Source organism: Bacillus sp. NPDC094106, from assembly GCF_044764345.1.
GTDB lineage: Bacteria > Bacillota > Bacilli > Bacillales > Bacillaceae_G > Bacillus_A.
In genome coordinates, this window is the sequence record NZ_JBIWHY010000014.1 from 1 (window position 1) to 57,671 (window position 57,671).

General features: G+C 37.0%; 54 protein-coding genes, 3 pseudogenes and 1 other annotated feature (1 of these 58 running past the window's edge). Of the genes and pseudogenes, 38 read left to right on the forward strand and 19 right to left on the reverse strand.

Going from position 1 to position 57,671, the window contains the following annotated elements; all coding sequences use genetic code 11:
• The first annotated feature begins 203 nt into the window (after positions 1-203).
• From ACIQ7L_RS19320 to addA, 15 genes and pseudogenes are all read left to right on the forward strand, one after another.
• The gene (locus ACIQ7L_RS19320; protein WP_400571180.1) at positions 204-986 is read left to right on the forward strand and encodes a putative protein N(5)-glutamine methyltransferase; all 783 of its coding nucleotides are present in this window, start codon (positions 204-206) and stop codon (positions 984-986) included.
• 527 nt (positions 987-1,513) lie between these two features.
• Positions 1,514-2,254: an S-layer homology domain-containing protein gene (locus tag ACIQ7L_RS19325; protein ID WP_400571059.1), complete on the forward strand. Its 741-nt coding sequence runs from the start codon at positions 1,514-1,516 to the stop codon at positions 2,252-2,254.
• 296 nt (positions 2,255-2,550) lie between these two features.
• Complete coding sequence (gene aceB / locus ACIQ7L_RS19330; RefSeq protein WP_400571060.1) at positions 2,551-4,140, forward strand: malate synthase A; 1,590 nt, start codon at positions 2,551-2,553, stop codon at positions 4,138-4,140.
• Between the two features lie 22 nt (positions 4,141-4,162).
• Entirely contained in the window at positions 4,163-5,440 is a 1,278-nt protein-coding gene (aceA, locus tag ACIQ7L_RS19335; protein WP_400571061.1) for an isocitrate lyase, read from the forward strand.
• Positions 5,441-5,824: 384 nt separating this feature from the next.
• Positions 5,825-6,028 (forward strand): cold-shock protein, encoded by a 204-nt coding sequence (locus tag ACIQ7L_RS19340; RefSeq protein WP_003195857.1) that lies wholly within the window; start codon positions 5,825-5,827, stop codon positions 6,026-6,028.
• A 535-nt stretch (positions 6,029-6,563) separates the two neighbouring features.
• Positions 6,564-6,866, forward strand: a complete 303-nt coding sequence (locus ACIQ7L_RS19345; protein WP_400571062.1) for a YjdJ family protein — start codon at positions 6,564-6,566, stop codon at positions 6,864-6,866.
• 271 nt (positions 6,867-7,137) lie between these two features.
• Positions 7,138-7,722 (forward strand): competence protein ComK, encoded by a 585-nt coding sequence (locus tag ACIQ7L_RS19350; protein ID WP_097897598.1) that lies wholly within the window; start codon positions 7,138-7,140, stop codon positions 7,720-7,722.
• Between the two features lie 244 nt (positions 7,723-7,966).
• Positions 7,967-8,563: a DUF4306 domain-containing protein gene (locus ACIQ7L_RS19355; protein WP_400571063.1), complete on the forward strand. Its 597-nt coding sequence runs from the start codon at positions 7,967-7,969 to the stop codon at positions 8,561-8,563.
• A 357-nt stretch (positions 8,564-8,920) separates the two neighbouring features.
• A complete protein-coding gene (locus tag ACIQ7L_RS19360) occupies positions 8,921-9,514 on the forward strand; it encodes a TVP38/TMEM64 family protein (protein WP_400571064.1) in 594 nt (197 codons plus the stop codon).
• 57 nt (positions 9,515-9,571) lie between these two features.
• A complete protein-coding gene (lepB, locus tag ACIQ7L_RS19365; protein WP_400571065.1) occupies positions 9,572-10,135 on the forward strand; it encodes a signal peptidase I in 564 nt (187 codons plus the stop codon).
• Between the two features lie 119 nt (positions 10,136-10,254).
• The gene (gene addB, locus ACIQ7L_RS19370; protein WP_400571066.1) at positions 10,255-13,770 is read left to right on the forward strand and encodes a helicase-exonuclease AddAB subunit AddB; all 3,516 of its coding nucleotides are present in this window, start codon (positions 10,255-10,257) and stop codon (positions 13,768-13,770) included.
• Positions 13,767-15,113 (forward strand): annotated as a pseudogene (locus tag ACIQ7L_RS19375) (UvrD-helicase domain-containing protein); the annotation flags it as partial. The gene addB and the pseudogene ACIQ7L_RS19375, both read left to right, overlap by 4 nt.
• Positions 15,114-15,554: 441 nt before the next feature.
• Positions 15,555-15,686, forward strand: a complete 132-nt coding sequence (locus ACIQ7L_RS19380; protein ID WP_400571067.1) for a hypothetical protein — start codon at positions 15,555-15,557, stop codon at positions 15,684-15,686.
• Between the two features lie 20 nt (positions 15,687-15,706).
• Positions 15,707-17,524 (forward strand): group II intron reverse transcriptase/maturase, encoded by a 1,818-nt coding sequence (ltrA, locus tag ACIQ7L_RS19385; RefSeq protein WP_400571068.1) that lies wholly within the window; start codon positions 15,707-15,709, stop codon positions 17,522-17,524.
• Between the two features lie 110 nt (positions 17,525-17,634).
• Positions 17,635-20,022, forward strand: a pseudogene (addA, locus tag ACIQ7L_RS19390) (helicase-exonuclease AddAB subunit AddA); the annotation flags it as partial.
• A 120-nt stretch (positions 20,023-20,142) separates the two neighbouring features.
• Here the strand turns inward: addA and ACIQ7L_RS19395 are convergent.
• The 7 genes from ACIQ7L_RS19395 to ACIQ7L_RS19425 form a co-directional block, all read right to left on the reverse strand.
• Positions 20,143-20,358, reverse strand: coding sequence for a spore germination protein (locus ACIQ7L_RS19395; protein WP_141523246.1), 216 nt, complete (start codon positions 20,356-20,358; stop codon positions 20,143-20,145).
• A 406-nt stretch (positions 20,359-20,764) separates the two neighbouring features.
• Complete coding sequence (locus ACIQ7L_RS19400; protein WP_400571069.1) at positions 20,765-21,151, reverse strand: spore germination protein GerPE; 387 nt, start codon at positions 21,149-21,151, stop codon at positions 20,765-20,767.
• 15 nt (positions 21,152-21,166) lie between these two features.
• The gene (locus ACIQ7L_RS19405; protein WP_400571070.1) at positions 21,167-21,361 is read right to left on the reverse strand and encodes a spore gernimation protein GerPD; all 195 of its coding nucleotides are present in this window, start codon (positions 21,359-21,361) and stop codon (positions 21,167-21,169) included.
• A gap of 6 nt (positions 21,362-21,367) precedes the next feature.
• On the reverse strand, positions 21,368-21,982 hold the full coding sequence (gene gerPC, locus ACIQ7L_RS19410) for a spore germination protein GerPC (RefSeq protein WP_400571071.1): 615 nt from the start codon (positions 21,980-21,982) through the stop codon (positions 21,368-21,370).
• Between the two features lie 67 nt (positions 21,983-22,049).
• Positions 22,050-22,256, reverse strand: a complete 207-nt coding sequence (locus ACIQ7L_RS19415) for a spore germination protein GerPB (RefSeq protein WP_097897590.1) — start codon at positions 22,254-22,256, stop codon at positions 22,050-22,052.
• 16 nt (positions 22,257-22,272) lie between these two features.
• Complete coding sequence (gene gerPA, locus ACIQ7L_RS19420) at positions 22,273-22,494, reverse strand: spore germination protein GerPA (protein ID WP_335359599.1); 222 nt, start codon at positions 22,492-22,494, stop codon at positions 22,273-22,275.
• A gap of 166 nt (positions 22,495-22,660) precedes the next feature.
• Positions 22,661-22,840: an aspartyl-phosphate phosphatase Spo0E family protein gene (locus ACIQ7L_RS19425; RefSeq protein WP_097897588.1), complete on the reverse strand. Its 180-nt coding sequence runs from the start codon at positions 22,838-22,840 to the stop codon at positions 22,661-22,663.
• 243 nt (positions 22,841-23,083) lie between these two features.
• Between ACIQ7L_RS19425 and ACIQ7L_RS19430 the strand changes: the two genes are divergently transcribed.
• Positions 23,084-23,992, forward strand: coding sequence for a fumarylacetoacetate hydrolase family protein (locus ACIQ7L_RS19430; protein WP_400571072.1), 909 nt, complete (start codon positions 23,084-23,086; stop codon positions 23,990-23,992).
• Between the two features lie 75 nt (positions 23,993-24,067).
• Here ACIQ7L_RS19430 and rocD read toward each other — a convergent pair whose 3' ends face one another.
• The gene (gene rocD / locus ACIQ7L_RS19435) at positions 24,068-25,258 is read right to left on the reverse strand and encodes an ornithine aminotransferase (protein WP_400571073.1); all 1,191 of its coding nucleotides are present in this window, start codon (positions 25,256-25,258) and stop codon (positions 24,068-24,070) included.
• A gap of 149 nt (positions 25,259-25,407) precedes the next feature.
• Between rocD and ACIQ7L_RS19440 the strand changes: the two genes are divergently transcribed.
• Positions 25,408-25,779: a YisL family protein gene (locus ACIQ7L_RS19440; protein WP_400571074.1), complete on the forward strand. Its 372-nt coding sequence runs from the start codon at positions 25,408-25,410 to the stop codon at positions 25,777-25,779.
• Between the two features lie 46 nt (positions 25,780-25,825).
• Here the strand turns inward: ACIQ7L_RS19440 and ACIQ7L_RS19445 are convergent, their stop codons facing one another.
• On the reverse strand, positions 25,826-26,380 hold the full coding sequence (locus ACIQ7L_RS19445) for a DUF2777 domain-containing protein (RefSeq protein WP_400571075.1): 555 nt from the start codon (positions 26,378-26,380) through the stop codon (positions 25,826-25,828).
• Positions 26,381-26,615: 235 nt separating this feature from the next.
• On the opposite strand from ACIQ7L_RS19445, the gene asnB reads away from it, so the two are divergent.
• The 5 genes and pseudogenes from asnB (at position 26,616) to ACIQ7L_RS19470 (ending at position 33,153) form a co-directional block, all read left to right on the forward strand.
• On the forward strand, positions 26,616-28,463 hold the full coding sequence (asnB, locus tag ACIQ7L_RS19450; protein WP_400571076.1) for an asparagine synthase (glutamine-hydrolyzing): 1,848 nt from the start codon (positions 26,616-26,618) through the stop codon (positions 28,461-28,463).
• Between the two features lie 228 nt (positions 28,464-28,691).
• Positions 28,692-29,675, forward strand: coding sequence for a ferrochelatase (gene hemH, locus ACIQ7L_RS19455; RefSeq protein WP_400571077.1), 984 nt, complete (start codon positions 28,692-28,694; stop codon positions 29,673-29,675).
• A 33-nt stretch (positions 29,676-29,708) separates the two neighbouring features.
• Positions 29,709-31,175, forward strand: coding sequence for a catalase (locus ACIQ7L_RS19460; protein WP_400571078.1), 1,467 nt, complete (start codon positions 29,709-29,711; stop codon positions 31,173-31,175).
• Positions 31,176-31,799: 624 nt separating this feature from the next.
• Positions 31,800-32,021 (forward strand): annotated as a pseudogene (locus ACIQ7L_RS19465) (sporulation membrane protein YtaF); the annotation flags it as partial.
• A gap of 490 nt (positions 32,022-32,511) precedes the next feature.
• Positions 32,512-33,153 carry a helix-turn-helix domain-containing protein gene (locus tag ACIQ7L_RS19470; RefSeq protein ID WP_400571079.1) on the forward strand — a complete coding sequence of 214 codons (642 nt, stop codon included), beginning with the start codon at positions 32,512-32,514 and terminating at the stop codon, positions 33,151-33,153.
• A gap of 345 nt (positions 33,154-33,498) precedes the next feature.
• Here ACIQ7L_RS19470 and ACIQ7L_RS19475 read toward each other — a convergent pair whose 3' ends face one another.
• A complete protein-coding gene (locus tag ACIQ7L_RS19475; RefSeq protein WP_400571080.1) occupies positions 33,499-34,734 on the reverse strand; it encodes an ammonium transporter in 1,236 nt (411 codons plus the stop codon).
• A 261-nt stretch (positions 34,735-34,995) separates the two neighbouring features.
• Here ACIQ7L_RS19475 and ACIQ7L_RS19480 point away from each other — a divergent pair, with 261 nt between their 5' ends.
• Entirely contained in the window at positions 34,996-36,312 is a 1,317-nt protein-coding gene (locus tag ACIQ7L_RS19480; RefSeq protein WP_400571081.1) for an alpha-amylase family glycosyl hydrolase, read from the forward strand.
• Between the two features lie 51 nt (positions 36,313-36,363).
• Here the strand turns inward: ACIQ7L_RS19480 and ACIQ7L_RS19485 are convergent, their stop codons facing one another.
• Positions 36,364-36,855: a YajQ family cyclic di-GMP-binding protein gene (locus ACIQ7L_RS19485; RefSeq protein ID WP_335359591.1), complete on the reverse strand. Its 492-nt coding sequence runs from the start codon at positions 36,853-36,855 to the stop codon at positions 36,364-36,366.
• Positions 36,856-36,998: 143 nt separating this feature from the next.
• Between ACIQ7L_RS19485 and ACIQ7L_RS19490 the strand changes: the two genes are divergently transcribed.
• Positions 36,999-37,865: a CvfB family protein gene (locus tag ACIQ7L_RS19490; protein ID WP_400571082.1), complete on the forward strand. Its 867-nt coding sequence runs from the start codon at positions 36,999-37,001 to the stop codon at positions 37,863-37,865.
• A 169-nt stretch (positions 37,866-38,034) separates the two neighbouring features.
• On the opposite strand, the gene prsA is transcribed toward ACIQ7L_RS19490, so the two are convergent.
• Positions 38,035-38,892 (reverse strand): peptidylprolyl isomerase PrsA, encoded by an 858-nt coding sequence (prsA, locus tag ACIQ7L_RS19495; protein WP_400571083.1) that lies wholly within the window; start codon positions 38,890-38,892, stop codon positions 38,035-38,037.
• 127 nt (positions 38,893-39,019) lie between these two features.
• Positions 39,020-39,151 carry a DUF3941 domain-containing protein gene (locus ACIQ7L_RS19500; RefSeq protein ID WP_097895462.1) on the reverse strand — a complete coding sequence of 44 codons (132 nt, stop codon included), beginning with the start codon at positions 39,149-39,151 and terminating at the stop codon, positions 39,020-39,022.
• A gap of 107 nt (positions 39,152-39,258) precedes the next feature.
• Here ACIQ7L_RS19500 and ACIQ7L_RS19505 point away from each other — a divergent pair, with 107 nt between their 5' ends.
• On the forward strand, positions 39,259-40,116 hold the full coding sequence (locus tag ACIQ7L_RS19505) for a YitT family protein (RefSeq protein ID WP_097895460.1): 858 nt from the start codon (positions 39,259-39,261) through the stop codon (positions 40,114-40,116).
• Positions 40,117-40,142: 26 nt separating this feature from the next.
• On the opposite strand, the gene ACIQ7L_RS19510 is transcribed toward ACIQ7L_RS19505, so the two are convergent.
• From ACIQ7L_RS19510 to ACIQ7L_RS19520, 3 genes are all read right to left on the reverse strand, one after another.
• On the reverse strand, positions 40,143-40,340 hold the full coding sequence (locus ACIQ7L_RS19510; protein WP_097895459.1) for a DUF3813 domain-containing protein: 198 nt from the start codon (positions 40,338-40,340) through the stop codon (positions 40,143-40,145).
• Entirely contained in the window at positions 40,341-40,481 is a 141-nt protein-coding gene (locus ACIQ7L_RS19515) for a competence protein (protein ID WP_097895457.1), read from the reverse strand.
• A 99-nt stretch (positions 40,482-40,580) separates the two neighbouring features.
• Positions 40,581-41,390: a Cof-type HAD-IIB family hydrolase gene (locus tag ACIQ7L_RS19520; protein WP_400571084.1), complete on the reverse strand. Its 810-nt coding sequence runs from the start codon at positions 41,388-41,390 to the stop codon at positions 40,581-40,583.
• 495 nt (positions 41,391-41,885) lie between these two features.
• Here ACIQ7L_RS19520 and ACIQ7L_RS19525 point away from each other — a divergent pair, with 495 nt between their 5' ends.
• Entirely contained in the window at positions 41,886-42,065 is a 180-nt protein-coding gene (locus tag ACIQ7L_RS19525; RefSeq protein WP_026590465.1) for a YjzC family protein, read from the forward strand.
• 206 nt (positions 42,066-42,271) lie between these two features.
• The gene (clpB, locus tag ACIQ7L_RS19530) at positions 42,272-44,872 is read left to right on the forward strand and encodes an ATP-dependent chaperone ClpB (RefSeq protein ID WP_400571085.1); all 2,601 of its coding nucleotides are present in this window, start codon (positions 42,272-42,274) and stop codon (positions 44,870-44,872) included.
• 36 nt (positions 44,873-44,908) lie between these two features.
• Here the strand turns inward: clpB and ACIQ7L_RS19535 are convergent, their stop codons facing one another.
• Complete coding sequence (locus ACIQ7L_RS19535; protein ID WP_400571086.1) at positions 44,909-45,091, reverse strand: YjzD family protein; 183 nt, start codon at positions 45,089-45,091, stop codon at positions 44,909-44,911.
• Positions 45,092-45,248: 157 nt separating this feature from the next.
• On the opposite strand from ACIQ7L_RS19535, the gene ACIQ7L_RS19540 reads away from it, so the two are divergent.
• The 8 genes from ACIQ7L_RS19540 (at position 45,249) to ACIQ7L_RS19575 (ending at position 52,971) form a co-directional block, all read left to right on the forward strand.
• Positions 45,249-45,983, forward strand: a complete 735-nt coding sequence (locus ACIQ7L_RS19540) for a lipase family protein (protein ID WP_400571087.1) — start codon at positions 45,249-45,251, stop codon at positions 45,981-45,983.
• 57 nt (positions 45,984-46,040) lie between these two features.
• On the forward strand, positions 46,041-46,889 hold the full coding sequence (locus ACIQ7L_RS19545) for an NAD-dependent epimerase/dehydratase family protein (RefSeq protein ID WP_400571088.1): 849 nt from the start codon (positions 46,041-46,043) through the stop codon (positions 46,887-46,889).
• A gap of 151 nt (positions 46,890-47,040) precedes the next feature.
• Complete coding sequence (locus ACIQ7L_RS19550) at positions 47,041-47,214, forward strand: ComZ family protein (protein ID WP_097895446.1); 174 nt, start codon at positions 47,041-47,043, stop codon at positions 47,212-47,214.
• A 224-nt stretch (positions 47,215-47,438) separates the two neighbouring features.
• Entirely contained in the window at positions 47,439-48,371 is a 933-nt protein-coding gene (gene fabH, locus ACIQ7L_RS19555; RefSeq protein ID WP_400571089.1) for a beta-ketoacyl-ACP synthase III, read from the forward strand.
• A gap of 31 nt (positions 48,372-48,402) precedes the next feature.
• The gene (gene fabF / locus ACIQ7L_RS19560) at positions 48,403-49,641 is read left to right on the forward strand and encodes a beta-ketoacyl-ACP synthase II (RefSeq protein WP_400571090.1); all 1,239 of its coding nucleotides are present in this window, start codon (positions 48,403-48,405) and stop codon (positions 49,639-49,641) included.
• Positions 49,642-50,483: 842 nt separating this feature from the next.
• Positions 50,484-50,987 carry an SMI1/KNR4 family protein gene (locus ACIQ7L_RS19565; RefSeq protein ID WP_400571091.1) on the forward strand — a complete coding sequence of 168 codons (504 nt, stop codon included), beginning with the start codon at positions 50,484-50,486 and terminating at the stop codon, positions 50,985-50,987.
• 254 nt (positions 50,988-51,241) lie between these two features.
• Positions 51,242-52,033: a DUF2268 domain-containing putative Zn-dependent protease gene (locus tag ACIQ7L_RS19570; protein ID WP_400571092.1), complete on the forward strand. Its 792-nt coding sequence runs from the start codon at positions 51,242-51,244 to the stop codon at positions 52,031-52,033.
• Between the two features lie 191 nt (positions 52,034-52,224).
• Positions 52,225-52,971, forward strand: coding sequence for a YjbA family protein (locus tag ACIQ7L_RS19575; RefSeq protein ID WP_400571093.1), 747 nt, complete (start codon positions 52,225-52,227; stop codon positions 52,969-52,971).
• A 313-nt stretch (positions 52,972-53,284) separates the two neighbouring features.
• Here ACIQ7L_RS19575 and trpS read toward each other — a convergent pair whose 3' ends face one another.
• Entirely contained in the window at positions 53,285-54,274 is a 990-nt protein-coding gene (trpS, locus tag ACIQ7L_RS19580) for a tryptophan--tRNA ligase (RefSeq protein WP_400571094.1), read from the reverse strand.
• A gap of 233 nt (positions 54,275-54,507) precedes the next feature.
• Positions 54,508-54,725, reverse strand: a binding site (T-box leader).
• 291 nt (positions 54,726-55,016) lie between these two features.
• Positions 55,017-55,394, reverse strand: a complete 378-nt coding sequence (locus ACIQ7L_RS19585) for a DUF3899 domain-containing protein (protein ID WP_400571095.1) — start codon at positions 55,392-55,394, stop codon at positions 55,017-55,019.
• A 390-nt stretch (positions 55,395-55,784) separates the two neighbouring features.
• Between ACIQ7L_RS19585 and ACIQ7L_RS19590 the strand changes: the two genes are divergently transcribed.
• The 3 genes from ACIQ7L_RS19590 to opp3C form a co-directional block, all read left to right on the forward strand.
• Positions 55,785-55,925, forward strand: a complete 141-nt coding sequence (locus ACIQ7L_RS19590) for a hypothetical protein (RefSeq protein ID WP_400571183.1) — start codon at positions 55,785-55,787, stop codon at positions 55,923-55,925.
• A gap of 127 nt (positions 55,926-56,052) precedes the next feature.
• Entirely contained in the window at positions 56,053-56,982 is a 930-nt protein-coding gene (gene opp3b, locus ACIQ7L_RS19595) for an oligopeptide ABC transporter permease (RefSeq protein ID WP_400571096.1), read from the forward strand.
• On the forward strand, positions 56,979-57,671 hold the 5' portion of the coding sequence (gene opp3C / locus ACIQ7L_RS19600; protein ID WP_400571097.1) for an oligopeptide ABC transporter permease. Its footprint extends 324 nt past the window's final position; only the first 693 of its 1,017 coding nucleotides appear in the window; its start codon is at positions 56,979-56,981; its stop codon lies off the right edge, out of view. Before opp3b ends, opp3C begins: the two co-directional genes overlap by 4 nt.

The window sequence follows — 57,671 nt, forward strand, 5'->3', positions numbered from 1 at the left end:
TAAAAAGAAGGCTTGAGCCGTATGATGGGAAACTGTCACGTACGGTTCTTAGGGGAGTTAGGGGCAGTGATGCCCCTCGCTTACCCGACTTAACCTCCCATGAATATCCTATACATCCAATTTTTATAACAAATCACCTCTTCCAGATGTTAAAATTAAAGAAAAAGGGAGATGTTACTATAGAAAAAAAATTTGATTTTTATATAGACGCGAAAACAGAAAAATGTATAATAACCAAGCTTCGGACTGCTGGTTGTGTTTTTGCAGAAGATGAGGCACAATTGCTTATCTCAGAGGCACAAACACCAGAAATATTAGCCGATATGCTGGAACGACGAATAGCCGGTCTTCCCTTAGAACACATCATCGGTTGGGCAAATTTCTGTGGTCTTCGGATAGCGGTAGAACCAGGTGTTTTCGTCCCCCGCCGCCGTACCGAGTTTCTTGTCCAACAGGCAGCTCAATTTGCTATGCCAGGAGCTATCATAGTTGACTTATGCTGTGGCACGGGTGCGGTGGGTGCCGCACTGGCTACAATTCTGAGACAGATTGAGTTGTATGCGGTTGACATAGACCCCGCCGCAGTACGATGTGCCCAGCGCAATATTAATTGGATAAATAGTAACGTGTACGAAGGTGATCTCTACCGTCCACTTCCGACTAAACTGCGTGGTTGCGTCCAAATCTTGGTCGCAAACGTACCCTACGTACCTACTGAGGCAATTAAGCTGTTACCTCAGGAAGCCCGCAAACATGAGGCAAGGGTTGCACTCGACGGTGGGGAGGATGGGCTGGACATTCAAAGGAGGGTGGCTAATGAAGCACTACTCTGGCTAGCGCCCGGCGGCCATCTACTTGTCGAGACTAGCCAACGACAGTCATTGCAAACCGTTGAGATATTTGCTCAAAATGGACTAATCCCACAGGTGACAAATTGTGATGAACTGGACGCTACTGTTGTAATCGGAACCAGACCATCTCTTTAGAATGAATACAGACAAGCTAGACGTTACCATAAATAACGAGAATTATATAACCTACTAAGATAGCCTATTGAGGTATCTTTTTTTGTTGTATGTATATTTAGAAGCATAAGTTTGCCGCAAGCTAAAGGAAGCATAAATTGACCAAAACGGCCATCTTATGCTTCTTTTCACAATAAGTGAAATTTTAATTCAGTGGTGGCATTTGTTTCTTAGGAATAGTTAAATAGATAGATAAAATGATATAAGGGAAAATATATAAGTCCATTTTAACTTTTTGACACATAAATCCTTGCTATGCAGAATAAAAAGTAACCTCCACTCGTTTGCTCTTTCTGTTTTCCTTCGCATGTGGCAGAAAAAGGCCCTAACCGCTTTTATGCATGGCCAGATGCTCTCTCCCACTTAAAAAGAGGGGGTTTATGTCTTAAATGTATATATAGTGTGTTTCGATCCCTCCGTAAAGGTTGTTTTTGTTTGAAATAACTGTTTTACATTAGCTGTATTATCAAGCAGGTGAACAAAACATCATGTGTAATATGGTTCATAAAGTTGTCACTTCAAGAGCGAATATGTATATTGTTTCTTCTTTATCAATTCTTTATATTAAAACAAAATACATATTCAAAGGAGCAAGTTTAGTGAACAAAAAGGCTTTAAAGGTAGTAACATCATTAACAATTATGGGCGGCGTTTTATTCAGTGCAGAAAGTGCTGCTGTAAAGGCTGAAACAAATTCAGTTGAATTCAAGGATGTTCCGCAAGAGCACTGGGCATTCGAGGCGATTGATAGTTTAGCGAATGTAGGAATTATTGCAGGTTATGGAAATGGCATATTTGGTATGGGGGATGATGTAACACGTGAACAAGTAGCAGCATTAATTTCCCGTACTTTTCAGCTAGACGAACAAGATGAATACGAAAATCCATACGGAGATATCAATGAAAATTCGACAATGTTTCCTAAGGAAATATTAGCTTTAACTGAGCTAGGGATTTTCCAAGGCGATGAGCATGGAAACTTTAGACCGAAAGATACGTTAACACGTGCAGAAATGGCACAAGTTATTACGAAAGCCTTTGAACTAGATGTGAAGGCTCCGCATAATTTCAACGATGTGCCAGACAATTCATGGGCAAAAGATGCGATTAGTGCCGTACAATCGAACAATATTGCATCAGGAGTTGGAGAAGGGAAATTCGCTCCAAATATGAAAGTAACTCGTGAACAGTATGCACAGTTTTTACATAATACACTTTTGAATGTTTAACCTCAAGAATAAAAAAGAAAATATAATTTGTAATGAGTAGTGGAATGAAACAAACAGACCGGTGTTGTATAACACCGGTTTTTTGTATGAAATAAAGTGAAACTTTAATCAGTGGTTTTTTTTCATCCCCCACAAATAGCGGGATAAAGTTTAAAAGAATAGGAGAAAGCAAGGCTTCACGAAAAAAATAACTTGAATTTTCAAAAAAATAACTTCCTTTTCTGAAAATTTGTTATATAATATAAATCATAAAATGAAATCTGTTATAAAACAGTTTAAGAAAAGGAGATGCTAATATGTCAACGCAAACTTCACGGGTGACACTCGTTGGAGAATTATTACCATCGTATGGAGAAATTTTGACACCGGAAGCGCTCGCTTTTTTGAAAGAGTTGCATGAGAATTTCAACGAGCGCCGTTTAGATTTACTGCAAAGACGAGCGGAAAAACAAAACAGAATTGATGCAGGGGAGTTTCCTAGCTTTTTATCAGAAACATCACATATACGTGAAGAAGATTGGACGATTGCCCCGCTTCCAGGAGATTTAGAGGATCGGCGTGTCGAAATCACAGGGCCAGTAGATAGAAAGATGGTAATTAATGCTTTAAATTCGGGAGCACATCTTTTTATGGCAGACTTTGAAGATTCTAATTCTCCAACGTGGAAAAATATAATAGAAGGTCAGATTAACTTAAGAGATGCTGTTAGGGGAACGATTTCACATGAGACCGAAAGCGGAAAGGAATATCGCCTTGGCAGTAAAACAGCTGTACTTGTCGTGCGCCCGCGTGGTTGGCATTTAGAGGAAAAACATATGCAAGTGAATGGAGAGAAGATGTCAGGGAGTCTTGTAGATTTTGGCTTGTACTTTTTTCATAATGCGAAAACATTGTTAGAGAAAGGAAGCGGGCCATATTTTTACTTACCGAAAATAGAAAGTTATTTAGAAGCTAGATTGTGGAATGATGTTTTTGTGTTTGCTCAAAAGTATATCGGAATTCCAAATGGAACGATTAAAGCGACTGTATTGTTAGAGACAATTCATGCTTCTTTTGAAATGGATGAAATTTTATATGAGTTACGCGAGCATTCGGCTGGTTTAAATTGTGGACGCTGGGATTATATTTTTAGTTTTTTAAAAAGTTTTCGTAATCATAATACATTTTTACTTCCAGACAGGGCGCAAGTTACGATGACAGCGCCGTTTATGCGCGCGTATTCTTTGAAAGTCATTCAAACTTGTCATCGCCGTAATGCACCAGCAATTGGAGGAATGGCAGCGCAAATTCCAATTAAAAATGATCCTGAGGCAAATGAAATTGCTTTTGAAAAAGTGCGTGCTGATAAGGAACGTGAGGCTTTAGATGGGCATGATGGGACTTGGGTTGCCCATCCGGGACTTGTGCCGGTTGCAATGGAAGTATTTGATCACATTATGAAAACATCGAATCAAATCTTTAGGAAACGTGAAGAAATTCATGTGACAGAAAAGGATTTGTTAGAAGTACCAGTGGGAACGATTACAGAAGATGGCCTTCGCATGAATATTAGCGTGGGTATTCAATATATTGCATCGTGGTTAAGCGGCCGGGGGGCAGCACCTATTTATAATTTGATGGAGGATGCAGCAACGGCAGAAATTTCACGAGCGCAAGTTTGGCAATGGATTCGTCATGAGGGCGGGAAGCTGAATGATGGACGTAAGATTACATTTGCTTTAGTAGAAGAATTTAAAGTGGAAGAACTAGCGAAAATAGAACGAGAGGTTGGTAGAGAACAATTTGAGAAAGGGAGATTCTTAGAAGCAACAAAGCTCTTTACTGATTTAGTTCGCAAAGATGAATTTGAAACATTTTTAACATTACCAGGTTATGAAATTTTATAAAAAAGAAAAGGGGATGGAAGAAATGAAAAACGAAAGAATTCAGCAATTACAAGAAAATTGGGAGTTAGATGAACGTTGGAAAGGGGTAACACGTCCTTATTCTGCTGAAGATGTTATTCGTCTTCGAGGATCAATTGATATTGAACATACATTAGCGCGCCGCGGTGCAGAGAAGCTTTGGCAATCGCTTCATACAGAAGATTACATTAATGCGCTGGGGGCATTAACAGGAAATCAAGCAATGCAGCAAGTGAAAGCAGGTTTAAAAGCAATTTATTTAAGTGGTTGGCAAGTAGCTGCTGATGCCAATTTATCTGGACATATGTATCCAGACCAAAGTTTATATCCAGCGAACAGTGTACCGGCTGTTGTAAAAAGAATTAATCAAACATTGCAACGTGCAGATCAAATTCAGCATATGGAAGGCAGCGGTGATATAGATTATTTCGTACCGATTGTTGCAGATGCTGAAGCTGGATTTGGCGGTCAATTAAACGTATTTGAATTAATGAAAGGAATGATTGAAGCAGGGGCATCAGGTGTGCATTTTGAAGATCAGTTATCTTCAGAAAAGAAATGCGGGCATTTAGGTGGAAAAGTATTACTACCGACGCAAACAGCGGTACGTAATTTAATTTCTGCCCGTTTAGCTGCGGATGTAATGGGCACGCCGACAGTAATTGTAGCAAGAACAGATGCAGATGCAGCAGATTTAATTACGAGCGACATTGATCCAGTTGATCAAGAATTTATTACAGGAGAAAGAACGCTGGAAGGTTTTTATCGTACAAAAGCGGGACTCAATCAAGCGATTGCGCGCGGCTTAGCATATGCACCGTACGCAGATCTTGTTTGGTGTGAAACGTCTGAACCGAATTTAGAAGATGCGAAGCGTTTTGCAGAGGCAATTCATGAGAAGTATCCAGGAAAGTTACTCGCATATAACTGTTCACCGTCGTTTAACTGGAAACAAAAATTAGATGAAAAAACGATTGCAAACTTCCAAAAAGAAATTGCATCATATGGTTACAAATTCCAGTTTGTAACACTTGCAGGATTCCATGCGTTAAATTACGGCATGTTTGAATTAGCACGCGGGTACAAAGAACGTGGTATGGCAGCGTATTCTGAATTACAACAGGCCGAATTTGCAGCAGAAGAGCATGGTTACTCTGCTACGCGTCATCAACGCGAAGTCGGAACAGGTTACTTTGATGAAGTAGCACAAGTGATTACGGGGGGAACCTCATCTACGACAGCGCTGAAAGGTTCTACAGAAGAAGCGCAGTTTACGAAATAAGTAAGGAAGCGGGTGCCATTTAAGGGTACCCGTTTTTATTTTGTATGTATTCTGCTATTTGAGGTGCAAATCAAGGAGAAGAAGATAATTGTCTGTAAAAGCCCCGTTGGTGAAAGTTTTTATTAGGGAGGGATGCGTTACTTTATAGGGAATACCAAAAATTAGAAAATTTTATCTTCGAAAAATATTGTACATTCTATTTTAAATATGCTATGATGAACTCAGTTGAATAACTAAATCAAGCAATCCATATATTATCAAGTGCTGAAAACGAACGAGAAAAAGTATGTGAAAACTGTTTTATGTTTCGTATTTGATAATGTGTGGATTCTTTTTTTATGTATGAAAACTAAAAAAATTCTATTTTCTTAGGAGGAAATAATAATGACAGTAACAGGACAAGTAAAATGGTTTAACAACGAAAAAGGTTTCGGTTTCATCGAAGTTCCAGGTGGAAACGATGTATTCGTTCACTTCTCTGCAATCACAACTGAAGGTTTCAAATCTTTAGAAGAAGGCGAAAAAGTTAGCTTCGAAATCGAAGATGGTAACCGCGGACCTCAAGCTAAAAACGTTGTAAAATTATAATTTTATAGTATATGATGAAAAAAAGGATGGCTTAAGCCATCCTTTTTTTTGTACTAATTTCTAACTATATATATCCATTTTGATTTTCCAACATATAAGTTACGGCTATAAAGAACAAAAAGTGACCTGCACTCGTTTGCTCTCTTTGTTTTCACTTGGCATGGGGCAGGAAAAGGATCTGCCCGCTTCTATGCATGGCCGGATTCTCCCTCCCATCTAAAAAGAAAGGTTTTATGTCGATTTTTCAATTTGTACTTATGTATATAAATATAGGTAGTAACTAATCAGCTATTTCTGTGATTTAGCTGTTTAATATTTTCATCTTGCAGTTTACCTCCTGAAATTCCTGTTAATGCTAGATATATCAACAACAGGAGGTGAAGTGTATGATTGATAAATCAGTTACTTCTATTTGTCTTGTGTTTTTAGTTACAGGCTGAGTAGTTACAATGTTTTTTTGAAATGATATAGTGCCTCTATTATGTTATGTTAATTTATATACTTGAAATTTTTTGAAATTAGGAGCGACTGTTTCATGACGATAAATCAAATTGTTCAATTAGGTAGTTCATTTATGTTATTTATTGTTTCAACTTTAGTCAGTTGGTATCAAGGTAGTAATTTAATAGACTATCCTGATGAATGGAAATATACTGCGAAATTTACAAATTACTTCAAAGGATCGGTGTCAAATTATCAAGATATTTATCAAATAGATTTTTTTATATATGCAGCTAAATTTTACCCTTTATCCGTAATACTGATGTTAGTAAGTTTTTGTTACATGATGATATTAATCATTTACATTATATTCAAAAAAATAAATAATAAAATATAAAGAAAAAATGTTATATCTCTTTGTAAAAGTTTACTATGTTACAAATGTTTCAAAATGGCAAAAAGGTATTTTTTCATAGTGATATATAGGTTTAAGCTAGAACAATAAAGTGCTTTTATTTAGATATTTTTATGAAGAAATGTGAGGGGAATTTAAAGTTTTATAAGAAAATGTAAAATATTTGAAAAATTTTAATTATTTTATTTTGAACATGATACAATTATTCATGCAGCTGCTAATGTGAATTAAAAAATGAAGGAGTGAATATAGCATGGGTGACAGAGCTGAACGCTATGTCGAAAACTATGTCGTAAACAAGAAAACTATGGCCTTACTCCCAGTTATTTTAGGTGAAAAAAGCATTGTGACGCGAGTGATTGAGGTAGAAGATTCTTTTTTTATGTTTCAAAAGCCTCTTGATATTGTAGAACGAAGCTGCCGCAAGCATGGATCTAGTTTTTTAGGAAGAAAAGAAGGTACAAAAGAATTGACACGTATTACGCACAAAGCACCCATTGCAATTAGTCCGACAGATCAACTGTATTTCTTTCCTACGTATTCTTATTCTAGAAAGGAATGCGCGTGGTTATCCCATTTTCATATCGTAAGTAATAGAGAACTAGCAGACGGTAATCTTATTATTCGATTTATTAATGGGCTTGCGGTGAAATTAGAAATGTCAAAGAGTAGTTTTGAAAATCAGCAAAATCGTACTGCAAAATTGCGGACAGAATATGAGGATCGAAAAGATAAACAGGGGAGTCTTCGGTTTAAAGAAGTAGCTAAAGAAGATGAATCTAGATTGAAGCCTGCTTATGAAAAAGTGTATGTTGTGAAAGAAGATGATGATGACTAGTAAGTAAAAAGGATGGAGAACCATCCTTTTTTGATTTCATTATATATACCATTTACGCTGTAAGATTCATAAATAAAATAAGAGAAATTTTCAAATTTTTTGTTCTCTAATAGCTTAGAATAATATAAAATTACAATATAAGGGTAATTTTCCTATATATACTTAATGTAGTGTAAGCATACATCATTTTACATTTGCGGCATACATGATATTTCTTGCCTTATTGTATAAAAAAGGAGATGGTATGTTGAAAAGGACCATGTTATTTTGGGGGCAATATATTCTTGTTTTGCCTATATTTTTTATTACATTTATGTTTACTGGTTTCGTTGGTAGTCAGTTAATGATAGGTGCTGATAAACAGCATTTTGTTTTTACACCTCAAAATGCAACAGATTATAGTCAAATTAATGAAATTGATAAATTGCTATTTGCTTTTTCAATTCAACCGTTTGTCACCATAGTATTTCTTCTGTCGATAGTGTACGTACTGACACTTATTGTCTTTCAAATTATTGAATGTAAGAAGCAAAGAAAGATATTACATAGCTTGCAATATATGATTCTTATACCAATTTTTCTTTACTTGTGGTTAGGAACGATGCAATTTTCCGCAGTTGATTTAACTTGGATAGATAATTGGAAAGATCACCTTATATTCACTCCTACTACTATAACGAATGAGCAAGATATATATATGATTGATAGGTTTCTATACAAATTTCGAATGTTACCTATTCAGAGTACAGTACTAATACTATTTTTCTTATATATATTAATACTTATCGTGATTGATAGTGTACGCTTGCTAAAAAATTTGTTTGTAAGAACTAGCCAATAGAAAAGGATAATTGTTTGAAGGTAAAATAATTATCCGTCGCTACTCATTTCCATATAGGTAGAAATAACCTTACGTGCAGTAAGGTTATTTTTTTGAAAAATACTAATTATCACTTTCTATATATTTTTCCTTTTCATAAAACGTAACCGTTAAGTTACAATTTGTGCATATTGTCTAAATTATCTTCATATCCTGTCGAATATTGAATGATTGTCATAGCATAATAATGAAGGAATTCTAATGAAAGATATGGAAACTTAATAAATACATCTCCATATGTCGTATTTGCCATTTCCTCTTTTTGCTAAGCGGTGATAAAGTAGGGATAGTAATGATAGTAAAGGGGTAAATCGTAGAATGGATTTTCAAACAATCAAAGAGTACTTCTCAGTAGAAAACATGGGTCATCTTGTTGAGAGTTACCGGGCGTTTGGACCGATTCTTGGTATTGGATTACCAATGGTAGAAGCGCTTATCCCAGCATTGCCGCTCATAGTGTTTGTAATGGCAAACGCCGTTGCATTTGGTTTATGGCTTGGTTTTTTCTATTCATGGTTCGGATCAGTTCTTGGTGCGTTAATTGTTTTTTTTGTTATTCGTCGTTTTGGACGGAGTCGCTTTTTTTCCTTTTTAAATAAACATGCGAAAGTACGAAGTGCAATGGGGTGGATTGAAAGAAAAGGATTCGCGCCTATTTTTGTACTATTTTGTTTTCCGTTTACGCCGTCTGCACTTATTAATGTAGTCGCTGGTTTATCGCGTATTAGTATAAAACAATTTGGATTAGCGTTAGCATTCGGAAAACTAGTAATGATTTTTATTCTAAGTTATATCGGCCATGATTTAACTTCTTTTATCCATAATCCTGTGAAAACAGTTGTTGTCATAGGTGTTATCTTTATTTTATGGTATATCGGTAAGAAAATCGAAGTGAAATTAGAACTGCATTAAGACTAGACTTCACTGTAAATACATCTTCATTATCGAAAAAGGTGAGGGGAGAGGCAGATGAAGCGAGCTTTGAAAAAAGAAAGCCTAGAGTGGATGAGAACAATCTTTATAGGTGTGCTATTAGCTGTTTTTTTTCGAACATTTTTCTTCTCAACGTATGTTGTAGAGGGGAAGTCAATGATGCCAACACTTCAAGATGGGAATATGCTTGTTGTGAATAAAGTTAGCTATCAAGTCGGGGAATTGAACAGATTTGATGTTGTTGTATTTCATGCGAATAAACAAGAAGATTATGTAAAGCGAATTATTGGTTTACCAGGTGATCAAATTGAATATAAGCATGATAAGCTGTATGTAAATGGAAAGTTTATGGATGAACCTTATTTGGAAACATACAAGCAGCAAGCGGAAGGGCATCAGCTGACGGGAGATTTTACGCTAGAAGAATTAACGAGAGAAAAGGTTGTGCCAAAGGGATATATTTTTGTACTTGGTGATAACCGCCTCGGTAGCTGGGATAGTAGACATTTTGGTTTTGTGAAAGCAGATACTGTTGTCGGTAAAGTAGATTTACGATACTGGCCGATTCGTGATTTGCAAACGAATTTTTCAAAAGGTTAATGAAATGATGTAACGTAGGGAAAAAGACAAGCAGCCGCTGTTTGTCTTTTTTATTGTCCTATAATAAAATGATAATAGCAAACTAACGTTCGTTATGTAAATGAAAGGTGGGGAATTGCATGTCACTTCGATTTGTGATTGGTAGAGCTGGAAGTGGAAAAAGTACACTTTGTTTACATGAAGTGCAAACAGAGTTAAAACAGCGCCCAAGAGGTAAAACAATCTTATATCTTGTGCCAGAGCAAATGACATTCCAAGCGCAACAAGCGTTAATAGGAAGTGAAGATGTAAGAGGTTCTATTCGGGCACAAGTTTTTAGTTTCTCAAGGTTAGCGTGGAAGGTTTTGCAAGAAGTGGGTGGTGCAAGTCGTCTTCATATTGATGAAGCGGGTGTGCATATGTTACTTCGCAAAATTGTAGAGTCGCGTAAAGATGGACTATCCGTGTTTCAAAAAGCAGCGGAGCAAAACGGTTTCTTTGAACATCTTGGCAGTATGATTGCGGAGTTTAAACGCTATAATGTAACGCCATCAAATGTATATGAGATGTGGCAACAATTAGATGCTCATAGCAGCAGTGCTGAACAACAATTATTAGCAAATAAAGTATATGATCTTCAGCTTTTATATGATGATTTTGAACGAGCTTTAATTGGAAAATATTTAGATTCAGAAGATTATTTACAGTTGCTTGTAGAAAAACTTCCGCAGTCTGATTATGTAAATGGTGCGGAAATTTATATAGATGGATTTCATTCATTTTCTCCTCAAGAGCTAGAAATTGTTAGAGGATTAATGAGATTAGGGACTAGAGTAACAATAACATTAACGATAGATGAAAAAACGTTAGCACAGCCAGTAAATGAGCTCGATTTATTTTATGAAACGACGTTAACGTATGAAAAAGTAAAACAAGTAGCACGTGAAGAGAAAATAGAAATTGAAAAAACGGTTCCACTTATGGAGCAGCCGCGGTTTCATTCTCCAGCATTAGCGCATTTAGAAACGCATTACGAAGCACGTCCAAATGAAAAGTTTCACGGAGAAGCGAGTGTAACGATCAGTACAGCAGCTAATTTACGAGCTGAAGTAGAAGGCGTTGCACGTGAAATTCGAAGACTTGTAGCGGATGAAGATTATCGTTACCGAGATATCGCAGTACTTCTTCGTAACGGAGAAAGTTATTACGATGTATTGCGAACATTATTTACGGATTATAACATCCCGCATTTCATCGATGAAAAACGCCCGATGTCACACCATCCGTTAGTAGAATGCATTCGTTCTGCATTAGAAATTATTAGCGGGAATTGGCGCTATGATGCGGTGTTTCGCTGTATTAAAACAGAACTTTTATATCCACTAGACGTAAGAAAAGAAGCGATGCGTGAAGAGATGGATGAGTTTGAAAACTACTGTTTAGCGTACGGTGTACAAGGAAAGAGGTGGACTTCTGAGGAGCCGTGGATGTATCGACGTTACCGTTCTCTTGATGATACAAGCGGAACAATAACAGATAGTGAACGTGAAATGGAAGAAAAAATAAATCGACTTCGTGACGTTGTAAGAACACCAGTTATTCGCATGCAAAAAAGACTGAAGCGTGCCGGAACAGTCATGCAAATGTGCGAAGCTGTGTACTTATTTTTAGAGGAGCTTGACGTTCCGAAAAAACTAGAGGAATTACGTATTCGTGCAGAAGAAAGTGGAGATTTCTTATTTGCGACAGACCATGAGCAAGTATGGGAAGAAGTGATGAGTCTTCTTGATACGTTCGTTGAGATGCTTGGTGAAGAGAAAATGTCACTCGCTATGTTTACGGACGTAATGTCGACAGGTCTTGAATCGCTTCAATTCGCGAACATTCCGCCGTCGTTAGATCAAGTATTAGTTGCCAATATCGATCGTTCTAGATTATCAGATATTAAAGCGACATTCATTATTGGAGTAAATGAAGGGGTGATTCCAGCAGCACCTATGGATGAAGGCATGCTTTCTGATGAAGAAAGAGATATTCTTAGCGCTGCAGGTATCGAATTAGCACCAACAACGAGACAAACTTTATTAGAAGAACAGTTCGTCATGTATCAAATGGTGACGAGAGCATCTGAGAAATTATACATTTCTTGTCCACTTGCAGATGAAGAAGGAAAGACGTTACTTGCTTCTAGCTTTATTAAGAAAATAAAAAGAATGTTCCCTGATGTGAAAGAATCGTTTATAACGAATGACGTAAATGACTTATCTCGTTCGGAACAAATCTCATACGTAGCAACGCCAGAAGTGACGTTATCATATGTAATGCAGCAACTGCAAACGTGGAAGCGATACGGATTTGAAGGCAATTTAGATTTTTGGTGGGACGTATATAACTTCTACGTTACTTCAGATGAATGGAAGCAAAAAAGTAGCCGTGTATTATCAAGTCTGTTTTACCGAAATCGTGCACAGAAGTTAAGCACATCTGTAAGTAGAGATTTATATGGAGATAAAATAAAAGGAAGCGTCTCTCGTATGGAATTATTTAACCGCTGTGCGTACGCTCATTTTGCGCAGCACGGTTTATCGCTAAGAGAGCGTGATATTTTCAAACTTGATGCGCCAGATATCGGTGAACTATTCCATGCAGCGCTGAAGAGAATTGCAGACAAGCTATTACGTGAAAACCGTACTTGGGCGGATTTATCAATAAAAGAGTGTGAGCATCTTTCTGTTTTAGTAATAGAAGAAATTGCGCCGTTACTACAAAGACAAATTTTATTAAGTTCAAACCGTCATTTCTATTTAAAACAAAAACTACAACAAATCATTTTCCGTACTTCGCTTATTCTTCGTGAACATGCGAAGTCGAGTGGCTTTGTACCAGTTGATTTAGAAGTGCCGTTCGGTATGGGCGGTACTGGATCACTTCCGCCAATGGAATTCTCACTACCAAATGGTGTGAAGATGGAAGTTGTCGGCCGTATTGACCGTGTTGATAAGGCGGAAGATGAGAGCGGAACGTTCCTTCGTATTATTGATTATAAATCAAGTTCGAAAGCGTTAGACTTGACGGAAGTGTATTACGGATTAGCACTTCAAATGTTAACGTATTTAGATGTCGTTATTTCAAATGCGAATACGTGGATGAAAAAGGGTGGTACTGCATCACCTGCGGGCGTACTGTACTTCCATATTCATAACCCGATCGTTGAGATGAAAGGTGACGCATCTGAAGAAGAAATTGAAAAAGAAATTTTAAAGAAATTTAAAATGAAAGGGCTCGTGCTAGGAGATGCTGATGTTGTTCGTTTAATGGATAACAAACTTACAACAGGAAGCTCTGATATTATTTCTGCTGGGCTGAAAAAAGACGGTAGTTTTAGTGCGCGTTCTAGCATTGCAAGTGAACAAGAGTTTAACGTACTTCAAAAATATGTACACCATACGTTTGAAAATATCGGGAAAGACATTACAGAAGGTGTTATCGATATTGCTCCTTACAAAAAGGGGAATAAAGCGGCATGTACGTTCTGTAACTTCAAATCTGTTTGTCAGTTTGATGAGTCACTTGAAGATAATCAATTCCGTACGTTAAAAGATATGAAAGATAGCGAAGCGATGGAGAAAATTAGAGAGGAGGTTGGCGGAGAATGATAGAAAATTGGCCTAAAAAACCAGAAGGTAGTCAATGGACAGATGACCAGTGGAAAGCGGTTGTAGCGAACGGACGTGATATTTTAGTCGCAGCCGCAGCTGGATCAGGGAAAACAGCAGTATTAGTTGAACGTATTATTAAAAAGATTATTAGTGAGGAAAATCCAGTCGATGTTGACCGCCTGCTCGTTGTAACATTTACGAATGCAGCGGCGCAAGAGATGAAAAACCGAATTGGGGAAGCGTTAGAAAAAGTATTAATTGATGAGCCAGGCTCACAGCACATAAGAAAACAGCTTAGCTTATTAAATAAAGCTTCCATTTCAACAATCCACTCATTTTGTTTACAAGTGATTAGAGGATATTATTACATGCTGGATGTCGATCCTCGCTTCCGCATTGCGAATCAAACAGAAAATGAGTTATTAAAAGAAGAAGTACTAGATGACATATTAGAAGAAGAGTATGGAATAGAAGATAATACGATATTCTTTGAACTTGTTGATCGTTATACGAGCGATCGTAGCGATGATGACTTACAACGTATGATTTTAGCGCTTCATACAGAATCAAGAGCGCATCCAAATCCAGAGAAGTGGCTTGATAAATTAGTAGAAGCATATGACGTTGAAGGAAAAACGATAGAAGATTTAGTGTACGCTTCTTACTTATTAGAAGATGTAAAATTCCAGCTTGAAACAGCGGAAGGGCATATTCGTAAAGCGATGGAACTTGCGATGCTTCCTGACGGTCCAGCACCGCGCGTTGAAACTTTACAAACAGATTTAGCTTTACTTGAAACGTTATCAAACGCAGCTCGTGAATCGTGGATAAGCGTTTATGAAGCGATGCAAAATGTATCTTGGCAAACGTTAAAGCGTATTAAGAAAAGTGATTATAACGAAGATATTGTAAAACAAGTAGATTCTCTTCGTAATAAAGCGAAAGATGAAGTGAAGAAATTACAAGAAGAACTATTTAGCCGTAGGCCAGAAAGTTTCTTGCGGGATTTCCAAGATATGCATCCTGTATTAGAAAAACTCGTTCAGCTTGTAAAAGTATTTACAGATCGTTTCCAAGCTATTAAGCGAGATAAAGGAATGGTCGACTTTACAGATTTAGAGCATTTCTGTTTACAAATTTTAAGCGAGCAAAGTGAAGAAGGTGAAATGAAGCCATCAGCAGTAGCTTTACAATATCGTAATAAATTTGCTGAAGTACTAGTCGATGAATATCAAGATACGAACTTCGTACAAGAATCGATTATTAAATTCGTAACGAAAGATTCTGAGAGTGAAGGAAACTTGTTCATGGTTGGTGACGTGAAGCAGTCCATCGTGCGCCCATAAGGGTGTTGCATATTTCACCAGTAGGCGGTGAATTAACTACAGAAACAGTTAATATACCAACCGACTTATCTTGGAGGGAAACCGAAGAGTGAGTGTAGCATGTCGGGAAAGTCACGAGTTAACCTAGACGGAAAGGTTACGACTGAGTGGCGAGGTATAAAAGATAAGTATGAGGAAGAAGGCTAAACTGCTTGAAGAACAGTCCGAGTGGGGCAATGCTGAAACCGTCTAGGAAACCGTCTGTAACCTAGAATCCATCCTGCTTTACGTATTAGATGCTTACGATAAAGCATGGGAAAGCGTACTAGATTGATGCGCTAACCTAGTTTCTGAATTAAAAGGATGGACGCACTCATAGATATGGGAAAAGGATGAACGTTCCTTCCGACAACTTATCGAGCCTGTATGCAACATACTAAATGGGGATTACCTAAGTTGGAACGCCAATTATGGCTATGTACAAAGGTACTGAATATCCAATACGGTAACGGAGTCCTCGTAGTAGTCCGAGATGGGGAAAGCCCATTACATGGCGAAGGGGGACAGTTTACAACGTATAAACAATGAAGAAAGGAGCGAAATGCTCTATGCAAAGTTCAGATATTGTATTATACAATCTATCGAAACAAGCAACAAAAGAAGATTATCAATATGACCGCCTATACAGAAATCTTTATAATGAAGATTTTTATGTAAAAGCTTATTCTAAGATATACAAAAATAAAGGTAGCGCAACAAAAGGTATCGATGAAGAAACAGCCGATGGATTTGGTGAAGAAAAGATTCAAGCAATTATTGAATCGTTAAAAGATGAAAGTTATCAACCGAAACCAGTCCGAAGAATAAATATCCCAAAGAAAAATGGTAGTACAAGACCATTAGGAATTCCGACATTTACAGATAGGATTGTGCAAGAGGTATGTCGCATGATATTGGAAGCGATATATGAACCAACGTTTACCGTGCATTCACATGGGTTCCGAGAAAAGAGAAGTTGTCATACAGCATTAATTGAAATCAAGAACACTTTTACAGGCGTCAATTGGTTCATAGAGGGAGATATTAAAGGTTTCTTTGATAACATCAATCATCAAGTATTAATTAATGTTTTAAGAAAACGTATTAAGGATGAGAAATTCATTCGACTTATGTGGAAATTCCTAAAAGCAGGATTCGTGGATAATTGGCGATTCCAAAACACCTATAGTGGTACACCACAAGGAGGAATCATTAGTCCAACCTTAGCGAATATTTACTTGAACGAGCTAGATAGATTTATTGAAAAAGAATTGAAACCGACCTTTGATAAAGGAGAACCAAAAAAAGGACGTAAACGAAATACGGAATATCGTAAATACGATATGCGAAACCAACGTCTGAAGAAAAAAATTGATGCGACAATGGACGAAGAATTGCGAAAAGCAATGATTGAGGAATATAAGGAAAACAAGAAAATTCTGTTGAACTTACCTTACTATGAGCCGAACACAGATAGCTACAAAAGCTTAAAATATGTACGCTATGCAGACGATTTCTTAATTGGCGTAAATGGTAGTAAGGCAGATTGTGAACAAATAAAGAACGCAATAGGCAACTTCTTAAATGAAAATCTTCAACTGAAAATGTCAGAAGAAAAAACGCTTATTACACATAGCACAAGTCCAGCTAAATTTTTAGGATATGATATAACGATTAGTAATGACTTAAGTACAGCAAAGGACAAAAATGGTGTAATAAAGCGTAAATATCGTGGTTACGTACAACTGCGAATTCCTAAAGGAACGATTGAAAGAATTATTGTAGATAGAAAAATGGTAAAAGATATTGATGCGAAGCAATGGGATATGCTTCACAGACCAAGATTAGTCGGCTTATCAGATTTAGAAATCATCGAAACGTATAACGCTGAACTGCGAGGATTATATAATTACTACAGTTTAGCGGAAAATGTATCAAAGAAAATGTGGCAATTACGATACGTCATGGAATATAGCTGTTTAAAAACACTTGCGAATAAGTATAAATCCTCAGTAAGTAAGATGAAGACGAAGTACCGACAAGGGAAATATTGGGGAGTAAAGTACGAAACAAAGCAAGGTGAAAAAATAGCGTATTTCTATAAAGACGGATTTGAAAAGAAAAAAGAAAGCTACAAATTCGATATAGACCAAAAACCAAACCTTTATGTATATCAAGGAAGAAATGATTTAGAAAAAAGACTAAATGCAAAACAATGTGAACTTTGTGGAGATAACCACCCTGATACAAAATTTGAGATTCATCATATTAACAAAATAAAGAATCTTAAAGGGAAAGAATATTGGGAATGGACAATGATTGCGAAGCAAAGAAAAACATTAGTGGTATGTCAAAAATGTCATATTGAGATTCACAAACAACGATAGATATTTGTAAGTGGAGAGCCGTATACTCTGAGAGGAGTACGTACGGTTCGGGGAGGGGTTCTTGGAAACCTACTACAGAGATGTAGTAAGGCGCTGGGTTCCTACTCTACTATCGTTTCCGACTAGCAGAGCCAGGCCTATTCTTAGGAAAATATAAACGCTTTACACCAGAAGGATTAGACGGCGGAATGAAGATTGATTTAGCGAAAAACTTCCGTAGCCGTCATGAAGTACTAGCAGGTACGAACTTTATTTTTAAACAAATTATGGGTGAAGAAGTTGGGGAGATTGACTATGACGCTGACGCTGAATTAAAGCTAGGTGCTAGCTATCCAAAAGGTGAAGGTGTAGCGGCTGAACTATTATGTATTCAGCAAACGGAAGAAGAAGTAATAGACGGAGAAGAAGGTGCAGAAGTAGAAAAAGCACAGCTAGAAGCTCGTCTTATGGCGCAGCGCATTAAAGCGATGGTTGATTCAGGTTATGAAGTGTATGACCGTAAAACTGATAGTATGCGCCCGGTACAATACCGTGATTTCGTTATTTTACTTCGCTCCATGCCGTGGGCTCCGCAAATTATGGAAGAGTTAAAGTTACAAGGAATTCCGGTATATGCTGATCTTGCGACTGGTTATTTTGAAGCGACAGAAGTAAATATTATGATGAACGTATTTCGTGTTATTGATAATCCGATGCAAGATATTCCGCTCGCAGCTGTACTTCGTTCACCGATTGTTGGACTAAATGACGAAGAACTTGCAACGCTTCGTGCTCATGGAAAGAAAGGCTCGTTTTATGAAGTGATGCGTTCATTCTTAAAAGGAGCACCACTCGAAGAAGAGAAGGAACTGCATGAAAAACTAGAGTGGTTTTATAACTTACTTCAAGGATGGCGTGAATTTGCACGCCAACAGTCTCTTTCTGATTTAATTTGGAAAGTATATCGTGAAACAGGTTATTATGATTTCGCCGGTGGTCTTCCAGCTGGCAAGCAAAGACAGGCTAATTTACGCGTATTATATGATCGGGCAAGACAGTATGAAGCAACATCTTTCCGCGGATTATTCCGATTCTTACGTTTTATTGAACGTATTTTAGAGCGCGGTGATGATATGGGAACTGCAAGAGCGCTTGGTGAGCAAGAAGATGTTGTTCGGATTATGACGATTCATAAAAGTAAAGGTTTAGAGTTTCCGGTTGTATTTGTAGCAGGACTTGGTCGTCGTTTTAATACGCAAGATTTAATGAAGCGTTTCTTGTTACACAAAGATTTTGGCTTTGGTTCGCAATTTATTGATCCGCGTAAAAGAATTAAATATACGACGCTATCGCAATTAGCGATTAAACGTAAGATGAAGATGGAACTGATTGCAGAGGAGATGCGCGTATTATATGTTGCTTTAACACGTGCGAAAGAAAAGTTGATTTTAATCGGTACGGTGAAAGATAAAGAGAAAGAAATGGAAAAATGGCTGGATGCTAGGGAACATACAGATTGGTTATTACCAGATTACGTCCGTGCTGGGGCATCTTGCTATTTAGATTGGATTGCACCGTCACTATACAGGCATCGAGATAGTGAAATGCTTTTGGAATTGGGTCAAGGAACAATTCCAGCTGAAATTTATGAATATAATGCGAGTTGGAAAGTAGAAGTTGTTGATGGAAAGAGTCTACTTGCACCAGAACCAGTGCAAGAAGAAAAGCAAGAACTATTAGAAGCACTTCGTGAGAAAAAAACCGTTCCACTAGAGAGTGAACGAAAAGAAGAGGTATACGACCGGTTAATGTGGGAATACGAATACGAAGAAGCAACAGTCCACCGCGCCAAGCAGTCTGTTACGGAGATAAAGCGAAATTATCAGCCGGAAGACGGAAGTGATCACGCCTTTATTAAAAAACTTCGAGCGCCTATAAAAACGCGTCCGCGCTTTATGGAGAAAAAAGGATTAACGTATGCTGAGCGTGGAACAGCTGTCCATGCCGTTATGCAACATGTGGACTTGAAGAAACCAATTACAGCAGAAATCATTCAGGAACAAATTGCAGAAATGGTAAATAAAGAATTACTAACATTTGAACAAGCAGAAGAAATAGCAATCGACCGCATTGTAGACTTTTTTGATACGGAGATTGGAAAAAGGGTCTTAGCAGCGAAAAGTGTAGAACGTGAAGTTCCATTTACGATGATGCTTTCAGCAGAAGAAGCGTATCAAAATTGGCAGGAGAAAAGCGGAGAATCTGTGCTTGTCCAAGGGGTTATTGACTGCATGATAGAAGAGGAAGATGGGATTGTATTAATTGACTTCAAAACAGATACAATAGAAGGACGTTTTCCAGGTGGATATGAACAGGCGAGACCTATTTTAGAAGATCGATATAAAGTGCAACTTTCATTATATGCAAAAGCGTTAGAAAAGAGTTTACATCATCCTGTAAAGGAAAAGTATTTATATTTCTTTGATGGTAATCACATACTGCGTGTGGATGAAGTATAAGAAGAATGAATTTGCTTGCAGCTGATGAACACTTTAGCATGAAACGTTCATCATGTAATGCTAAAAGAGTATAGAGTATGTATAAATAAAAAGAGTAGGAGGGTGTCCCTTCTACTCTTTTTACACTGTTCCAATTTGATTTTGATCTGCAACATCTGCGTCAAATGTATTCGTTGCGCTGACACCGTTGAAAGTATTGATGACAAAAGCAACATTTGATGCTCCTGAACCATTATAGGATTTTGTATTTTCTTTTGGAGAGACGTTATAAAAATCACCTAAATTAAAAGAACCGTTGCTGTTTTGGACGATAAGGTTGCCAACAATGGATGGCATAAACATTCACCTACTTCATTGACTTTCTTTAAAGTTACTATATAAATCCATTTTCATTTTTCAACAACTAAATCCTTGCTATACAGAATAAAACGTAACCTACACTCGTTTGCTCATTCTGTTTTTCCTTCGTATGTGGCAGAAAAAGGACCTAACCGCTTCTATGCATGGTCAGATGTTCTCTCCCACTTAAAAGAAAAGGGCTTTTATATCGGCTTTTTCATTTTCCGACAACTAAATCCCTGGTATGCAGAATAAAAGTAACCTACACTCGTTTGCTCATTCTGTTTTTCCTTCGCATGCGGCAGAAAAAGTCCCTGACCGCTTCTATGCATGGCTAGATGCTCTCTCCCACCTAAAAAGAGGTGTTTTTATGTCGGTTTTTTAATTGATGTATATATATGAGTTACTTTAAAGAAGGGTCATTTGTAATGTATTGGCGGATTTGCATAATACGAGAATTGCTAAATCCATAGTCGACAGAGCCAATTTGAACGTAACCTGAATTTAAAAGAGATCGTATGAGAATATCATCTACTTCAATAAAGGGGCATTCATTTACAATATTCAACTTGACATCAGTCGATCGTCTTGGGATTGTAATGTATTCATCTGTAAAGATTTCAAAAGCCTCTAAAGGCCCTTCATCTTTTAAATAATAAGGAAATTCTCGATGAACAGTAAGTATTCTGCTTTTTAGATCTATTTGATTTGCATCACCAACTTGAACTACGCTGCTAATCCCCATAGAAATGATGGAAATATTGTGGACAACTGAAATATGACGGAACATAAATGGCTCTTCTCCTTAACCACGGGCGGCGGGGTGAGACGTTACAAGGGGTACAAATGCCCCTTGGACAACAGATTCAAATGGTGTATCGAGAATAGCAGAAAGAATAAGAAGGTTGGCATCACCAATTAATACAAGTGCGGAGGAGGAGACTCCATTCGTTTTAATCTGCCCAACTTTTATTTCACGATTTATAACGTTTAAATTCATACATACTTACTCCTTTCGGAAGTTACCTGGTATGTGTTGAATAAAGGAAAGGAACGCTTTATCAATATCTTGCTTCATTGCTTGAATAATTACATCTTGTAAATACTGTGGATTAGATGTAATGTCATCATAAGGCTGTACTTGTGATAAATAATAAGGAAGTCGATGCTCCATTTGTTTTTTTATGTCATCAATCATCATTTGTCGATACATATCATCAAGTGGTGTTCTTTCTTCACTTTCAAAATGAAGAATCCGGTTATATGCCTCTTCATCTAAATAGCGGTGCATCTCTTGAATGATACCTTGATAAAAATCGGGAGTTGTTTCTGTCTCTGGATTTACATGTAACGTTTCTGTATCTACTTGAAAATCTTCAATTTGTTGTCCTTTCGTTGCGAATGGGTTTAAGCCGATATTTAACGTACCATTTAAATTTTCAACTTTTAGTTGGTCGAATTTGTATTCGACTCTTCCTATAGAAGAGGAGGGTCGGCTTTTTAGTTCATCAAGCTCTTCTTTTAATATACGTACTTGATCTTCTAAAGCGCGGATTGTTTCTTGTTGTTGTTGAAGAACTTGTTGGAATTGGTGTAAGTAAGTGTATATATCTTGATTCACTGAATGAAACCTCCTTTTCGATAGGGAGGGTGTATGCTGATATATATATTTTTATGATAAGGAGAGCTTAAGAAGAACCAGATGTTGGCTTAATCGAAATAATTTGTCCTTTTGCTGTAAGAGGGCGAAGGGGTGCTGTGAATCCACCAGTGTTTGAAAACTTAGATAGTGCTTTAATACTTCCTGCTGTTCCAATTTGAAAAACAGAAGATGTTGTAATATTTTCTATTTTAATTTTGTTAATGATAATACTTTGCTGTACATAAAAGTTCACAGTGTAATCGCCTCCTTTAGTTAGAACCGATTATAGCTTGATCGACTACGTCTGAATCATTGACAGTTGTTGAACTTTGATAGTTGTATACAGAAATATTATCTCCAACATTAAAAGAACCAGCTCCTGCAAAAGCGCGAGAATAACTAATCGGTCTAATTGCAAATACATCTCCAATATGAAAAATCCCACTCGATCCAATATTGACGATACGAATATGTCCAACCATCGCTGGCATAGAAAACACCTTTCATAAATAAAATTTTATTTTGTTATCAACGGTGAATCATAGAACATATATATTCTATACAATAAGAATAGGGAGGAAATATAAGTCTTCGTTTTTATTATTGTATGGGCGTTTTCAATAAAATGTGTCTTTTTTTAAATAAAAGATGCACATTTCATTGTGTGTGTTTGTTCATAGTACAAGCGGTGGGGAAATCTCCTTGCATAAGCCAAACAATATTTAAGAGCCTGTCCAGTTCTTGGCTACAATGCACTGTTTTTTGAGAAGTTATTCCATAACGTTTAGCAAAATAGATCATTTTTTTGCGTTTTTTTTCAATTACTTGCTCGAACATAGAATCGGCTCCATCTCTTTATAGATTTTTTAGTATAGTATATATGTGTAGTACATATTATACAAAAATTCCATAAAAAAGAAATGACTTCGATAAAAAAAGCAAAAATTCTACAATTTATTTTACAAATAAATAGAGAACAAACACAAAAGGTAAAAAATACTGTAAAAATTACAATGTATTAGAAGGTTTTTTTCTCGGTAATGCGAATACAATTACATTGTATGAGTTTTAGGATGGAGAGTGGAAATATTGCGGTTAGTGACAGTGAAGAAAGATGAGAAAGTGTTTATTGGTGTTGTGGATGAGAATGAACAAACGGTGTTGCATATAAGGGAAGCACAGCGGCAAAAAGGTGAAAAGATTACAATTCCAATTACAATGCTAGAATGTATTGAGAAAGGGAATGCCTTTATTGAAAAAGTAAATGAAATTGTAAATTGGGCAAACGAAAATAAAACAACGGCTTATTATCCGCTAGCAGAAGTCAAAATATTGGCACCTATTCCAAGACCCAGAAAGAATATTCTTTGCGTTGGAAAAAACTATCGTGATCATGCGATAGAAATGGGCGGAGAGGAATCTATTCCGAAAGATATCATGATTTTTACAAAGGCGCCAACAACTGTCGTTGGGGATGGTGAGAAAATTCACAGTCATCCGCATGCAACGAATGAATTAGATTATGAAGGTGAACTAGCGGTTGTCATTGGAAAACGAGGGAAACAAATTCCGAAAGAGAAAGCGTTGGACCATATTTTTGGTTATACAGTTATAAATGATATAACTGCGCGAGATATTCAAAGGAAGCATAAACAATTTTTCTTAGGAAAAAGTTTTGATACATTTTGTCCAATGGGTCCGTATTTAGTTCATAAGACATCAATGGAAACCCCGAATCAATTACATATTGAAACAAGGGTGAACGGAGAAATTAGGCAAATTTCAAATACTGCAAATATGATCTTTTCTATAGAAGATATTATTTCTACTATAAGTAAGGGGATGACCCTAGAGCCAGGGGACATTATTGCAACAGGGACACCAGCTGGTGTTGGAAAAGGCTTTACACCGCCGAAGTTTCTGCACGCTGGTGATGAGATTACGGTAACAGTACAACATATTGGAACGCTCCGAAATACAGTGAAATAGTATTGTCAACATGTGGAATGAGTATTATAAAATATTTCATAGAACAAGCTGCCTTTTGAAGGCAGCTTGTTTATGTTAGGATAATACAGCTTTAATTTTTTGGAATGCCCACTCTAAATCTTCTTCAGAAATAACAAGAGGTGGCGCGATACGTATTACATTTTCGTGTGTTTCTTTACATAACAGGCCTGCTTCTTTTAGCTTTTCACAGTACGGACGAGCTGGCTCGTTTAATTCAATTCCGATAAATAGCCCTTTACCACGAATTTCTGTAATCATTGGATTATTGATTTCTTTTAATTGTCCTACTAACTTTTCTCCTAATTGAAGAGAACGTTCTGTTAATTTTTCGTCTAATAATACGTCAAGAGCTGCGATAGAAACAGCACATGCAAGTGGATTACCACCAAATGTAGAACCGTGAGAACCTGGTTCGAATACTCCTAAAATATCTCGGTTTGCTGCAACACAAGAGATTGGGAATACGCCGCCGCCTAATGCTTTACCAAGTATGTACATGTCAGGAATTACGTTATCCCAATCACATGCAAATAATTTACCAGTACGACCTAAACCAGTTTGGATTTCATCAGCTACAAATAAAACATTTTCTTTCTTACATACATCATATGCTTCTTGTAAGAAACCAGCTGGTGGAATATTAATGCCAGCTTCCCCTTGAATTGGCTCTAAAATAAATGCTGCTGTATTTGGTGTAATAGCAGCTTTTAATGCTTCTAAATCACCGTAAGGGATTACAATAATACCAGGAAGCATTGGGCCAAAACCGCGTTTATAATCTTCGCTAGATGACATAGAAACAGCGCCCATTGTACGGCCGTGGAAGTTATCCTCACAAACGATAATTTCAGCTCTATTTTCTTCTACTTTTTTCACATCATATGCCCAGCGGCGTGCTGTTTTGATAGCGGTTTCAACAGCTTCCGCACCTGTATTCATCGGAAGTACCATATCTTTATGAGTTAATTTCGCTACTTTTTCGTACCAAGGACCTAATTGATCGCTATGGAAGGCACGAGAAGTTAACGTAACACGGTTTGCTTGTTCAATTAAAGCGTTAATAATTTTAGGGTGGCGATGTCCTTGGTTTACCGCAGAATATGCACTCAGTAAGTCCATATAGCGATTTCCTTCAGGATTTTCTACCCAAACACCTTCCGCTTTAGAAATTACGATTGGAAGTGGATGGTAGTTATTTGCACCGTATGTGTCTGTTAGTTCGATAATATCTTTTGTTTGAATCATGATTGTTCCCCCTTTTGTTATTACAAGAAGTTTGTAAATACTCTAAATATTATATCATTTAAGTTGGAAAAAGCGAAACATTTCCTAAAAAAGAAATGGACATGTTATCATATAAAGTGAAGAAGTGTGAAAAAGGAGGGAGAGGTACCATGACAACACACATGCATATTACAGCGTGGGCATTAGGGCTCATTTTATTCTTTGTGGCGTATTCGATGTATACAGCAGGGAAAAAAGGTAAAGGTGTACATATGGGGCTTCGTCTTGTGTATATCATCATTATTGTAACTGGTTTCTTGTTATACCAAAGTATTATGAAAACAGCAACAGGTAACATGCACATGTGGTACGGCCTAAAAATGTTAGTCGGTGTTTGGGTTATTGCTGCAATGGAAATGATTCTTGTAAAAACAAGTAAGAAGAAGCAAGCAGGAGCATTCTGGGTTCAATTTATTATCGCGTTTGTCGTTGTATTATATATTGGATTACGATTACCACTGGGGTTTGCACCATTTGCGTAAAATAAAACCATCCTATTCTTCTATAAAGGAGAATAGGATGGTTTTTTTATGGAGCATCTACATGGAGTTGCTCACCATTTGTTTTTGTAAATTGAAAAGTATTTTTGTTGCATGAGGAAAAGCGGACATAATGATGGTGCAGCGCACATACCATTTCTTCGTTATCAAATAAAAGAATATTTACACCTTCGCAAGGCTCTCCCTTTGCTTGGAATGATAAGAAGTTATGACAATACATACAATCATATAAAGAGTAATGAAGTGATTGTAGTGCATCAGCGAATAAAGAGAAAGTGGAATCAGACAGTTCTTCTAACCATTCATGATAACTGAGTAGTAATTTTTTACGAATTCGTATCATCTCACCATTTTGTAATGGATGGTGTTCATTTGCAACTTGTAATATGTTTTGCTCGTAGAAGCGAGCTGGTAGCCAATTATTGTTATATGAAATTTCAAATCCATCTTCAATGACATCTTCTAACAAAAATGCTTCGTCATTTTCATCATCAAAAAATATCCATTCATTGTTTATATATTCTACGTTACCAATTGTATGAGCGCGTGGTTGATTATACAAAATATGTTTGCGTTGTTTCATTTATGATTTCTCCTTTTGTAGAAGTAGTTATTCCTGTTATGGACAGTTCAGGCGTTCTTTATAACTACGGAACACCTAAAGAAAGTTGGGCATAGAATAAGAACACGTTTCACCAATCGGGCTTTTACGTGCGATTGTCCCTGTTCCCTCTAGAGTTATCTGGATTTTGAACGGGGGTTACTGCACGTTAATAAGGGGTAAAGTTATACGGATAAAGATAGGAAGGATGATTGATATGTGCGGGATTACAGGATGGGTTGATTTTAAACGCTCGTTAGAACAGGAGAGAGAGATGGTCATGAAAATGGCTGAAACACTTGCAAAGCGAGGACCAGATGATACGAATATCTGGATAAGAAGGCATGTCGCTTTTGGACATAAACGATTAATTGTTGTGGATCCCGAAGGTGGAAAACAGCCGATGACTTGTCTGAAGGAAGAATCAAGTTATACGATTTGTTACAACGGTGAGCTATATAACACAGAAGATATTCGTAAAGAATTACTGCAAAGAGGATATACATTTAAAGGACACTCTGATACGGAAGTATTATTGGCGTCTTATGTAGAATGGAAAGAAGAGTGTACCCAGCATTTAAATGGGATATACGCATTTGCGGTATGGGATGAGGAAAAAGAACAACTATTTATTGCAAGGGATCGGTTAGGAGTAAAACCATTATTTTATAAATATGATAAAGGAAGGGTGCTGTTTGGCTCAGAATTAAAAGCGATCTTAGCGCATCCGGATGTAAAGGCAGAAGTTACAACAGAAGGACTTTCAGAAATATTTGGACTAGGGCCTTCAAGAACGCCTGGTCATGGTATATATGCAGAAATTCAAGAGCTCCGTCCAGGGCACGTTCTAACATTCTCGAAAGATGGTTTATCTATATGGCGCTATTGGAATGTGGAGAGTAAAAAGCATGAGCATTCATTTGAAGAAACAGTAGAAAAAACACGTTTTCTGTTGCAAGATGCGATTACACGGCAACTCGTTTCAGATGTACCATTATGTACATTTCTGTCAGGAGGCGTGGATTCAAGTGCTATTACGGCATTTGCGGCAAGGGCATATGAGCGAGAAGGGAAAGGGAAGTTGCACACATATTCCATTGACTATGAAGAGAATGAAAAATATTTTAAGGCGAATGCTTTTCAGCCGAATTCAGATGCGCCTTTTATTGATTTAATGACCGATACGTTTCAAACGATTCATCATCGCTGTGTCATTTCCAATGAGCAACTAGCAGAGTATTTAACAGAAGCGGTACTTGTGCGTGATTTGCCTGGTATGGCAGATATTGATTCGTCATTATTATGGTTTTGCAAGGAAATCAAACATGATTTTGTTGTTGGTTTGTCAGGAGAATGTGCGGATGAAATTTTCGGAGGATATCCGTGGTTTTACCGAGAAGATGATTTGCAATCAAGTGCGTTTCCATGGATGAGATCGACAAAGGCGCGTGAACAACTTTTAAAAGAAGAATGGCGTAATAAATTAAAACTGCAAGAATATGTACAGCGGCGTTATGAAGAGTCAATACAGGAAGTGCCGGTTTTAGAAGGAGAAAGTATGGTTGAAGCAAAAAGACGGCAATTGTTTTATTTAAATATGACTTGGTTTATGGCGACATTATTAGACAGAAAAGATCGGATGAGCATGGGAGCGAGTTTGGAAGTACGTGTTCCATTCGCGGATCATCGCCTTGTCGAATATGCGTGGAATATTCCTTGGGAAATGAAAATGTATGAAAATCGCGAAAAAGGTCTATTACGTAAAGCGTTAGAAGGTATATTGCCAAATGATATATTATATCGAAAGAAAAGTCCGTATCCGAAAACGCATAATCCGCATTACACAAAGGCAGTAACTGTTTGGTTAGAGGATTTATTAACAGATAGACATTCCATTTTATATGAATTATTTGATAGAGAACAATTGCAAGGATTAATCCAATCAGGAGGGAGCGACTTTCAAACACCGTGGTTTGGCCAGCTGATGACTGGACCGCAACTATTGGCGCATTTGGCACAGATTCATGTTTGGTTTAAGGAGTATGGGGTAAACATTAAAGAATAATAAAAAGCGGCTTACAATCATTGTGAGCCGCTTTTTATTATTCTGTGTGAGTGGGAGCGACTTAGGATACGACGAAAGTTAAATAAATTGTCAAATAAAATTAAAAATCATATTATAAATAATACTTATTTAGAATTATTATTTTGACGTACTGATTATTACTTGTTATACTTGAGAACGAATGTTATTGAAAAAGATTCTCATTTCTGAAACTGAGGTGTTCTATAGATGATAAAGAAGAAGATGGGTTTACTTGTGATGGCGTATGGGACGCCTGAGTCACTAGAGGATGTAGAGGCGTATTATACACATATTCGTCACGGGCGTAAGCCGTCTCAAGAAGCACTTGATGATTTAATTGGACGTTATAAAGCAATTGGTGGTATTTCACCGCTTGCGCAAATTACAAAGAAGCAAGCTAATAAATTAACGGAGGAACTGAATAGCCGTTTTTCAAATTATGAATTTGTTTGTTATTTAGGTTTAAAACATATCGCGCCGTTTATTGAAGATGCGGTAGAAGAAATGAAACGAGATGGGATTGAGGAAGCGATTAGTATTGTGCTAGCGCCTCACTATTCGACTTTTAGTATTAAGGCATACAATGAGCGTGCAATGCGCATGTCTAAAAAAATAAACGGTCCTGTTATCGAACCGATCGAACAGTGGTATGATGAACCGAAATTTATTGATTACTGGGCAGAAAAAATAGAAGAAACATTTACTAGAATTACAGATCAAGAGAAAACGGTTGTCATTTTTTCTGCGCATAGTTTACCCGAGAAAATTATTGCTGCTGGTGATCCTTATGTGGAGCAACTGCAGCATACGGCAGATTTAATTGCTGAGGCAGCAAGTATTCAAAATTATACAATAGGCTGGCAAAGTGCTGGAAATACACCAGATCCATGGATCGGACCAGATGTGCAAGATTTAACGAGAGATTTGTATGAAAAGCATGGTTATGAATATTTCGTGTATTGCCCGGTTGGATTTGTGGCTGAGCATTTAGAAGTGCTGTATGACAACGATTATGAATGCAAAGCTGTGACAGATGAATTAGGTGTAGCATATTTCAGACCAGCTATGCCAAATGCAGAGGAATCATTCATTGATTGTTTAGCAGAAATTGTTTCCAAAAAAGCAAATAAAATGATTGACAAAAAAGTAAATTTAAATAATAATCAAATTATAATTATTTTAAATAAGTAATTATTATTGTTAAAAAATAGGAGGTCCCACTTGATGAATCCAAATAATCGCTTAACAACAAACCAAGGTGCTCCAGTAGGAGACAACCAAAATTCTCGTACAGCTGGTCGCCGTGGACCGGTATTATTGGAAGATTATCATTTAGTAGAAAAACTTGCTCATTTTGATCGTGAACGTATTCCAGAGCGCGTTGTACATGCACGTGGTGCAGGTGCTCATGGTGTTTTCGTAACGAAAAATAGCATGAAGAAATATACAAAAGCAGCATTTTTACAAAATGAGGGAACAGAAACGCCTGTATTCGTTCGTTTCTCAACGGTTATTCATGGTCAAGGTTCCCCTGAAACAGCTCGTGATCCACGTGGTTTCGCTGTTAAGTTTTATACAGAAGAAGGAAATTATGATATCGTAGGTAACCATTTACCTGTTTTCTTCATTCGTGATGCAATTAAATTCCCTGATATGGTGCACTCTTTAAAACCAGCACCGGATACAAATATTCAAACACCAGATCGTTACTGGGATTTCATGACACTATCCCCAGAGTCTACACACATGCTGACGTGGGTATTCTCTGATTACGGTACACCTGCAAACTACCGTCAAATGGAAGGGTTCGGTGTTCATACATTCAAATGGATTAATGCTGAAGGAAAAATCGTTTATATTAAATATCATTGGAAACCACAGCAAGGTGTGCGTAACTTAAGTGCGAAAGAAGCAGAACAAGTACAAGGAAAAGATTTTAACCATGCAACTCGTGATCTATTCGATGCAATTGCAAACGGAAACTATCCAAAGTGGGATTTACACGTACAAATGATGCAATTAGATGAAATGGATTCTTTAGACTTCGATCCATTAGATCCAACAAAAGTATGGCCGGAAGATCGTTTCCCGTTAATGGAAGTAGGGACAATGACGTTAAATCGTAATCCGCAAAACTTCTTTGCGGAAGTAGAACAAGCGGCGTTCTCTCCAAGTGCGACTGTACCTGGCGTTGAACCGTCTGAAGATAAGTTATTACAAGGTCGTTTATTCTCTTACCCAGATACACAGCGTTACCGCCTTGGTGCGAACTACTTACAAATCCCTGTAAACTGCCCATATGCAGCTGTTCGTAATCAACAACGTGATGGTGCAATGCAGATCAATCAAAACCCATCAACAATTAACTACGAGCCAAGTCGTCATGCTGAAAATCCAGTTGAAGATTCTGCTTACCGTGATTCAACTATGAAGCTTGAAGGTTATGTATCTCGTGAAAAAATTGATAAACCAAACGACTTCCAGCAAGCTGGTGAACGTTACCGTTCATACTCTAAAGAAGAACAAGATAACTTAATTGCCAACTTAACAAACGACTTAAAAGATGTACATGAACAAACAAAATTACTTGCAATCTGTAACTTTTTCCGTGCAGACCGTGAGTATGGTATGCGTTTAGCAGAAGCATTAAACGTTGATATTTCAGCGTATGTAGGAAATCCTACAAAATAATTACATTTCCAATTCTCTTTTATTCTCAATAAGAAAAGACGACTGATTACGGTCGTCTTTTTTGCTATTTTGTGCGCATGTATGCCGAATTTTGTAGGTATGTCGATATGTTGCGATATATGAAAGAAAGTAATGTTTCTTATCATATTGAGCGTGAACAAAAAGAAATACGGTGATTGATATGTGTAAGATTAAATTCGTATATGTATAAAATAATGCAACATAATAATATATAAGATAAACGATTAAAAGTATAATGCCTCCTTGTTGAGTAGATTGTGTTGAAAATCATCTTATTTAGACAGAATTTTTTTAGAATCGGGTACGTTAAACAAAAAATTTATGAAATCTTTTTGGTGTAAAAGTTAGAAGAAGAAATAGTACTATTTCGCCTAAAATTGCGACAACTATATTTAATAAAAGAGTTCGGAAATTCGAGGTAAGATGATTGATTATGATGTATTTCCAGTAGGATAAACTCATAAAACTCACTCCTTGTAGATTTTCTTTTAGTATATTAAAACCTTTCTGTAAAAGTGCATGTCTTAGTTTGTGATTTGCAAAAAAACAAAATAAATTCTCAACAAAAACTCAACGAATAAGCAATAAATTGCTGTTGAAGGAGCTGAAAATGAAGTAGCTTCAACGGAAATAAATGGCCTAACGAAAAATATAGGTAAATCTGGGAAGATTGGATTTGTAGAATCTATTTTTCTTGGAGTTGGTCTTTCGGCTAATGCATTAACGAATGGATTAGGGGCTGGTTTATTTGGTTTGAACCCGATAGCGGTATGCGTTGCGGCGGCGATTGGCAGTTTCATAACAGTTTGGGAAGGAATATGTTTGCAAAACGCAAACATATATAAATCCATTTTAATTTTTCGACATCTAAATCCCTGCTATGCAGAATAAAGTGAAACTTTAATCAGTGGGGGTTTTCTTCATCCCCCACTGATTATTAGCCCTCACCAATCGGGCTTTTACGGGCAGTTTATCTCCTACCTTACTTCTTTGCTTTCGCCGAATTTTGAGGTGGGAGTATTACTGCCCGTTAATGCGGGGTAAAAAGTAATCTATACCCATTTGCTCTTTCTGTTTTTACTTCGCATGTGGCAGAAACAGGCCCTGACCGCTTCTATGCATGGCTAGATGCTCTCTCCCACCTAAAAAGAGTGGTTTTATGTCGGTTTTTTAATTGATGTATATAGGTGCTATTAAATATAAATCCCTACCTTGTAACTAGATAATAGAATTTGTTAATATTGAGTGTATATAGGTTGTAGTTATCTCTCGTTTGACAACTATGATAATTCTCATGAATAAAGGGGAATCGAATATGTCTGAAGGAACTGAAAAAAGTAATCTTGGCTTGTTGTTAAAAGAATTGCTGAAGGAACAGTCTTTGTCGATGCGAAAACTTAGTACGCTTACTGGAATTGATACTGCTACGATTTCAATGATCATAAATGGTAAGCGAAAAGCAAATCCAAAACACTTACAAAAATTTGCGGACTGTCTTGGCATTCCTATTGCGGATTTATTTGTAGCGGCAGGTTATTCGATTGAAACAAAACAGGAGAAACAATCTGATATTCACGTATCCATTGACAACATTCAACATTTACTCGAATCCTCTCAGCTATATGATCAAAAGTTTAGTATAGCTAATGTCAAGCAGCAATTGGCTAATTATGAACAATATTCACAAACAGAAGAGGGAAAAGAAACAATTTTAAAGGGGTTTGAAGAGAAGATTCAGAAGGTAAGTGGTATCGGACCGTTTATTAGTGATTTGAAGGATTTGTATGAGAAATTTATTAAGAAGAAGGGGACCCGCGGGGAACTCGCTTTGATGGGAAGTGCACTTATATATTTTATTTTAGCAGTCGATGTGATTCCAGATTATGTTTTTCCCATCGGTTATTTAGATGATGCTGTCGCTGTGCAAATTGTTTTAAATTTACTATTGAAAAAATAAGATGTTTATATATAAGTACAAATTGAAAAATTGACATAAAACCTTTCTTTTTAGGTGGGAGAGAGAGTCCGCTCATGCATAGAAGCGGTTAGATCCTTTTCCTGCCCCATGCCAAGTGAAAACAAAGAGAGCAAATAAGTAGCGGTCACTTTTTGTTCTTCATAGCCGTGACTTATATGCTGAAAAACCAAAATGGATATATATAGATAAATCAATAAAAACAGATAAAGATATTTATATACCGATAGTTTGGAATATTCGTGTTTTTGTATTTTATTTTGAATATGAGAAAAAGGTGTACTCTATTTTGAAGTGAAGTACGCCTTTTTCGTATGTTCATAAGTTTTAGTTTGCTGACCTTTCCGTATACTCATAAGCTTTCTCCCCGTGCATGGAAATATCCAGTCCTATTTCTTCTTCATGCTCATGTACGCGGACGGGAAGAAAGAAGTTGATAACTTTAATAATTGCGTACGTCATGATGATTGTGAAGGTATATGTTGCACCGATTGCTACGAGTTGTTTGAAGAGGAGTACAGCGTTTCCGTAAAATAATCCATTGGCTCCATCACTATTTACGGAAGTTGTTGCAAAGAGTCCGGTTGCAACACCGCCCCATGTTCCGCCGATACCATGACATCCAAATGCGTCAAGGGCATCGTCATATCCAAGTTTATGTTTTAAAAAGAAGATAGCTCCGAAGCATAATACCCCGCCGATAGCCCCGATGAGAAGGGAGGAGAATGGAGTGACGAATCCGCAAGCGGGTGTAATCGCGACAAGACCTGATACTGCACCGCAAGCTGCTCCCATGACGGTCGGTTTGGATTGGAAGAACCACTCAGTCAAGATCCAAGTTAAGGCAGAAGCTGCGGCTGCTGTATTTGTATTAATAAATGCAGTTAAGGCTACATTGTTTAGTGAAAGGGCACTGCCGACGTTAAACCCAAACCATCCAAACCATAGTAAGCCAGCGCCTAAAATGGTAAAGGGAAGGTGATGAGGAGATGAACCTCTTATGTCTTTTCGTTTTCCAAGGAAAATTGCTAATACAAGACCGGCAACACCGGACGTAATATGAACGACATTACCGCCAGCGAAATCTAATGCGCCGAGCTCTTTCAGCCAGCCGCCGACGCCCCATACCCAGTGCGCAACAGGGTTATAAACAATCGTCGTCCAAAGAAGAATGAAAATAAGAAAAGCGGAAAATCGCATTCTTTCAGCAAATGCACCTGAAATTAAAGCTGGAGTTAAGATTGCAAACATGAGTTGAAACATCATAAATAAATTGTGAGGAATAGTAGCGGAGTAATCCGGATTTGGTGCGTAAGTTACGCCTTGTAGACCAAACCAATCAAGTGTACCGATGATCCCGTTCCAATCGGGTCCGAATGATAAAGAATAGCCGATAAAGATCCATTGGACGGAAACAATCGCCATTGCGCTATAACTATGCATCGTTGTGCTCAGTACGTTTTTACTGCGAACCATTCCACCGTAAAACAGTGCCAGGCCTGGTGTCATAATCATCACCATTACCGTTGCTAAAAATATAAAAACCGTATCTCCCATATTCATTCTTTTTCCCTCCTGTTATGTTATAAAATGTTACAACTAGTGTTATTTTTTATATCATATTCAAAAATAGGAAAGAAATCAATGTAATTTTTAGAAAATTTTAATTTTTATGTAATGAAATCTAACATGAGTTATTTTTAAGAATGAAAGATGATAATTGTTAACTGTGAATATAGTGTAAGTAAATAAATGAAGGATATATACGGTTGCTCCAGGAAATTGATATACTATTCTTATAATTAAAAAAGTTGGTGGATCTGTGTGAAGAAGATATGGAATAGGGGAGTGTGTATTTGTTTTTGTCTGGTAGTCGTTTTTTTAGTGCCTATACATACCTTTGCGAAAGAGGAAAGGGAATGGCAAGATGAAGTGATTTATTCTATCATGATTGATCGTTTTAATAATGGAGATGCGAAAAATGATAAACAACTTGATGTGGGAAATTTAGAGGCGTATCAAGGGGGAGATATACAGGGAATTATTAAGAGGCTTGATTATATAAAGGGGATGGGATTTACCGCTGTTATGCTTTCGCCTCTTTTTGAAAGTAAAACATATGATGGAACTGGTATAGGTGACCAGCGAAAAGTAAATGAACATTTTGGCTCACTGCAAGATGTGAAACAGCTTGTACAAGAAGCTCATAAAAGGGGAATGAAAGTAATATTTCAATTTGTTGTTGGAGAAGAACCGCAACAAATGATTGATTCGATGAAGTGGTGGATAAAAGAAGTAAACTTAGATGGCAGCTATCTTATACATAGTGAGAAACTGTCTCGTGCCTCGCTGAATGAGGTAAAACAAAATGTACAAGAAATAAAAAAAGACTTTCTCATGATGACGAATGAAGCAGAAGGTATACATAATAAGCATTATAAGCAAATCACAGATGTATTTTCGGAACCTGGTATCTCTATTAAACCGTTGTATGATGCAAGTTTAATAGAGGGGGATGAAGTAAGAGGTACATTTGTAGATAATCAAGAGACAAAGCGATTTGTGCGTATTGCAAAAGAAAATGCGTACTATCCACCAGCACGTTTGAAGTTAGCACTTGCTTACTTATACACATCTCCAGGGGTGCCGATTGTGTATTACGGAACAGAGATTGCGCTTGATGGCGGGGAGACACCTGATAATCGCCGCTTAATGGATTTTAAAACAGATGAGAAGTTTTTACAGTATGTAATGAAATTAGGAGAATTAAGGAAAAAGCTGCCGTCTTTACGTCGTGGTACATTTGAACTGTTGTACGATAAAAATGGGATGAGCGTACTGAAAAGAACATATAAAGATGAAGTAACGCTCGTTGCGATAAATAATACAAAAGAGACGCAAAAGGTTGCACTTTCAGCTAGTAGTATTGGAGAGAACCAGGAATTAAGAGGGCTGTTGGAAGATGAAATTATAAGAGAAGAGGATGGTAAGTATTATCTTGTGTTGAAACGGGAAGAAGCGAATGTGTATAAAGTTGGGGAACAAACAGGGATAAATTGGGTGTTTATATCTTTGTTAGTCTTAGTAAATGTTTTGTTCCTTGCTTTTTTAATTGCTGTAAAGAAGCAGAAAAAATCTTGAAAATAGTATGGTTATGAAAAGAAAAAACCCTCATGATAGAGGGTTTTCTTTTTAGCGATAGTTGATGAATTGTACGTCAATTGGTAAATCAGCACTACGAACTGCTGCGATTACTGCTTGTAAGTCATCGCGGCTTTTCGCTGTTACACGTACTTGGTCATCTTGAACTTGTGTTTTCACTTTTAACTTTAACTCTTTAATAATGTTATTGATTTTCTTAGCGTTATCTTTATCGATACCTTGTTGCAGCGTTGCGCGTTGGCGTACTGTGTTGCCAGATGCGCTTTCGACTTTTCCGTAGTCTAAGTTTTTAATTGGAACGTTACGTTTCACAAGTTTGGAAATGAGAACGTCTTTTACTTGTTCTAATTTAAATTCATCATCAGAAGTTAAAACAAGTACTTCTTTTTCTAATTTAATATCACTTTTACTTCCTTTAAAGTCATAGCGATTTTGAATTTCTTTTAATGCGATGTTAATAGCATTTGTAACTTCAGGTAATTCTACTTTTGAAACGATGTCAAAAGAACTGTCTTTTGCCATAGTTAGCACCTCCAAATTAAATTCCACCTCTTATTATAGTTAATTTTGGGCAGTTGGACAAATAAAGGAAAAATCGTGTTATAATGAAGCTTTCTTTGGAATGATAAAAATATAACTTTATATATAGAAGGGAATTAAAATATATGTATTTACAACCAGGAGCGATTGAGCAGGTAACTGTTTTACGAGAAACGGAAATTGGATATATGGTCGGATTTGATGATGAGGATGGTTATGAAGAGGTATTTCTACATAAAAATGAAGTAGCGGGGGAAATTGAAGAAGGCGATACGATTGACGTATTTTTATACCTTGACCATAAAGAGCGAATTGCAGCAACGATGAAAACACCGCTTATTACAACAAGTGACTGGAACTGGGTAAAAGTTGTAGAAGTAAAACCTGATCTAGGTGTGTTTGTTGATATTGGTGTTTCAAAAGATATATTAATTCCGGCTGATGAGTTTCCGATTTATACACCGGTTTGGCCTGAAGAGGACGACGAATTGTATTGTACATTGAAATTAACAAATCGTGGTCGTCTTATTGCTCTTCCGGCAAGGGATTCAGATATGCAAGAAATCATCGTTGATGCAACGCCATCTATGCGTAATAAAAATGTAAATGGACGTGTGTATCGCTCTCTTCAAGTAGGTTCGTTTGTATTGACGGATGAACATTTCCGTGCCTTCTTACACCACACAGAAAGAAAAGAACAGGTTCGTATTGGTGAGCGTGTAACAGGTCGTATTATTGATGTAAAAGATGATGGCACAATTAATATCTCACTTCTTCCGCGTAAAGAAGAGGGGATGGAAGACGATGCTGCGGTGATCTATGAGTATATGGAGAGCCGTGGCGGAGCGATGCCGTTTTGGGATAAGAGCCATCCGGAAGATATTAAGGAGCGTTTCAATATGAGTAAGGCTGCGTTTAAGCGTGCGCTTGGTAAAATGATGAAAGAAGAGAAGATTTATCAAGAAGAGGGCTGGACGTACTTCAAAAAATAAAAAAACCGAACAAGCTGCATGCTTGTTCGGTTTTTTTTATCCCGCATTAACGGGCAGTAATATCCCCCACCTTAAGATTTAGAGAAAAGCGAGGAAAATAGGTAGGGAATAAACTGCCTGTAAAAGCTCGATTGGTTCAACTAATGCCCCTGCTGATTAAAGTTTCACTCTATTTCTGCTGTCCTGAAAGGCGGGAGAATGTATCTTTTAAATCGCTATCTTTCACTTTAATATCAGCTTTCTGTAATTCATCTAGTAATATTTTTTGACCTGTTGTATTATCTGCTAAACGTTGTTCTTCTAGGTCTTTACGAATAGAATCTTTTACTTCATCATAAGGTTTCAATGGTTTTTTATCAGTAAGTTTAATAATATGGTAGCCTTGTGACGTTTTGACAGGAGCGCTAATTTCGCCAACATTTAGTTTATAAGCAGCGTCTTCAAATTCAGGCGCCATTTTACCTGGTCCGAAGTATCCAAGATCCCCGCCTTTATCTTTCGAAACTGGATCTAGAGACTCTTGTTTTGCTAATTCTTCAAAGGAAGCACCTTCGTCAAGTTTTTTCTTAATTTCATTTGCGGTTTTTTCGTCATTTACTAAAATATCACTTGCTTTAATTTCAGGTTTGTAATGATCTTTTATATCTTTTTCTGTAATACTTTGCTTGATTGCTTTATTCATTGCGAGTTTGAATCTAATTTGATTTTTAAAGTCGTCTTCATTTTTTAAGCGATTACTTTCTAGTACTAAGTTGAATTGGTCACCGTATTGATCTTTCGCTTTTTTGAATTCTTTATTAACCTCATCATCAGATACTTTATATTTTTTTGTGATGATATCTTGTGCCATCATTTCGTACAGCATATCTTTTCCGTAACGATCTTTTAATTGCTTATCAAAATCACCTTTTGTAATAGTTGAAGCTTTCGATGTTGCGATGACTTCGGAACTACTTGTTGTTCCGCAAGCAGACAGCATTAACGTCCCAATGGTTGCTGTCACAATCAATAATTGTTTTCCTTTCATACTAGCACCTCATCTAAATATGTTATTGCTATTGTAAAATAGAGAAGTGAACACGAAGTGAATTCGAGATGTTTTTTCCTGTAAAATGTAAAAAGTACATCAACAATTTTGTTGATGTACTAGGGGGCTAAATGTGATTTGTTTTTTTTGAATATGCACGTTTTCCTTGCTGAATATTCTTTTGTTCCTGTTCATTTTTTTGAGCACGCTTTGCGTTATTATCACGTGCTTTTTTGTCGTTATCGCTTGTGTGTGGCATGCGTATCAACTCCATTTCTAAATGGTTGCATGTTTATCATTTCCGTTTTCGTAAAGACTATGTATACTGGTAGTGATGAACTCATAATCTATAAAGGCGGATGAGATATGGACTTTAAATTAAATTATGCTGAATTAACGAAGAAATTGATTGTTGTTATCATTGCAGGTTTATTAAATGCCATTGGAATGAATTTATTTTTAACGCCAGCAAAGGTATATGCAAGTGGTTTTGCGGGATTGTCTCAGTTGCTCTCGCAAGTATTAAGTGATTTTGCATCGATACATATATCAACAGGGGTTCTTTTTGCTTTATTTAATATTCCAGTTGTTATTTTAGCGTGGAAAAAGGTCGGAAAAGGGTTTACTTTATTTAGTTTTTTATGTGTTGTATTTATGACACTATTTTTAGAAATTATACCAGTAAAGGCCGTTTCACATGATATTATATTAAATGCTATTTTTGGTGGTCTCATTTCCGCGATTGGGGTAGGGATTGCTTTAAAATGGGGTGCTTCTACAGGTGGTTTAGATATCATTGCAATGATTTTGTCAAAGGTAAAAGATAAACCTGTGGGAACGTATTTCTTCTTCTTTAATGCAATCATTATTATTGCTGCTGGTTATGTGTATGGATGGGAAAAAGCGTTGTACACATTAGTCACGTTGTATGTATCTTCACGGATTATTGATGCAATCCATACACGTCATGTGAAAATTACAGCATTTATCGTTACGACAAATGGTGTGGATGTACGAAAGGCGATTCAAGCACGGTTAGTGCGAGGAATTACAACTGTACCAGCAACAGGTGCTTATACAAATGAAAATAAAGAAATGCTAATGATTGTGATTACTCGTTATGAACTATATGAATTAGAAAGAATTATTAAACAAGTGGACCCAGGAGCATTTACAAATGTAGTCCAAACCGTTGGGGTATTTGGACTGTTTAGAAAAGATTAAAGAGGACCAAGTTTGGTCCTCTTGTTTTAATGTGCGCTAGTAACGCTCTGTAGTTGCTGTTGCATTTCACGTAATTGCACTTTCTCAGCAGTGGAAGAATTTGCATAAGCAGACCGCAAAGCGTTCTTTGCCCGATAGACGAGTTCTTGTTGTTCTTGGCCACTTGAACAAGAAATGGCGTTCGAAACAGCATCTCGCGCCTGCTGGAATAATAAGTTCCCCATTTAAACCCCTCCAAGAGAAGAGTTGTTTCGTTCTTTTTCTGCCTCAGCTAATGTACTGCGGTGCGGGAATCTTGCAGCATGCATCTTAACAGCATCAGCCCCTTGTTGGGTGAAACGTTTTGATTTGTTCTTTTTACCCATTCGTAATTCCCCCTTTTTAGCAGAAAACAACTGACACATTGCTGTGTCTGATTATAGTATGAACGTTTTGGGTCAAACTATAAGTAGGGAATTTTTAGCTTACAATCCAAGCACCTCATGTAAATAAAGAGCGATGCCGTCTTCTTCGTTTGTTAATGTTGTATGATTTGCTAATGATTTTAATTCAGGGATAGCATTTCCCATTGCGATGCCGTGACCTGCATATTCAATCATCTCAAAATCATTATCCTCGTCACCAAAGGCGATAATTCGCTCCCTTGGAATGTTATAATGACTAGAAATTTTTTGAAGTCCGATTGCTTTGTTGAGACCACTTTTAACAATTTCAATAATTGGCCAAGGAGCTCCCCATTTTCGGTGATCAATGACTTCAGCATGCATATCTGTTAAATGATTCCGAATAGCAATTGATTGCTCATCCAGTGCATCGATGAGTAAACATGTTGGATGATCTTGTAAAATATTTAATAAATCTCCTGTGAAAATATTTGGAGAACCAAATTCAAAAATATGTTTTTTATCTTCGTCAATTTCGCGGACATATACATCATCCATAACTTCAGCATAGATGTTTTTCACTCCAAAATCAAAGCAAGCTCGAACAATCTCTTGAGCAGTTGAAAGTTCGAGAGGTGAATGATGCGTTCCCCAATTTGCATCAAGTGGGTGATGAACATAAGCACCATTAAAATTAACGATAGGTGTGTTCAAACCAAGTTCTTTATAATAAGTGTGGCTAGCACGAAATGGACGTCCTGTTGAAATGACAACAACATGTCCTTGTTCTTTTGCTTTTTCGATTGTTTGCTTTGTTCGTACTGAAATAACTTTATCGTCTGTTAGTAAAGTGCCATCTAAGTCTAATGCGATTAAATGTTGTTTTTTCATGTTTTCACCTCTTATGAAAATTTTTTTGTTTCTATCTGTATTTCCGTTTTTAATATGCAGAAATAAGAGGTTGGAAAGCGTATAGAGAAACATCCAAGAATGGAAGGTTCTTTATATATTCATCTTACGTCGAGAAACAGGTGAGTGTCTACCATTTCTCATTGGAAATCAGAAAAGTCAATGATTTTTTAGAAAGTTCAAATAATGTTTCTTTCATTTTGTACAATTTGTGAAAAGGGTTACATTACCGCGGTAATGAGACTTATAATGAACATGTAATCTTCTCGTATATGTTTGACTCTCCTTTGGAACTGGCCCAGAATAGGTCGGTTTCTTTTTTTTCAACAAATGTTACTTTTTTTCCTGCTTTATTATGTAAATTTATATATATGTAGGATCATACAAGATGTTCTTTGTTTCCTAAACATGACAGAAAAGCTTTTTTTGAAAATGGATATACTATTGGTGTAAAGATGTCATGGAAGGAGAATGAGAATGGGACAAAATCGCAGGTTTCGTTCTGGACAGAAAGCACCAAATGATGGAATCTACGTAGAGATTGGGGAAACTGGAAGTATGGTGAAAGATCCTCAAATGGTAAAATTAACTGCTGGTGAAAGATTTCCTGAAAATTCGAACCAAAATCGCCAGTGGACATATAAGAGAAAACCATAAGAAAGGCCGCAATTTATATTGCGGCTTTTTTTAATTAGAGAGTCGGAAATGGAGAGATTTCGTGAAGATTGATTGGATGTATGTTCGATGCACTTTTTCAAAAACTAAGTCTGAAATTCATAATCAAATTCATTGTACAAAAAAGACAATTGGCGTATAATCAAATTAAAGGTCAAAGAAAGTCAAACATTTGGAGGGCTTTAAAGATGGACTTAAATCAAATGACAACAAAAACACAAGAAGCGATTATGAGTGCCCAATCTTTAGCGGTATCTCATCATCATCAAGAGGTGGACACTGTTCATCTGTTACTCGCATTATTAGAGCAGCAAGATGGATTAGCAGTACGTATTTTTCAAAAAATGAATGTCAATATAGAAGAGCTAACGAAAGGCGTAGAAAGTTTAATTAAGAAGAAGCCTTCTGTAACTGGAAGCGGAGCAGAAGCGGGAAAATTATATGTGACGAGCGCCTTACAGCAACTGCTTGTGAGAGCGGAGTCTGAAGCGAAAAAGTTACAAGATGATTATATTTCAGTGGAACATGTATTGCATGCTTTTTGCGAAGAAAAAGGTGATATACATCATCTATTTACAAAGTTCCATATTACAAAAGATACATTATTACAGTCTTTAATGGCAGTTCGGGGGAATCAAAGAGTGACTAGTCAAAATCCAGAAGTAACATATGAAGCTTTAGAGAAATATGGCCGTGATTTAGTAGCGGAAGTAAAACAAGGGAAAATTGATCCTGTAATTGGTCGTGATAGTGAAATTCGCCGTGTCATTCGTATTCTTTCACGTAAGACGAAAAATAATCCTGTTTTAATCGGAGAACCTGGCGTTGGTAAAACGGCGATTGTTGAAGGATTAGCTCAGAGAATTGTAAGAAGAGATGTACCAGAAGGGTTAAAAGATAGAACAATCTTTGCTTTAGATATGAGTGCGCTTGTAGCTGGTGCAAAATTCCGCGGGGAATTTGAAGAACGTTTGCAAGCTGTATTAAATGAAATTAAAAAAAGTGAAGGACGTATTCTTTTATTCATTGATGAGCTTCATACGATTGTTGGTGCGGGTAAAACAGAAGGTGCGATGGATGCAGGGAATATGTTAAAACCGATGCTTGCGCGCGGTGAACTTCATTGTATTGGGGCGACTACTTTAGATGAGTATCGAAAATATATTGAGAAGGACCCAGCGCTAGAACGTCGTTTCCAGCAAGTATTAGCAGAAGAACCGACTGTGGAGGATACGATTTCTATTTTACGTGGTTTAAAAGAGCGTTTTGAAATTTATCACGGTGTAAATATTCATGACCGCGCTATTGTAGCAGCGTCTGTATTATCAGATCGATATATATCCGATCGCTTTTTACCAGATAAAGCAATTGACCTTGTTGATGAAGCGTGTGCAACCATTCGAACAGAAATCGATTCGATGCCAACAGAATTAGATGAAGTAACGCGCCGTATTATGCAGTTAGAAATTGAGGAAGCTGCCCTTGGAAAAGAAACGGATCGCGGTAGTCAAGAACGATTAAAGACATTACAACGGGAATTATCCGATTTGAAAGAAGTTGCAAGTGGAATGCGTGCGCAGTGGCAGCAAGAAAAAGAAGAAATTCATAAAGTTCGTGATTTGCGTGAAAACTTAGAGCGTCTGCGCCGTGAATTAGAAGAAGCAGAAGGAAATTATGATTTAAATAAGGCAGCAGAGCTTCGCCATGGGAAAATTCCAGCAGTGGAAAAAGAGTTAAGAGAAGCGGAAGAAGCGGGAGCGCATAATGGACAGGAAAATCGTCTATTACGTGAAGAAGTAAGTGAAGAAGAGATTGCCAATATTGTTTCACGTTGGACGGGAATTCCAGTTGCAAAACTTGTTGAGGGAGAACGTGAAAAATTACTTCGTTTAGAACAAATTTTATCAGAGCGTGTCATTGGACAAGAGGAAGCGGTCAATCTTGTGGCAGATGCGGTGCTTCGTGCGCGCGCGGGCATTAAAGATCCGAATCGTCCAATCGGTTCGTTCATTTTTTTAGGACCTACAGGTGTTGGGAAAACAGAACTTGCCAAAACATTAGCGCAATCTTTATTTGATAGTGAAGAACAAATGATACGTATTGATATGTCTGAGTACATGGAAAAACATGCTGTATCGCGTCTAATTGGGGCTCCTCCTGGATATGTAGGTTATGAGGAAGGCGGACAATTAACAGAAGCGGTTCGTCGTAAACCATATTCTGTTATTTTATTAGATGAAATTGAAAAAGCGCATCCAGAAGTATTCAATATTTTATTACAAATGTTAGATGATGGACGCATTACAGATTCGCAAGGACGGACAGTGGACTTTAAGAATACAGTTATTATTATGACATCAAATATTGGGTCAGAATATTTATTAGAAGGTTTACAAGAAGATGGCTCTATTAAAGAAGAGTCGAGAGAGCTTGTTATGGGAAATCTTAGAGGACATTTTCGCCCAGAGTTTTTAAACCGTGTGGATGAAATTATTTTATTTAAACCACTTACAACAAATGAAATTAAAGGAATTGTTGATAAAATTGTAAAAGAATTGCAAGGACGTTTAGTAGATCGTCATATATCAGTGGAATTAACGGAATCTGCAAAAGAATTTGTTGTAGAATCTGGATTCGATCCGATGTATGGAGCGCGTCCGTTAAAAAGATATGTACAGCGTCAAATTGAGACAAAACTAGCAAGAGAATTAATTGCAGGAACAATTACTGATAATAGTCATGTAGTTGTCGATGTAGAGAATAATGAACTAATTGTTCATGTAGAGTAAAAAAAGAGTTCGGATTGAATCCGGACTCTTTTTTTATTAGTGTTGTTCTACTGGTTCGTTTGGAATTGCTGCTGCAATTGCCATTACAAGAACTGCAAGAACAACTGAGAAAATAGACGCTTGTTTAAAATCGTATATACCGCCAGTCATAGAGCTAATTACATAACTCATCATATGTACAAGCAGGAACGACCAAATAAAGGCCCAAATTACACGCATCTTTTCACACCCCTATTCGTTCAATCTGTCCTTATTGTAACACAATTGAAAAAAGAATATAGAAAAAATATTTGTAGATTTTTCAAAGCAAATTTGTATTCCGGTCATACATTATAAAGGAGTAGTTTTTATGTTTAGAGAATAAGGCGGGAGAAAGATGAGTATTACGGAACGTTTTTTCTATTTAGAAAAAGAACCATGTGTCATTTATTTACCAGAGAAACCAAATGGATTTTGCGTTATGCTTCTTGGCGACTACAACTATTTTATTGAGAATGGTACAAGTTTATGGATGCAGCACGAAGGGAGAGCATCTTTCTTGAATGGGCTGATACAGAAAGGGTATACGGTCTTTTCATCTAATTTATATGGAAGACACTGGGGGAATGATCAGTCAGTTCGTTTAGCAAAGCGTTTATATCATGTTGTTATGAGGAAAGAAACATTAAATGAAAAAATTCATATTCTTGCAGATGGAATGGGCGCACTTGTAGCTCTTGAGATGATGAATCAATATCCTGAGTGTATACGATCTGTTGTCATGTTGAGCCCATGTCTAGATTTACCTGCACATGTGGAATTTGAGAAAGAACATAAGTTTTTCTATAAAAGGTTGGTAAGAGAATTATTACTTGCGTATGATGTGAAAGAAGCTGAGTTAGCGGCGCAAATTGAGAAAAAATCATTTTTAAACCTTCCTTCATGTGTACCTGTTAAAATTTTTGTATCTACACAAGAAAAGAAAGAACGTAAGCAATTATTACGTGAATATGAGAAAAAGCGAGTGCATGGAAACTGTGAGACCTCTTTATTATTTCATTTACAAGATGTGAAATATAAAATGATTGAGCAGACATGTAGTTTCTTTAAAAAGTATGAAGAAGAGTTATGAAGCTCCAATATACATAAATGAGGAGCTATTGTTTAGAGGGAAGAAAGGGTTGGTGATATGAAACGCGTGCTTATTGTAGGTGCACTTACGTTTGTAGGTTATCACCTTGTAAATAAAATGCTTGCAGAAGAAGTGGAAGTATATGGGTTTGATTTTGCTGATTTCGAGAGTATGTCAAAAATAAGTGAAGAAAAGCTATTTTTAATTGGACGGAATGCTTTGTTTACGTATTCTTCCATAAGGGATGAGAATGAATGGAAGGCAGTAGAAAAGGGACATTTTGACGCGGCTTACTTTTGTTTATGTGAACCAAATCAGCAAAGTGGATTTCGGAATGAAAGAATCATTTTGCAATATTTGAAGCGTGTTACACATATGTGTGAAAAAAATAAAGTGAAGTTAAATGTAATTTCTTCTATTGAAATAGGGAATGAGGAGGAAGAATCGGAAAATAAACGATTATTTACGAAAGTAGAAGAGGAAATAAAGAAGGGGGGATTTCCATATCATATATTTCGTGTTCCTACATTATATGGACCTTGGCAACCAGTATTTATGAGTTATCATCAACTTATCCTTTCAGAACTTGCCCAGAATGAATGCCCGTTCGTTCCACATGAAAAAGGGAGTGATCTTCTTTACGTTGAGGATGTGTGCGAATACTTATGGGAGAGAGGGACCGATTTAGAAAAACTAGGTGTGTATAATCTGATTAGTGGCAAAAAAAATCTGTGGGAAAAGGGAATGACTCTTTTACATGCTGATGATAAATGGAGTCAGCATACGGAAGAGACAAAGAGAGCAGCTATAGAGAGCGTTTGTATTCGGAAAAATACACCGTTAGAATTCGGTTTAAATAAACAATTGACACATTTAAAAAAATATAAGAAGTTATACGAAGGTTGAAACACGTGGTAAACTATTGTATGAATGAAAGGGCCATGCTTTTTTATCCAGCTCTTTGCAGGTGATAATTTACGTAAAGGCAAAGAAGTTAGGCGGATATGAAGGAATCTTGATTGATGAAAGTTTTATTTCACTGAAAGGATGAAGAAATATGAATGAAAAAAATATGCAATTTTTACAGATCGCTATGAAACATTTACCGGAGGCAAAAGCAATTTTAGATGATAATGGAATTGCGCTTGATATGGAAAAAGCGCAGCCGGTATTAGAGTTACTAATGAAGGTTATGAGTGAAGCGTATGAGCTTGGAAAAGCAGAAAGATAAAGTGAAGCTTTTATAAGTGGGGAATGTCCCGTGGATTATTAGCCCTCACCAATCGGGCTTTTCCGGGCGGTTATTCCCTATTGTTTTTTTGTTTCTCTGTGGGGGGAGGTCGACAATTTGTCGGCTTTATTTTTTGCTTCGAAATATATTCTAGACAAAAAAACGTTTATGTTTTAAAATTAGTACCAAGTCATAATAATTGATATAAAACGGAGGGCTGCAAAGTGAATGTAGGCATTTTAGGGATCGGGAGATATGTGCCAGAGAAAGTAGTCACAAATCAAGACTTAGAGAAAATCATGGATACATCTGATGAATGGATTCGTACAAGAACGGGAATTGCAGAAAGACGCATTGCCGATGATACAATAGATACTTCATATATGGCTGTAGAAGCTGCCAAGAAAGCAATTGAAAATGCAGGGATTAGTGGAGAAGAAATTGACCTTATTTTAGTTGCAACAGTAACGCCAGATCGTTCTTTTCCGGCCGTTGCTTGTGTAATTCAAGAACAAATTGCTGCGAAACATGCAGCAGCAATGGATTTAGGTGCAGCATGTGCGGGCTTTATGTACGGAATGATTACAGCGCAGCAATTTATTCAAACTGGAACTTATAAAAATGTATTAGTAGTTGGTAGTGATAAATTATCTAAGATTGTAGACTGGAATGATCGTAATACAGCTGTACTATTTGGGGACGGAGCAGGGGCTGTTATAATGGGGCCTGTTTCAGAAGGAAAAGGTATTCTTTCATTCGAACTAGGAGCGGACGGAAGTGGTGGTAAGCACCTTTACCAAGATGAATATGTTATGATGAACGGAAGAGAAGTCTTTAAATTTGCTGTTCGTCAGCTTGGTGATTCTTGTCTTCGTGTTTTAGAAAAAGCAGGTCTTACGAAAGAAGATGTGGATTTCTTAGTTCCTCATCAAGCAAATATTCGTATTATGGAGTCTGCACGAGAAAGATTAAATTTACCACAAGAAAAAATGAGTATGACAATTGAGAAGTTCGGAAATACATCAGCTTCTTCAATTCCAATTGCAATGGTAGAGGAATTGCAAAATGGACGTATTCAAGACGGTGATTTAATTATATTAGTCGGCTTTGGCGGCGGATTAACATGGGGAGCAGTCGCTCTTCGTTGGGGCAAATAAGGACTGAGAGAAAAAAAGGAGTGTATTTTGTATGGAAAAAAAGCGTGTCGTAATTACAGGACTAGGAGCTGTTACGCCGATTGGAACAGATGTTGAAACAGCTTGGGAAAACATTAAAAATGGTGTGTCTGGAATCGGCCGGCTTACAAGATTAGATCCGGAACAATTTCCTGCAAAAGTAGCAGCAGAAATTAACGACTTTGAAGTTGAAAAATATATTGAGAAAAAAGAAGCGCGTCGTATGGATCGCTTCACACAATATGCGGTAGCAGCAGCAAAGATGGCAGTTGAAGATGCGAAGTTGGACATTACAGATGAAATTGCACCACGTATTGGTGTATGGATCGGTTCTGGTATTGGTGGTATGGAAACGTATGAAGAGCAATTTAAAATCTTTACGGAAAAAGGTCCTCGCCGTGTAAGTCCATTTTTGATACCAATGATGATTCCTGATATGGCTGCGGGTCAAGTCTCAATTGCTACAGGTGCAAAAGGAATTAATACTTGTTCTGTGACAGCTTGTGCATCAGGAGCAAATTCTGTTGGTGATGCGTTTAAAGTCATTCAGCGCGGCGATGCAGATGCAATGATTACAGGTGGTGCAGAAGCGCCGTTAACAAGTATGGCATTTGCAGGATTTAGTTCAGCGAAAGCATTAACATTTAATGAGGATCCAGCAACTGCTTGTCGTCCATTCGATAAAAATCGAAGCGGCTTTGTAATGGGAGAAGGTGCAGGCATTCTTATACTAGAAGAATTAGAGCATGCATTAGCACGTGGTGCACACATTTATGCAGAACTTGTTGGATATGGTGCAACAGGTGATGCATTCCATATTACACTTCCTGCTCCTGGTGGTGAAGGCGGCGTTCGTGCGATACGTCAAGCGTTAGCGGATGCAGGTCTTGAGCCAGAGGATATTGATTATATTAATGCGCATGGTACAAGTACAGGTGCAAATGAGAAATATGAAACGATGGCAATTAAAGAGGCATTTGGTGAGCATGCATATAAAGTAGCGATTAGCTCTACAAAATCAATGACAGGCCACTTATTAGGTGCAGCTGGAGCTGTTGAGGCGATATTCTCTATTAAGTCAATTACAGATAGCGTTATTCCTCCAACAATTAATTATGAAACACCAGATCCAGAATGTGATTTAGATTACGTACCAAACAAAGCAAGACATCAAGAAGTACGTGCTGTATTAAGTAATTCATTAGGATTCGGTGGTCATAACGCAGTATTAGTATTTAAAAAATATCAATAATATAGTGTAGTAAGAGGGTGTTATGTAAAACACCCTCTTTTTTTATAAATCAAACCCCTTTCTTTTTAGGGGTGGGAGAGAGAGTCCGATCATGCGTAGAAGTGGTCAGGGCCTTTTTGAGCCCCATGCCATGTAAAAACAAAAGTAGAAAGTAAGAGAAGGTCAGTTTTTGTGTCCATAGCCGTAATTAGGATTCGGTGGTCATAACGCAGTATTAGTATTTAAAAAATATCAATAATATAGTGTAGTGAGAGGGTGTTATGTAAAACACCCTCTTTATTTATAAATCAAACCCCTTTCTTTTTAGGGTGGGAGAGAGCGTCCGATCATGCGTAGAAGCGGTCAGGGCCTTTTTGAGCCCCATGCCATGTAAAAACAAAAGTAGAAAGTAAGAGAAGGTTAGTTTTTGTGTCCGTAGCCGTAATTAGGATTCGGTGGTCATAACGCAGTATTAGTATTTAAAAAATATCAATAATATAGTGTAGTGAGAGGGTGTTATGTAAAACCCCTTCTTTATTTATAAATCAAACCCCTTTCTTTTTAGGGGTGGGAGAGAGGGTCCGTCCATGCATAGAAGCGGTCAGGGCCTTTTTGAGCCCCATGCCATGTAAAAACAAAAGTAGAAAGTAAGAGAAGGTTAGTTTTTGTGTCCGTAGCCGTAATTAGGAAGGATTCGGTAGTTATAACGCAGTATTAGTATTTAAAAAATATCAATAGTATCGTGTAGTGAAAGGGTGTTTTGGATGGAAGAGAGAGTCCGATCATGCGTAGAAGTGGTTGACCTTTTTCATGAGGTTGGGATATAAAGAAAAAGAAAATGTTGGAAAGGAAGTGAAACCCACATGGTGAACGCATTACATACCTTTTGGGAGGACTCTGACGAGTTCGTAAACCCAAATCCAGTTACAGATGAAATGATTCGGATTGCAGAAGAAAAATTAGGTTATAAATTACCTGATTCCTATATTTGCTTAATCAAATCGCAAAACGGTGGTACGCCTGTACATAATTGTTTTCCTACTACCGTACCTACCTCTTGGGCTGAGGATCATATTTACGTAGCAGGGTTCTATGGCATTGGTGGAGAGCATGGGATTGATACGGAGGGAATTTACATGATAGAGGAATTTGAATATCCATCTTCTTGTATATACGTAGGAGAATCGCCTACAGCTGGACACGATGCTGTTTTGTTAGACTATAACGAGTGCGGAAAACAAGGCGAACCAAGAGTAATTCATGTGAATGTAGAAAATTATCAAGATCCAATCATTACATTCTTAGCGGACGATTTCCAAACTTTTTTAGAAGGGTTACTCCCGTACTCTCATTTTGACAAGGATTAAATGTTAGATTGTCGACAAACAGGCCCTTTTGTGAGGTGCCTGTTTGTATGAACAAAAACCAAATTATAATTCTCACATCCGCCATTTCCTCTCAGTTTAACAGTGCTTCAACAGAAGTTCCCTTCCGCAAGCACATGCAGGAAAGATGAAGTTGTGCAATTAGAAACAAATCAAAGCCAATCAAAAGTTTCACTTCATCATTTCGCGTTCGCTCCTTTTCTTGCATATGTATAGAAGAGAGGGGAGAGGTGAAGATGGGGATTATTCAAACGGCAGATTGGCTACATTTGTATTATGGACGTCCAGAAAAACTTTGTGAGAAGTTTACAAAATACATTCCATTGCCAAAAGAGAGACTGTATCGATTTTTAGTTTCTAAAGGTATGTATCGTCCGGTAAGAGAAGGGGAAAAGGAGATTGGACAGTTAGAGGAAAAGCAGATTTGGAAAGAGTTAGCTAAAGAGTATGAAGAGCTAAGAAAATGGTTAAAAGGCCCAGATGTCCCTGTCTTTATTTTATTATCAGATTCATATAATCGAACTGTGCAAGAGGAGTATAACGGAAAAGCTGGTTTAACGATGCGTCATGTTATTTTTTTATTTGTATGCGGCAAAAATTCAGTGAAGGAATTAAAAGCGTTGCTGACGCATGAATATCATCATATATGTCGGTTACATCAAATTGAAAATAGGGAAAAGGACTATACATTATTAGATACAATGATTATGGAGGGATTAGCGGAGCAGGCTGTGACTGAAAGGCATACAGAAGAAGAATGCGCACCTTGGACGTTATACTTTACAAAAGAAGAAGCACGATATTATTGGGAGAAGATTGTAAAAGATAGAGTAGATATGAAGAGAGGAACGAGGGAACATGATTGTTTACTAACTGGGATGCACAAGTACCCAAAGATGCTTGGGTATGCAATTGGATTTCATATTGTAAAAGAGTGTGTAGAACTTGAACGAGAAAATACACTTTCCTTATTATCTATAGATGCAAAGCGCATATTAAATAAGGCTAATACATTTATTCCGCATTAGCGGGCAGTTTATTAGGCAAATTTCGAATACTGAATTAAAAACTTGGCGCTGCCAAGTTTTTTTTATGGTGAAAATGGAAGTAAGGTGCGGTGAAGAAATAATAAGTAGAATATATTTCCTTCAATGGAATAAATTTTACAAAAAATGAACATAATGAAATGTACAAACAGTAGTGAAGTGAGGGGTAGAAAATGTTATATCTGCATGATGTATGGGTAAATTGGTTTGAAGGTGAAGAAAATGGGTATAACGTTTGTCATTTTTACGAATGGCGGAAGGATGATACGATTGAGTTATTAGATCAAGTGCCATTATTAAAAGTAGATTCCACATTATATCATTACATCGAGAACGAATTATTGGAGCTTCCGCAAAAGTTATTGGAAGACGTACATCATAAGGCGTATATTCGTAAAAATCATGAACGTTTGCAACAAGAGTACTGTTTTGTTGTTACAGATGGAAAAGGAATTATTGCAGTAGATTCAATTGGCTACAATGTACCAATTCGAAAAAGTAGACTTATACCGCGTCAAGAACAGATGGTATATGAGATGGTAGAGAATGTTCAGGCAGAAACGTATGAGTTTCAAGTAGAAGAAATTCAAAAAGAGCATCACATTTTATCGCCATCACCTTATATCATGAATGGTTTAACACGTAAAGAAAGACAATTAAAGCAATTGTTATTTATGGCGTTAGATCAACTACATACAACGAAAAATCCAGCTGAAATTCGCTATTGGTATACAGAGTGGGATCCATCAGCTTATGGAACAGTTCAACATATGAATTTTGAAGCCGTTTGGGAGCGTCTTTATGAAGAAGCAAAATATGGCTGGTCAGAAAAGCATGAACAGCTATGTGAACGCCTTGTAAAAGGACAACCATTTTTTGAGAAACTATGGGAAATGGAAAATGAGCAAAAGGTAAATTAAAAAGCAGCAAAAAAACTGCACCCCAATTGTTAGATACAGTCTAACAATTGGAGGTGCAGTTTTTTGTGTAATCCAGCTCCGGCAGCAAGAATAATCGATGGCTTCGCGCCTTCCTGCGAGGCAAAAATCGCCTCTACGTCAGGAGCTCCATCCCCCTCACATTCTGAGCAAGCCGCCTCCGCTTTTTATATAATCCAGCTCCAGCGGCAAGAATGATCGGTGGCTTCGCGCCTTCCTGCGAGGCAAAAATCGCCTCTACGTCAGGAGCTCCATCCCCCTCACATTCTGAGCGAGCCGCTTCCGCTTTTTAATATTATCTACGTTTTCTGCTTAATCCCATTGCATTTTCTACTTTACGTAGTTGTTTTATTGCAACTCGGTTTGCTTTTTCAGCACCTTTGTCTAGAATTTCATCTAATTCTGGAGAGTTGATTAGTTCGTTATATTTTTCTTGGATTGGACGAATTGCTTCTACAACGATTTTCGCTAAATCGCCTTTAAAGTCACCGTATCCTTTTCCTTCATAATAAGTTTCTAGTTCTTCGATTGTTTTGCCTGTGAATGAAGAATAGATCGTTAATAGGTTGGAAATACCAGGCTTATTTTCTTTATCGTATTTTACGATACCATCAGAATCAGTTACTGCACTTTTAATTTTCTTTTCAATTGTTTTAGGATCATCAAGCATGCTAATCATTGATTTTGGATTTGGATCAGATTTACTCATTTTTTTCGTAGGTTCTGTTAATGACATAACACGTGCCCCTACTTTTGGAATACGAATTTCCGGAATTGTGAAAATTTCACGGAAACGTTTATTGAAACGCTCTGCTAAATCACGTGTTAATTCCATATGTTGTTTTTGGTCGTCACCAACCGGAACGATTTCAGTGTTATAAAGTAAGATATCAGCAGCCATTAACGGTGGATACGTAAGTAAACCTGCTGGAACAGACTCTCTGCCTGATGATTTATCTTTGTATTGTGTCATTCGTTCTAATTCTCCGACATATGCGATAGATTGCATAATCCATCCTAGCTGAGCGTGTGCTGGTACTTCTGATTGCACAAATAAAGTTGATTTTTCAGGGTCAATACCACAAGCGACATATAGTGCAGCAAGGCTGCGGATATTTTTACGAAGTTGTACAGAATCCTGAGGCATTGTAATAGCATGTTGATTGACAATGCAGAAATAACAATCATGTTCGTTTTGTAGTTCTGTAAATTGCTTCATAGCTCCCAAATAGTTTCCAAGTGTAATTGTTCCACTTGGTTGAATACCAGAAAAGATAACTGACATAAGTAATTCCTCCTTAAATTTTAGGTATGTATTGTTGAAGGGTGGGGGAAGTAGATCAATACGAGCCGCTTCCTCTTTCTGACGTAATCCAGCTCCAGCGGCAAGAATGATCGGTGGCTTCGCGCCTTCCTGCGAGGCAAAGAACGCCTCTATGTCAGGAGCTCCATCCCCCTCACATTCTGAACGATCCGCTTCCGCTTTCTAACACAAAAAAGCCCAATCATCCCAAATGATATAGGGACGAATGGACCGCGGTACCACCCTAATTATTTCACGGCTGTGAAATCTCTTGTATCCATTATAACGCTGGATATAACGCCAAAGCCTACTCCTCAGTTGTTTCGGTTTGGTGCTCAAAAGCCCATTCCATATTGTACAATTACTTGTTCACACCAACCACAAGCTCTCTGAAATTGCTGCAATATGTACTCTTCTTTCTCATCGCATGCATATGAAATTATTATAACGTAACTCTTGCTATTTAAGAGTTAAAGCTATTTATATAAATTCATTTTTATTTTTCGACATCTAAATCCTTGCTATGCAGAATAAAAAGTAACCTACACTCATTTGCTCTTTCTGTTTTTACTTCGCATGTGGCAGAAAAAGGTCCTGACCGCTTCTATACATGGCTAGATGCTCTCTCCCACCTAAAAAGAGGGGGGATGTCGTTTTTTAATTGATGTATATAATAGCAAAATGTTTTGCAAATTATTATATCATATGAAAGATTGTTTGCAAACTACATCAAAATAGTAAAGCTAATGATTGTCGAGAGGGCTCCAAGTAAGACACCTGTAATACAAATAGGATATGTCCATGTGAATGAATATGTTTTATAGATTCGTTCTTTTTTATCAACAGGATCTTCCTCTTCAATTAGAGATTCAATTTTTTTATTTGTTCCAAACACTTTTTGGAAGGCATATATCGTTACGTTGAAAAATCCACTTTGAAATAAGAATAAAAAACCGCCTAAGAGAATACACAATAATGCGATATAAAACGAAATATTGACAAAATTCAACAAAAAGTGAGATGAAAATAAAAAAGCACCAATACTAGAAGCAAGTATTGCAAATAAAATGAGTATGCAGGTATGAAAAAAAAGTCTATTCAAAATCTTCCCCTCCGTCAAAATGCTACTGGAATTATTATACTATAAAAGTTATAATGAGTACTAGAAGTAATTATTTGAAAATTATACGCAATTGTGTATTTTATTTCAATATGATGGTATCAATGTTAAGTTATGTCTTTACAGAAAAATAAAAAAATTAACATTTCATTAAAAATTTTAACAAAAAAATAAAAAATGATATTCACAATCGTCATATTATATGTATAATGAAAATTGTAGAAACTTGGAGATTATTCTTTCAATTCTATATTTTAATAAGTGGGGTACAGGAATTGCAATTAGGGGAGGGAGGACAATATGAGATTGTTTTCGGTGTTTAGGGTCCGGATTATCTAGATCCAATTTCATATGTGGATATGTCTGTTACGAATGGTACACAAAACAGGATATTCGAATCCGACAAAAAGAACATGCTTACTTTACTTGGCAAAAGATACTGTGAAAGATATTATCCCGATTAATTACGGTGGTAAACTGAATTATAAGCTTGCATCTGTTGAACAAAAATAATTTTTATTCCATCGTTTACAAGGGTATATGCCTCTGATGGGCATATACTCTTAATTTTAAAAAAAATAAAAGTAAGAATATTTTAAACTATCTTGTTGCTTTTGAAAAAATGGGGAGGTGCTTGACTATGGGACGTTATGTATTCAAACGTTTCGTGTACATGATTGTAACATTATTTTTAATTACTACATTAACATTCTTTCTAATGAAATTACTGCCGGGTTCTCCACTTAAAAACCAAGAGAAATTATCACCACAGCAAAGGGAACTCATTTTAGAAAAATATGGTTTAAATGATCCGGTACCAGTTCAGTATGCACGTTATTTAGGAAACTTAGTAAAAGGTGATTTAGGAGTATCATTCCAATATGATAACCGTCCAGTAACAGATATGATTGTCGAGCGTATTGGGCCGTCAGCACAGCTTGGCTTTCAGGCAATTGTTCTAGGTACATTTATAGGGTTAATCTTAGGGATTATCGCCGCACTTCGTAATAATACATGGGTCGATTATGGAGCAACGATTATTTCCGTACTCGGAATGTCGGTACCATCCTTCGTATTTGCGGCACTGTTACAATATTTCGTAGGTGTAAAACTTGGCTGGTTCCCAGTTGCATTCTGGAAGGGACCTGAATTTACGGTTCTGCCTACTATCGCCTTATCAATGGCGGTTATCGCAACAATCGCGCGTTTTGCTCGTGCAGAATTAATTGAAGTTATGCAGGCTGATTATATTTTAACAGCAAAAGCAAAAGGGATTAGTCAAGGCGTTATCATTGTGAAACACGCACTTCGTAACGCACTTATTCCGGTTGTTACAATTTTAGGACCAATGGTTGCAGCGTTAATTACAGGGACACTTGTTATTGAACAAATTTTTGCTGTACCTGGACTTGGGGAGCAATTCGTTAAATCGATAACATTAAATGACTATACAGTTATTATGGGAACAACAATTTTCTATAGTGCAATCTTTATTTTAGTCATCTTTATTGTGGATATTTTATACGGAATTATTGATCCTCGTATTCGTCTAGCGGGAGGGAAAAAATGATGAAAGATGTACAAAAATTATCTCCAGATTTATTTCAGCCAGCCAATCAAAGCAATGTTGATAATGAAGTCATTGCCCGTCCAAGCTTAACTTTTTGGCAAGATGTAAGAAGACGTTTGTTCCAGCATAAAGGGGCAATGTTTGGTCTTGTATTACTGATTATTATTACACTTATGGCAATTTTTGGGCCGATGGTAAGTAAACATTCCTATAAAGAACAAGACTTAGGTCGTGCAAAAATGCCACCAAAAATTCCAGTGATCGAAAATATTCATTGGTTACCGTTTGATGGTAAAGATCAATATGGTGTTGACCAATATGCAAAACGTGATATTAAAGAGTATTTCTGGTTTGGTACAGATGATCTTGGACGTGATTTATGGACAAGAACATGGGAAGGAACACGCGTATCATTATATATCGCCCTGTTAGCGGCAGCGATTGATTTAGTAATTGGGGTTGCATATGGAGGTATTTCAGCGTTCTATGGTGGACGAGTAGATAATATTATGCAGCGTATCATGGAAATTATCAATGGTATTCCGTATTTGATTATCGTTATTTTGATGGTAATTATTATGGGTTCAGGTATTTGGTCAATTACACTTGCGATGGCAATTACAGGTTGGATTGGCATGTCACGGATTGTGCGGGGACAAATTTTAAAACTGAAAAATCAAGAATATGTA

Bases quoted from the DNA above. Each gene is read 5' to 3' on its own strand.
- ACIQ7L_RS19325 (WP_400571059.1), top strand. From the start codon at position 1,514: ATGTGTAATATGGTTCATAAAGTTGTCACTTCAAGAGCGAATATGTAT.
- aceB (WP_400571060.1), top strand. From the start codon at position 2,551: ATGTCAACGCAAACTTCACGGGTGACACTCGTTGGAGAATTATTACCA.
- aceA (WP_400571061.1), top strand. From the start codon at position 4,163: ATGAAAAACGAAAGAATTCAGCAATTACAAGAAAATTGGGAGTTAGAT.
- ACIQ7L_RS19340 (WP_003195857.1), top strand. From the start codon at position 5,825: ATGACAGTAACAGGACAAGTAAAATGGTTTAACAACGAAAAAGGTTTC.
- ACIQ7L_RS19345 (WP_400571062.1), top strand. From the start codon at position 6,564: ATGACGATAAATCAAATTGTTCAATTAGGTAGTTCATTTATGTTATTT.
- ACIQ7L_RS19350 (WP_097897598.1), top strand. From the start codon at position 7,138: ATGGGTGACAGAGCTGAACGCTATGTCGAAAACTATGTCGTAAACAAG.
- ACIQ7L_RS19355 (WP_400571063.1), top strand. From the start codon at position 7,967: ATGTTGAAAAGGACCATGTTATTTTGGGGGCAATATATTCTTGTTTTG.
- ACIQ7L_RS19360 (WP_400571064.1), top strand. From the start codon at position 8,921: ATGGATTTTCAAACAATCAAAGAGTACTTCTCAGTAGAAAACATGGGT.
- lepB (WP_400571065.1), top strand. From the start codon at position 9,572: ATGAAGCGAGCTTTGAAAAAAGAAAGCCTAGAGTGGATGAGAACAATC.
- addB (WP_400571066.1), top strand. From the start codon at position 10,255: ATGTCACTTCGATTTGTGATTGGTAGAGCTGGAAGTGGAAAAAGTACA.
- ltrA (WP_400571068.1), top strand. From the start codon at position 15,707: ATGCAAAGTTCAGATATTGTATTATACAATCTATCGAAACAAGCAACA.
- ACIQ7L_RS19395 (WP_141523246.1), bottom strand. From the start codon at position 20,358: ATGCCATCCATTGTTGGCAACCTTATCGTCCAAAACAGCAACGGTTCT.
- ACIQ7L_RS19400 (WP_400571069.1), bottom strand. From the start codon at position 21,151: ATGTTCCGTCATATTTCAGTTGTCCACAATATTTCCATCATTTCTATG.
- ACIQ7L_RS19405 (WP_400571070.1), bottom strand. From the start codon at position 21,361: ATGAATTTAAACGTTATAAATCGTGAAATAAAAGTTGGGCAGATTAAA.
- gerPA (WP_335359599.1), bottom strand. From the start codon at position 22,494: ATGCCAGCGATGGTTGGACATATTCGTATCGTCAATATTGGATCGAGT.
- ACIQ7L_RS19425 (WP_097897588.1), bottom strand. From the start codon at position 22,840: ATGTTCGAGCAAGTAATTGAAAAAAAACGCAAAAAAATGATCTATTTT.
- rocD (WP_400571073.1), bottom strand. From the start codon at position 25,258: ATGATTCAAACAAAAGATATTATCGAACTAACAGACACATACGGTGCA.
- ACIQ7L_RS19440 (WP_400571074.1), top strand. From the start codon at position 25,408: ATGACAACACACATGCATATTACAGCGTGGGCATTAGGGCTCATTTTA.
- ACIQ7L_RS19445 (WP_400571075.1), bottom strand. From the start codon at position 26,380: ATGAAACAACGCAAACATATTTTGTATAATCAACCACGCGCTCATACA.
- asnB (WP_400571076.1), top strand. From the start codon at position 26,616: ATGTGCGGGATTACAGGATGGGTTGATTTTAAACGCTCGTTAGAACAG.
- hemH (WP_400571077.1), top strand. From the start codon at position 28,692: ATGATAAAGAAGAAGATGGGTTTACTTGTGATGGCGTATGGGACGCCT.
- ACIQ7L_RS19460 (WP_400571078.1), top strand. From the start codon at position 29,709: ATGAATCCAAATAATCGCTTAACAACAAACCAAGGTGCTCCAGTAGGA.
- ACIQ7L_RS19470 (WP_400571079.1), top strand. From the start codon at position 32,512: ATGTCTGAAGGAACTGAAAAAAGTAATCTTGGCTTGTTGTTAAAAGAA.
- ACIQ7L_RS19475 (WP_400571080.1), bottom strand. From the start codon at position 34,734: ATGAATATGGGAGATACGGTTTTTATATTTTTAGCAACGGTAATGGTG.
- ACIQ7L_RS19485 (WP_335359591.1), bottom strand. From the start codon at position 36,855: ATGGCAAAAGACAGTTCTTTTGACATCGTTTCAAAAGTAGAATTACCT.
- ACIQ7L_RS19490 (WP_400571082.1), top strand. From the start codon at position 36,999: ATGTATTTACAACCAGGAGCGATTGAGCAGGTAACTGTTTTACGAGAA.
- prsA (WP_400571083.1), bottom strand. From the start codon at position 38,892: ATGAAAGGAAAACAATTATTGATTGTGACAGCAACCATTGGGACGTTA.
- ACIQ7L_RS19500 (WP_097895462.1), bottom strand. From the start codon at position 39,151: ATGCCACACACAAGCGATAACGACAAAAAAGCACGTGATAATAACGCA.
- ACIQ7L_RS19505 (WP_097895460.1), top strand. From the start codon at position 39,259: ATGGACTTTAAATTAAATTATGCTGAATTAACGAAGAAATTGATTGTT.
- ACIQ7L_RS19510 (WP_097895459.1), bottom strand. From the start codon at position 40,340: ATGGGGAACTTATTATTCCAGCAGGCGCGAGATGCTGTTTCGAACGCC.
- ACIQ7L_RS19515 (WP_097895457.1), bottom strand. From the start codon at position 40,481: ATGGGTAAAAAGAACAAATCAAAACGTTTCACCCAACAAGGGGCTGAT.
- ACIQ7L_RS19520 (WP_400571084.1), bottom strand. From the start codon at position 41,390: ATGAAAAAACAACATTTAATCGCATTAGACTTAGATGGCACTTTACTA.
- ACIQ7L_RS19525 (WP_026590465.1), top strand. From the start codon at position 41,886: ATGGGACAAAATCGCAGGTTTCGTTCTGGACAGAAAGCACCAAATGAT.
- clpB (WP_400571085.1), top strand. From the start codon at position 42,272: ATGGACTTAAATCAAATGACAACAAAAACACAAGAAGCGATTATGAGT.
- ACIQ7L_RS19535 (WP_400571086.1), bottom strand. From the start codon at position 45,091: ATGCGTGTAATTTGGGCCTTTATTTGGTCGTTCCTGCTTGTACATATG.
- ACIQ7L_RS19540 (WP_400571087.1), top strand. From the start codon at position 45,249: ATGAGTATTACGGAACGTTTTTTCTATTTAGAAAAAGAACCATGTGTC.
- ACIQ7L_RS19545 (WP_400571088.1), top strand. From the start codon at position 46,041: ATGAAACGCGTGCTTATTGTAGGTGCACTTACGTTTGTAGGTTATCAC.
- ACIQ7L_RS19550 (WP_097895446.1), top strand. From the start codon at position 47,041: ATGAATGAAAAAAATATGCAATTTTTACAGATCGCTATGAAACATTTA.
- fabF (WP_400571090.1), top strand. From the start codon at position 48,403: ATGGAAAAAAAGCGTGTCGTAATTACAGGACTAGGAGCTGTTACGCCG.
- ACIQ7L_RS19565 (WP_400571091.1), top strand. From the start codon at position 50,484: ATGGTGAACGCATTACATACCTTTTGGGAGGACTCTGACGAGTTCGTA.
- ACIQ7L_RS19570 (WP_400571092.1), top strand. From the start codon at position 51,242: ATGGGGATTATTCAAACGGCAGATTGGCTACATTTGTATTATGGACGT.
- ACIQ7L_RS19575 (WP_400571093.1), top strand. From the start codon at position 52,225: ATGTTATATCTGCATGATGTATGGGTAAATTGGTTTGAAGGTGAAGAA.
- trpS (WP_400571094.1), bottom strand. From the start codon at position 54,274: ATGTCAGTTATCTTTTCTGGTATTCAACCAAGTGGAACAATTACACTT.
- ACIQ7L_RS19590 (WP_400571183.1), top strand. From the start codon at position 55,785: ATGGTACACAAAACAGGATATTCGAATCCGACAAAAAGAACATGCTTA.
- opp3b (WP_400571096.1), top strand. From the start codon at position 56,053: ATGGGACGTTATGTATTCAAACGTTTCGTGTACATGATTGTAACATTA.